The following is a 57357-nucleotide window of genomic DNA, read 5'->3' as shown; positions in this document are numbered from 1 at the left end:
GCATGACTACGGACCACGCGAAGGGCCACACTTGACAACTTCGACGCCTTTTATTCTTATTTCATACTATGAATCTGTTTGCGTGAACCATTGGATAAACTGGTCATTCGCGAACATGCGCGCCGTGTCCATCGCGGACGGCGTACCTGCGCCCGGATCGGCTCCCGCGTCGAGCAGCGCCCTGACCACGGCAGATTCCTTCTTGAACACGGCCCCGGCGAGCGGCGTCTGCCCACGGTCGTTGACCCGGTTCGGATCGGCCCCGGATGTTACAAGCATCCGTACCGTCGCAGCGTGACCGTAATAAGCCGCCAGCATCAGCAAAGTGTCACCTTTGCCGTTGGTCAGGTCGGCCGGGACTCCGGCCTCCACGTATGCGCGCAATGTCTCGGTGTCGCCCGCCCTGGCCAGGTCGAACATCCTGGTGGCGAACTCCTCGAGCTCCGGGTCCCCGTCCATGAGCCCATTGTGCCTCGATAGGGTGCCGTGCACGGAATCGTTCCGACCCGCCGTAGGTTCTGGAGAAGAGTACCTAGGGAAAGGCTGTCCAGAAGTGTTCGACCCGAAGGATCTCTACGAGCTCGCAGACGACGCGCCCGAGCTGCCCGATCCGGTGTTGCTGTACCACTTCGACGGTTTCGTCGACGCGGGCGGTGCCGGACGTCTCGCGCTGGGCCACCTGCTGGCCGAGCTGGAGCACCGGGTCGTGGCCACGTTCGACGTGGACCGGCTGCTCGACTACCGGTCGCGGCGGCCCATCATGACCTTCGACACCGACCGCTGGGTCGAGTGTGAAAGCCCGGAGCTGGCTGTATATGTTGCGAAAGACTCGACCGGGACGCAGTTCCTGGTGATGAGCGGACCCGAGCCCGACCGGGAGTGGGAGCTGTTCACCAAGGCCGTGACCGCTCTGGTGCAACGGCTGGGGGTGAGCAAGCTGGTGACGCTGCACGGGATCCCGATGGCGGTCCCGCACACCCGGCCGCTCGGCGTCACGATGCACGCCAGCAGGCCCGAGCTGATCAATTCGCAGACGAGCGCGTTCGGACGGGTCCAGGTGCCCGGAAGCGTCGCGGCGCTGCTGGAGTTCCGGCTGGGGGCGCAGGGTCACGACGCGCTGGGGTACGCGGTTCACGTGCCGCACTACCTGTCGCAGGCCGAATACCCGACCGCCGCCGTGTCCGGCCTCGAGGCCGTGACGAGGGGCACGGGGCTGGTGTTCCCGATGGACGCGCTGCGTGACGCCGCCCAGCGAACGACCACGGAGATCGAGGAGCAGATCCAGGCCTCTACCGAGCTGTCCACCGCCATCAACGGGTTGGAGCAGCAGTACGACGCCTTCGCGGGCGGCGCGGAGCGCGAGAACCTGATGGCGGAGACCACCCCTATGCCCACGGGCGACGAACTCGCCGCCCAGTTCGAACGCTTCCTCGCCGAGCGCGATGATGAGTGACGGGCATGGCTCAGCGGCGCGTCCGTGACAGCCGTGGGTTCCCGGCGAGCGTAACGGCGGCCGGGTCCCGGTGGACCACTTGGGCGGCCCACGGGGCGCACGTGACGGCGGCCCGCCCCGTGCGGGTCAGCGGGCGTTTTCCTGGAGGCCACCGGCCATGGTCGGCGGGTGGCGGCTCACTTGGGCCACCGTACAAGATGGAAGGGTTTTGAGGTTTGCCTGGGGCAATGAGTGAGATTCGGGTTGGGCTGGTCGGCTACGGCACGGCCGGGGCGTTCTTTCATGCCCCTCTCATCCACGCCACCCCCGGCCTGGCGCTGGCCGCGGTCGTGACCAGGAACCCGGACCGGCAGGCCGAGGTGGCCGAGAAGTACGGCGCGGTCGGCGTGCCCGACGTGCCGGAGTTGTGGGACCTGTGCGATCTCGTGGTGGTCGCCTCGCCCAACAAGACGCACGTGACGGTCGCCGCCGCGGCGCTCACCCAGGGCCTGCCCGTCGTCGTGGACAAGCCCTTGGCCAGGACCGCCGAGGAGGCCCGCGACCTGGTGCGCCTGGCCAAGGAGCGGGGGCTCATGCTGACCGTGTTCCAGAACCGGCGCTGGGACGGCGACTTCCGCACCGTGCGGCGGCTGGTCGAGGAGGGGCGGCTGGGCGCGGTGCTGCGGTTCGAGTCGAGGTTCGAGCGGTGGCGGCCGGTGCCCAAGGGCGGCTGGCGGGAGACCGGGGGCCCGGAGGAGGTCGCAGGACTGCTCTACGACCTGGGCAGCCACCTGGTCGATCAGGCCCTGCAACTGCTCGGCCCGGTGCGCGAGGTCTACTGCGAGAGCGAGGTCAGGCGTCCGGGGGTGGCCTCCGATGACGACACGTTCGTGGCGCTGACGCATGCCGGTGGTGCCCGGTCGCATCTGTGGATGAGCTCTGTGGCCGCTCGGCTGGGGCCCAGGTTCCGGGTGCTGGGGTCGTCGGGTGCGTACGTCAAGCATGGGATGGACGTGCAGGAGGAGCGGCTGCGGGCCGGGATGGCGCCCGATACGCCCGGGTTCGGGGACGACGAGGAGGGGCGCTGGGGGGTGCTCGGCACGGAGGACGATCAACGGGCCGTGGTGACGGAGCCGGGGGCGTACCTGGACTTCTACCGGGACGTGGAGGCGGCGCTGCGTGGGAGCGCGGCGCCGCCCGTGGATCCGGAGAGCGCGATCGACACGCTGACCGTCATCGAGGCGGCCCGCCTGTCGGCGACCCAGCGAATCGTCGTCCACCTGAGCTGACCGGCGCCTGCGGCCCCCCGGCCGCAGGCGGGCCGGCGCGGGTCACGGGCGTCATGCGGCGGTCAGTCGCGCAGGCGGGCGCGCATCGCGGTCGTGTCCGTCTCCGTCCAGCCGTGTTGCGACAACCACCCCAGCGGCCCCCCGAACCGGTCGTCGAGGACGCCGAGGAACTGCTCGATGTACCGGGCGCGCGGCATGTGGTCGTCCGCGGGCCGCGAATCCAGGTCCCCGCGGTACGTGGCGCTGCCCCGCAGCCGCTTGAGGATCAGCTCCAGCCGCTCCCCCGTGGCCACGTAGTCCTCGACGATCGCCTCCCTGGTGGTGCCCGCCACTTCGAGCGCAAGCGCCGACAGCACCCCCGTGCGGTCCTTGCCCGCCGCGCAGTGCACCAGCGAGGCCCCGTCGGTCAGCGCCATCGTCCGCAGCGCCGCCACCACGGCGTCCGGCCGGTCGCGCAGGTAGCCGAAGTAGAAGCCGGTCACCCGCAGCTCCTCGTCCAGCACGCGCTCCGCCCAGGGCAACACCCGGTCCACGTCGATGGAGTCGGCCTCGACGTCGGTGTGCGTTCCCCCCTCGGCGAACAACGTCAGATGGTGGTGCCGCACCTCCGGCACCTCGGTGAGAGGGCCGGGGCCCTCCAGCGACACCTCGGCGGTCGAGCGGAGGTCCACCACGTGCCGCAGGTTCAGCTCGCCCACGAGCAGGGACACGTCCCCGGGGGTGAGCCCCTGGAGATTGTCGGCGCGGAGGATCCGTCCGCGACGGGTGCGGCCGCCGTCACTGGTCGGGAGTCCGCCCAGGTCACGCGCATTGACCGCGCCTTCCAGGTCTATCCACCTCGTCATCTCGTTCATTATCTCGACCCTATATGTCCGCCAATTATGAGCGGATTCGAGGTTCATAACGCAGCATGAACGTATGGATCCACGAGCTCTGCCTCCACGGCTGGTGATCGATCCATCGCTGCCCCCGGAGATCTCGGTCGAGCTGCGGTCGAGCCCGCACATTCTCCGCATGGCTCGATCCGGCACGCGACTGGACACCACGAACAACCCCGTCGTGCTCTTCGTGCTCCCCTGCTTCCTGCTGCTGGTCTTCATGCTGATCGGCTGGCCGGGCCTGCTGGTCGCGGGCATGGGAGTCAGCCTGATCGTGTTGATCCGATGGATGGCGCTGGACAGCTCATATCGCACCACCAGGCGAAGACTGCGCCTCGCCCAGGCGCACGCCGACCGCTACCTGCTGCCCGAAGACCTGGACTACCCCTGCCAGATGTTGCTGCGCCGGGCGCAGAACGCCGTCGAGGCGATCCTGAACTCCAAGGTGCACAAGGCCGGGCTGATCGACACCATCGACAACCAGGTGACGCTCCCGGAGGAGATCTGGCAGATCGGCCAGCGGCTGCGGAAGTTGTCGTCCATGCACGCCGAGCACGGCAAGCTCGTCCCCCGCGAGCTGCCGCCCGGGATGGAGGACGCGTTCAAGCCGTACACCAGCGCCCTGGACGCCGCGTGGACGTCGTTGTCCCAGCGCGTACGCCACCTGGAGGGGTACGCCAAGCAGGTGCTCAAGGCGGACAAGGTCTACCACGCGCACCGGAGGCTGGAGGCGCTGGCCACCAGGACTCCCGACTACCAGCAGCTGATCGCCGAGACCGTGCGGGACGAGCTGGCCCACGAGCGCATCAGGGAGCTGGCCGACCAGGCGGCGCACGTGCGCAAGTTGTTCGAGGAGAGCATCTTCCAGGCGCGGCAGGCGGCGGGAGAGCTGATCAGGACGCCGCTGACCTAGGGAGCGGCGCGTCTGAGGAGCTCCAGGGTCCTGCGCATGCCGGCCTCGTTGCCGAGGCTGCGGTAGATCTCCCTGGCCTGCTCCAGCGGCTCCACGGCGGCCCCTGGCCCGCCCGCGTCCAGGTGCGCCTCCCCGAGGTAGCGCAGGCTGCGCGCCATCCACCACCGGTCCTCCAGCTCCTCGAACGCCCCGACCGCGCGCCGCAGCTCCCGCGCCGACTCCTCCGTCCGCCCCAGCCGGGCCAGCGCCCGGCCGGCCGAGATCGCGTTGCGCGCCACCCCCCACGAATCCCCCAGCGCGACCAGGATCTCCTCGGCCCGCCGCACGTAGTCCAGCTCGCGCAGCCCGTTGTCCGGGTCGCCGACCTCTCCCGCGGCCCGCAGGCAGCGCGCCTCCTCCCACAGCTCACCCCGCTGCTTGAACATCTCGGAGGCCCGGTCGAGGCTGAACCCGGCCCTGGTGAACAGGTTCGCGGCCAGCCGGTGGTCGCCTGCCCGGTGCTCGCCGCGCGCCTGCGCCGCCAGCACCTCGCCGTACACGCGCAGGGTCTGGGCCTCGGAATAGCGGTTGCCCTCGCGCTTGAAGATCTCGAGGGCGTCCTCCAGCAGCTCCCTGGCCTCGTCGGTACGCCGCTCCGCCATGCGCATCTCGGCCAGGTTGCGCTGGGTGCGGGCCATCCACCACAGGTCCTCCTCGCCCTTGAACCCGGTGATGGCCCCGATCAGGAAGTCCTGCGCCCGGTCCAGGTGGCCGTCGCTGAAGAGCGTCATCCCGATCGTGCGCATGCAGCGGGCGGCCCACCATGACTCGCCCAGCTCGGTGAAGATCTCCAGCGCTCGTTCCGACTCCTCCAGCGCCCGCTCGCGCAGGCCCAGGCCGCCGTGCACGGAGGCGCTGTCGAGCAGGGCGATGGCCAGCGCCCGCCGGTCGCCACTCTGCGCGGCAGCCTCGCAGCCCAGCTCCGCGACGGCCCTCCAGTCGGCCCAGTACGCGCGCAGCGAGTGGCACAACGAGCAGAACGCCCTGGCCAGGCCCCAGGTCAGCTCCCACAGCCGGAGTTGGTGGGCCAAGTGGATCATGGCGAGGAGCGAGAGCCGTTCCGCGTTGAGCCAGTCACCCGCCCCGAGTTGCCCGTCGGCGCTGGACCTGTGGCCGCCCCTGCTCCAGTCCTGCGGCCAGCGGTTCTGTGCCGCCTCCTCGGCGCGGCGGCGGTAGCCGTGCAGGACCCGCTCGACGGCGGCCCTGCGCCGCTCCGCCTCGTCATGGCCGGCGAGCTCCGCGGCGAACACCCTGACCAGGTCGTGCAGCCGGTAACGCATCGCGCCGGTCTGGTCGGTGCCCGAGCACTCGGCGAGCTGGGCGTCGATGAGGGCTTCGAGCTGGTCGGCGCCGTCGAGCCCGGAGATGTCGAGCAACTCGCCGGCCACCCAGCCCGGCACGTCGGGCGCGGTGAGCGAGCTGAGCAGGCGCAGCAGGCGGCGCTGCATGCCGGTGCAGTCGTCGTAGCTGAGCTGCACGGAGGCGCGCACGCTCTTGTCGACCGTCGGCGCGACTTCGAGCTGGTCGAGGCGGCGGCGCGTGTCGGCCAGCCGGCCGGCCATCTCGCGCATGGTCCACTGCTCGCGGGTGGCGAGCCGGCCGCCGCAGATGTTGATCGCCAGCGGCAGGTAGTCGCAGAGCTGGACGACCTCCTTGGCCGCTTCGAGGTCCTCGACGATCCTGGCGCCGCCGGCCAGCCTGGCCAGCAGTTCCACGCCGTGCGCCTCGCTGAACACGCCGAGCTGCCTGTCGTGCGTGCCGTTCAGGAACAGCGGCGAGCGCGAGGTGACCAGCACCGCGCAGCCGGGCTCGGCCGGGATCAGCGGTTTGACCTGGGCGGCGTCGTGGGCGTTGTCCAGGCCGATGAGGATCCTGCGGCCCTTGGTCCAGGTCAGCCAGAGCTTGCGTAACTCCTCCAGCCCGCCGGGGTCGGTGGTCAGGCGCACGTCCAGCGCGCGCAGGAACCCGATCAGCACCTCGTCGGGGCGCACCAGGGCGTCCACACCGCCGCGCAGGTCGGCGTAGAGCCTGCCGTCGGGGTACCAGCCGGCGACCTCCTGCCCGAACCTGGTCATCAGCGCCGACTTGCCGACGCCGCCCCGGCCGTACACGGAGACGACGAGGGGTGGCGAGAGGTCGGAGGACTTCCTGCGATCGGAGAAGACCTCGCGCAGCTCGGCGAGTGCCTCGGCGCGGCCGGTGAAGTGCTCCGGGACGGGCGGCCACTGATCGGGCGCGAGCGAGCCGGGCTCGGACGGAGCCGGGCGTTTGGGGCGCGACTCCATGGTGGCCCAGGTGGTCAGGCCGACGAGCGCGGCCGCCCCGATGGTCATGCCGACCTTGGCCACCGGCGGGATCTCCCACTCCACCGACGCCGCCAGCACGCTCGCGGCGGCGGCCGCCAGGCCCGCGGAGACGGGCGCGGCCAATGGCACCTTTCTACGTCGAGGTCGCGGTTTGTCCGGCAGATCCGCTGTCAACGAGTCTTCCTTGCTCTGCGGGGAGCTTGCTTCCCGCGTGGGGTAAAGCGCCTCTTCCTTGCTTTTTGTTTTTGGGGGGTACGCGGGGGGCTTGCCCCCCGCGCGAAGCGCCTCTTCCTTGCTTTTTGTTTTTGGGGGGTACGCGGGGGGCTTGCCCCCCGCGCGAAGCGCCTCTTCCTTGCTTTTTGGGGGGTACGCGGGAAGCTTGCTTCCCGCGTGAGGTAAAGCGCCTCTTCCTTGCTTTCGGGGGGTACGCGGGGGGCGTGCCCCCCGCGGGATGATTCAAGCGGATGGGGTACGGCGAGCGCCAGCCGTACCCCATCGTTCATTTACAAACCGATCACATGACAGGTGGCCGTCACGGTCTTGCTGGGGTCGCTCTCCGAGGTCGCGGTGAGCTTGACCCGAGCCAGCCGGTCGCCGCCGGACGCGCGCACCGCGTTCACGGCCACGAGCTCCTGCTTGCCGAACGCGACGGAGGCCAGGGCGTTCGGCACCTGGGCGGTCCAGCCCTTGCCCTGGACCTCGGCCTTGAGGCGGTAGACGTCGGAGGTGAGGTAGGCGCTGACGTCCTCCGGGTGCTGGCCCTGCGCCGGGGCCGCCTTGCCGGTGTTGAACAGCGGGAACTTGCAGGTGGACAGGCCCTTGCCGGCGGGGATGCCGGCCGCGGGGAGCAGCTTGACGCCGCGCTTCTGCGGGCCCGCGCCGTCGAGCGAGCGGATGGCGACGGTGTAGGAGAGGGTGCCGTCCCGGTCGCGCTTGAGGTCGGTGACGTAGAAGTGCAGGCGGTTGGCTTCGTCGACGTACTCGTACTCGCTGCCGGAGTCGGTGCCGGCGTGGAAGAGGGCGTCAGCGAGCTGGCGGTAGTCGCCGATCGTGATCGGCACCTTGGTCCCGTCGGGCATGACGTAGTCGGTCATGCCGATGTCCTGCGGGTTGGCGTCGATCACCCATTCGAACGGGGCCCGGTCCTCGTTCTTGGTCTTGGCCAGCAGGACGCCGGAGTCGGGGGTGAAGGAGTCGGTGCCCATGCGGTCCACGACCTCGAGCGTGTAGTTCTGGTAGCCGCCGCCGTCGCAGAGCGGGTCGGTGTTCGTGCTGCAGGCCGGGCTCTTGTCGCCGGTGTCGAAGGAGATGTTGACGCCGGCGAGCTCGTTCTTGCCGGGCTGCACCGCGCGTGCGATGACCTTGGCGGTGACCAGGCCGGACTCGTCGAGCGCCTCCCGCGACAGGCGTAAGACGTTCTGCTCGTCGATCATCTCCAGCTTGATCTTGTTGCGGAGCATGTGCTGGGCGCCCATGGACGCGCCGGCGGTGGGCGGGATCAGCCAGCGCGAGTGCGGGCCGCCGGGGCCGTTGAAGCTGCCGCGGCTGAGCATCTCCCAGATTCCCGTGTACGCCCTGCGCGCGGGCACGCTGTACGGGTTGTTGTAGTTGTCCCCGACGCCCAGGATGTGGCTGAACTCGTGGGCGAAGACGGCCATGCCCGAGCTCTCCGCCTGGACCGAGTCGATGCCGTTGCGGGCGTTCGGCCAGAAGTTGGAGCCGGCCTGCCACGAGGTCCAGTCGACGTAGCGGGTGCGTCCCCAGTTGGGCAGCGCGGGGTCTGGCGGACCCCACTCGTCCGTCACGTCCTCCTTTGTCGGGAATTTCATCATCCCGAACTCCTGCCAGGTCGACGACTCGTCCTGCCCGGCGCTCAGGTAGAAGACGAAGTCGTACTGGCTGGCCACTTCCTGGCCGACGGCGGAGATCCAGGCGGCGTTGCCCTCGGTACGCAGGTTCTTGTTACACGTGTCGCCGGCCGGGCAGCCGGTGCCGCCCTGGAACTCCATGGCGTACTCGTGGTCCTTGCCCGTCAGCGTGTAGGGTCCGAATCCGGTCAGGTCCACCCCGTACCTGCCGCCCGAGTCCTCCATCCAGTACTCGTGGATGGTGTGACCCTTGTTCAGGGTGTTCGGGGTGTTGAGGAAGTCCTGGTAGAACTTCGCCACCTGGTCACGCGGGACGTCGTGGGCCTCGGCGCTCGGGTTGGCGTAGATCGTCGAGCCCTGGGGCTGGGTGACGACGAACGACTGGTTGGGGTAGTCGAGCAGCACGAGCGCGCCCTTGAAGGTGCGCTTCGAGCCCTGCACGGCAGGGTCGTTCCACTTGGTGCCGGGCGGCTTCTTGTAGTCCGCCCAGGTCATGTGGTCGGGATTCTCCCAGTTCTGCGGGTCGAGGGGCTTGATGTCGGCTGTCGGGCGGGTGCGCAGCGCCTGGGCGTCTTCGGGTGCGTCGAGTTGCCAGGGCTGGGTCTGCGGCCAGTGGTTCTGCCGCCACGGGTACTCGGGATCAGTGGGGGGCGCTGCGGAAGCAGGGGTCGCCATCAGGCTCACCGGGATCAGCACGATGGCCGCCAGCAAACCCTTCAGCAGCTTCTTCGGGGCTTTCACGGATTGACGGTATAGACGTTATTGACGGAGATCACCGATCAGTTGTAGGGAAGACGTGTACTGACGCTTCCGACAAGTGATGAAATATCCACGTAGAGGGGTGGTTGTGGCGGATCTCCAGCGGACCGTTGACGAGCTCGCCGCACGTCTCGACCGCCCCCTGCTGCTCGAGGACCGCGTGCAACGCGTCGTCGCCTACAGCGAGCAGAGCGGCGCCATGGACGACATCCGGCGCGACTCGATCCTGCGCCGGCACACCACGCCCGAGGTGCGCCAATGGTTACGCGCGGCCGGCGTGCACGACGCGCCCGGCCCGCTGCGCACCCCGGGCGCGCCCCACCTGGGCCTGCTGCCACGGGTCTGCGTCCCCTTACGGCACTCCGACGAGCTGCTCGGCTTCCTGTGGTTCATCGACGCGGCACCCGCCATGTCGAGTGCGCGGATCGCCGAGGCCGCGGCCGCCGCCCCGGCCCTCGCTCTGGCCATGTTCCACGAGAGCCTGGCCACCGGGCTCGCCTCGCACCGGGAGCTGGAAGCGGTCACCGGGCTCCTGCTCGGCGAGCGGGACGCGGCCAGGCAGCTCATCGAGGCAGGCGCGTTTCCGCAGGCGCAGGCGGTGACCGTACAGGTGGCCAGGCCCCGCACCGCCGAGCCCGACGAGGCGCTCAGGCTGGCGCTGGAACAGGGGCTGCTGGCGCTGCGGCGGCGGCTGAGCGGGCACCATCCGCTGCACCTCGTCCGCTACGACCACGCCGTGCTGCTCACCGCGGGGCCGCCGGTCTCGCCGGACGAGTTGCACGCGGCCATGCCGGTGCCGGTGGTGGTCGGGATCGGGCGGAGCCGGCCCGCGCTGGCGGAGGCGGCGGGGTCGTACCGGGAGGCCAGGCACGCCGCCGAGGTGACCGCTCGGGTGCCGGGGCTGGGGCGGACGGCCGAGTGGGCGCGGCTGGGCGTCTACCGGATGCTCACCCAGTTACCCGACCAGGAGTTGCATCCGGGGCTCGAAGGGCTGCTGGCGGACGCGCAGTACCTGCCGCTGCTGGAGACGCTGGAGACCTACCTGGACCTGGCGGGCAGCGCAGTCGCCACGTCCCGGGCGCTGCGGCTGCACCGCACGTCGCTGTACTACCGGTTGCAGCGGGTGGAGGAGCTCGCGCGTACCGATCTGAAGGACGGCGGGGAACGGCTCGCGCTGCATCTCAGTCTCAAGCTGGCCCGGCTCTCCGGGCGATACTTACCTAGGGATTCGCATAGTTCGCCCTGATTGCGCTACCTGTCCAAACTCACGTTTAATGCCGAGAAGGGAAGATCCGACGGGAGTTCCGATGCCGTCTGCGAAGCGTGCCGGTCCGACTCTGGGCAGGCGCGCGCCCGCGCCTGTCGTGATCCATTCCGCTCCCCTCGTGCTGCCCGTCTGCGTCGATCCCGTACGCGACGGCGCGGTGGTGACCAGGGGCGACCGGGTGCTCAGGGTGGGCTCGCGGACCGAGGCGCTCTCGTCGTACCCCGCCGCGCGGGAGGTGCGGTGGCGGGGGATGATCGTGGCAGGGCTGATCGACGCCCGCTCCGGCGCCTCCTTGTCCCCTCCCGGGGTGACCGCGAGGGCCGGGGTGGTGTCCGACCTGGCCGATCTCGCCGGGCTTCCCGGCATCTCGTACGTCGAGGTGACCAGCGGGAGCGAGGAGGAGTGGGAGGACGACGAGCGGGACGCGGTCATCACGGCGATCCGCGAGGTCGATCGGCCGTGCGCGGTGGGGATCGCGGCGCACACCCGGGATCCGCAGGTGCTGGAGGACGTGGCGGTGCTGGCCAGGACGTTCGGGCTGCGGCTGCTCGTCGATCTGGACCGGAACTCGCCCGCGGCGCTGGACGAGGCGCGCGTGCTGGGGCCGCTGTGCCACGTCGCGTGCGCCAGGCCGCTGGATCCGGGCGAGCGCAAACTTCTCAGGCTGCGCAGGACCGTGGTGGCGCTCTGTCCGCCCGAGCCTCCGAAGGCGGGGGACGTGCCGGGGTATTCGCCGGCCGACGACGTGCTGGTGTCCTCTCCGCGGGATGACGGGGCGGCTTCTCCGGCGGGTGACGTGCTGGCCCTGCTCGACGAGGGCAACGTCCTCGCCCTGGGCACCGGCGGCGGGGCCGCCGCGGGTGCTCGTAGCCCGCTGAGCGTGGCCGGGGCGATCCGGCGGCAGGCGCGGGAGCTCGGGCTGCGGCCCCGAGGGCTCGACCGCAGACTGGTGGAGGCCGCCACGCTGGGCGGCGCCCGGGCGCTGGGCATGGATCGGGGCAAGGGCAGGATCGGGACGCTGGCCCCGGGCGCGCGCGCCGACTTCGCCGTCTTCGACGCCCGGGGCCGCTACCCGTACGCGGCCCTCCTCGTCGGGCCGCCCTGCCTCGGCACGGTCGTCGGCGGAGTCGTCACCGGCCGTCAAGCCTGACCACCCGCTCTACCGGAACTGGGCGTCCACCAGGCTCAGCAACCCCCTGAGCTGCTCGCGCTGATCCTCCGGAAGGACCGCGAACAGCTCTTCGCCCGCCTGCCTGCGAGCGTCGCGCGCCCGTTCCGACAGAACGCGCCCCTCGGGGGTGATCACGAGCAGCGTGGAACGGCGGTTGGCCGGATCGACCTCCCTGCGCACCAGCCCCGCCTCCTCGATCGCGTCCACGACGGGCGTGAGCGAGCGCGGCACGATCCGCAGCTCGTCGGCGAGCCGCACCATCCGCAGCGGCCCTTCGGCGTCGGCGAGCGCCCGCAGTGCCCGTGCCTGGCCGGGATTGAGCCCGAGCGGAACCAGCCGGCGCACATAGCCGTGCCGCAACCGCCTGCTGACCAGGTGCAAGAGCTCGGCGAGCTCCTTTTCTCCCATATCCGAAAGTTTAGCCGGAACAAATATGAGCTAACCTCTGTTTGAGTGGGCATCTGAAAGGAGGCCCCCACTTGGAGGAGGAACCCCGCGCGCCACTCGGGCGCATCATCAAGTTGTTCAGCGCCTACCGCGGCCGCCTGGCCCTGGTGGGCTCCCTCATCCTGCTGTCGTCGCTGGTCGGGCTGGCATCGCCGTTCCTGCTGCGCGAGGTGCTGGACGTGGCGATCCCGACCAGGGACGCCGTGCTGCTCACGCTACTGGCGCTGGGCATGATCGTGGTGGCGGTCACGACCAGCGTGTTCGACGTGTTGCAGACGCTGGTCTCCACCACCGTGGGCCAGCGGGTGATGCACGACCTGCGCATCTCGGTCTACGGGCATCTGCAGCGCATGTCGCTGGCGTTCTTCACGCGTACGAGGACCGGCGAGGTGCAGTCGCGCATCGCCAACGACATCGGCGGCATGCAGGCGGTCGTCACCTCGACCGCCACCTCCATCATCTCCAACCTCACCACCGTGATCGCCACCATCGTGGCCATGGTCGCGCTCGACTGGCGGCTCACGGTGATCTCGCTCGTGCTGCTGCCGGTGTTCGTGTGGATCAGCCGCAAGGTCGGCGAGGAGCGCAAGCGCATCACCGCCGAGCGGCAGCGCACGCTGGCCAAGATCTCCTCGATGGTCCAGGAGTCGTTGTCGATCAGCGGCATCCTGCTGGGCCGCACCATGGGCCAGTCCCCCGAGCTGACCGAGCGCTTCGGCAGGGCGTCGGACGAGCTGGCCGACCTCGGCGTGCGTACGAGTATGGCCGGGCGCTGGCGGCAGTCGTCGATCCAGATCGTGATGGCGGCGATGCCCGCGATGATCTACTGGGCTGTCGGCTACACGGGGGCCATCTCGGTCGGGACCCTGGTGGCGTTCACGACGTTGCAGGTCAGCCTGTTCAGGCCGGCGGTGTCGCTGTTGCGGCTGGGCGTCGAGGTGCAGAGCTCGCTGGCGTTGTTCGGGCGGATCTTCGAGTATCTCGACCTGCCGGTGGACATCCACCCTGGCTCGCGGGAGCTCTCCGACGTGCGCGGCGAGGTCCGCTTCGAGAACGTCGACTTCTCGTACGACGACGCTCCCACGCTCACCGGCGTGGACATCACGGTGCCCGCGGGCGCCAGCCTGGCCATCGTGGGCGAGACGGGCTCGGGCAAGACCACGCTCAGCTACCTGCTGCCCAGGCTCTACGACGTCACGGGCGGGCGGGTGACTATCGACGGGGTGGACGTGCGGGAGCTGACGTTCGAGACGCTGAGCGACGTGGTCGGGGTGGTGTCGCAGGAGACGTACCTGTTCCACACCTCGATCGCCGGCAACCTGCGCTTCGCCAAGCCGTCGGCCACGGACGAGGAGCTGGCGGAGGCGGCGCGGGCGGCACGCATCCACGACCACATCGCCGCGCTGCCGGACGGCTACGACACGCTGGTGGGCGAGCGCGGCTACCGGTTCTCCGGAGGCGAGAAGCAGCGCCTGGCCATCGCCCGCACGCTGCTGCGCGACCCGCCGGTGCTGATCCTCGACGAGGCCACCAGCGCCCTGGACACGCAGACGGAGCGGGCGGTGCAGGAGGCGCTCGACGCGCTGGCGCGGGGCCGTACCACGATCACGATCGCGCACCGGCTGTCCACGGTCCGCGACGCCGACCAGATCGTCGTGCTCGACGGCGGGCGGGTCGTCGAGCGCGGCACCCACGACGAGCTGATGTCCCGCGAGGGCCACTACGCGGCCCTGGTGAGCAGGGACGAGCCGCTCGAACTCGTCTGAGCCAAGGAAGAGTTGGCGCAGGCCCTAAGGCAGGCCAAGTCATAGGATTTCGGGCCATTCGCTGGGTAGGGGAAGCGTATGACCGAAAAACCTCCGGACCGGCACGGCATGAGCGACGAGCAGGAGATCGAGGTCGAGGAGTGGACCGACGATCTCGGCATGAGTCATGTGGTCCAAGAGGACGACCCCCGGCACCGGGACACGCTCGACGAACGGCTGCGACGCGAGGCCAGGGACCGCCTCCACGAACCCCGCCCCAAACACCGGCTGACCCAGCCGGACGAGGGGCTGGAGCCCGACGTGGAGGACGAGGAGATCGGCGAGGACTGGGGCGACGACGACGGCAACGACCTGTCGGCGGAGGAGCGGGCCGTCCGCATCGACCCCGACGAGAACCTCACGTGAGCAGCACGGGCAGCAGGGCCTGCAGGTCGTCGACGATCACATCGGCGGCCTTCGCTTGCGGACGCTCGGCATGCAGGTAGCCCCACGGGCCGCGGCGGAGCAGCGCGGTGCGCATGCCCGCCCTGGCGGCGGGGAGCACGTCGTTGTCGAGCCGGTCGCCGACGTAGAGGATCTCACCGGGTTCCCGTCCCGCGACCGTGGCGACCTTGGCGAAGAACCCGGGCTCCGGCTTGGACACCCCCCATCCCTCGGAGGTGTGTACGGAGTCCGCGGGCAGATCCATGGCGACCAGCGCGTCGTAGGCCCGCTTCGGCTGGTTGCCCGCGACGATCACCTGGAATCCGGCCGCGCGGATGGCGGCCAGGGCGGCGCGCACGTCGGAGTAGAGGTCGTCGGCGTCGAAGTGGTTGCGCAGGCCGTGGGGGTCGTCGCGTTCCCAGGCGGCCTCCTCCTCTGCCAGGTCGAAGCCGGGACGTACGAGCTCGAAGGCGTCGCCGTGCGGCCGGTCCAGCGCGGCCATGCCGCCGAGCGCGCCCATCAGCACGAACCTGCTCACGCCCAGCCGGTCGGCCCACCTCGACCAGATGCGCGTCTCGTCGATCAGCGTCTCCCCGACGTCGAACACCACAACCTTGATCATCAATCCCCCTGCGCGAACCTGTTCCGACTCGTCCCGGGCACTAGGTGAAACGCCCGACAAATACCTACAAGGGGGATTTTTTCATGCAACGAGAGCGTGACGCGAAGGACCGGCAGCTCGACGCTCACCGCGTACCGGCAGACCGCCTGAATATGACCACGGACCAGGGCGTCCGGGTCGACGACACCGACAACGCCCTGAGGGCGGGCACCCGCGGGCCCACGATCATGGAGGACTTCCACTTCCGCGAGAAGATCACCCGCTTCGACCACGAACGTATCCCCGAGCGGGTGGTGCACGCCAGGGGCGCGGGCGCGTACGGGATCTTCCAGCTGTACGAGCCCCTCGGCGACCTGACCTCGGCCGCCTTCCTGACCGACACGTCGGCGCCGACCCCGACCTTCGTGCGGTTCTCGACCGTGGCCGGGTCACGCGGCTCGGCCGACACCGTGCGCGACGTGCGCGGGTTCGCCACCAAGTTCTACACCGCGCAGGGCAACTTCGACATCGTCGCCAACAACTTCCCGGTCTTCTTCATCCAGGACGGCATCAAGTTCCCGGACTTCGTGCACGCGGTCAAGCCGGAGCCGCACAACGAGATCCCGCAGGCGCAGTCGGCGCACGACACGTTCTGGGACTTCGTGCAGCTCCAGCCGGAGTCGCTGCACATGGTCATGTGGCTGATGTCCGACCGGGCGATCCCGCGCAGCTTCCGGATGATGCAGGGGTTCGGGGTGCACACGTTCCGGCTGGTGAACGCCTCGGGGCAGGGGACGTTCGTCAAGTGGCACTGGCGGCCGGCGCTGGGGACGTACTCGCTGGAGTGGGACGAGGTGTTGCGCATCCAGGGCAACGACCCCGACTACAACCGCCGCGACCTGTGGGAGGCGATCGAGCGCGGCGCCCATCCCGAGTACGAGCTGTGCGTGCAGCTCGTGCCCGAGCCGCGGGAGCACGACTTCGACTTCGACCTGCTGGACGCCACGAAGATCATCCCCGAGGAGCTGGTGCCGCTGCGGCCCATCGGCAAGATGACGCTCAACCGCAACCCGCAGAACTTCTTCGCCGAGACCGAGCAGGTGGCCTTCCACACCGCCAACATCGTGCCCGGCATCGATTTCACCAACGACCCGCTGCTGCAGGCCAGGAACTTCTCCTACCTCGACACCCAGCTCCTGCGCTTGGCCGGGCCCAACTTCCCGCAGATCCCCATCAACCGCCCGGTCAACGAGGTACGCAACGACCAGCGCGACGGCTTCCACCAGCACCTGATCCACGAGTCGCTCACCAGCTACGCCCCGAACTCCATCAGCGGCGGCTGCCCCGCGGCCATGGACGGCTACCGTCACTACCAGGAGAAGGTGGAAGGCACCAAGATCCGGATGCGCAGCCCCAGCTTCGAGGACCACTACAGCCAGGCCACCCTGTTCTGGAACAGCATGGCCGAGTGGGAGAAGCAGCACATCGTGGCCGCGTTCCTGTTCGAACTGGGGCATGTGGAGCGCAAGCCCATCAAGGAGGGCGTGGTACGGCATCTCGGCCAGATCCACCCGGACCTGGCCTCCCAGGTCGCCGAAGGTCTCGGCCTGCCCGCCCCGGCCTTGGCGCAGGTGCACGCGAACGCCTCGCCCGCCCTGAGCATGACGAACCAGCCGCGGAGCATCGCCACCCGCAAGATCGCCATCCTCATGGGGGACGGGACGGACTCCCTCGCGGTCACACCCCTGCGCCAGGCCCTGGAGAGCCAGGGGGCGGTCTGTGAGGTGATCGCGCCGCATGAGGGGGTGGTGGGGGACATCCCAGTGGACAAGCAACTCAGCGCGGCCAATTCGGTCACCTACGACGCCGTCGTGGCCGCCGACGGCAAGGCGCTGGGGTCGCTGGGGCGGGCCCAGTTCTTCGTCAAGGAGGCGTTCCGTCACCACAAGCCGATCGCGGCGGTGGGCTCGGGACGGCAACTGGTGGAGGCGGCGCAACTCCCGAATGACGTGGGGGTGCTGTTCGGGAACCACATCGCACAGGAGTTCGCCGAGGCGGTGGCGGTCCACCGCTTCTGGGACCGGGACGTGTCCAGCGTCCCCGCCTGACCCCGTGACCTTTCGGCCGTCTCGCCGGGTGGCGGGGCGGCCGATCGGTGTGGCGCTCGCTCGCAGGAGATGGAATACTTAGCGTGCCCGTTCGAATACGAAGGGATAGATTCCATGGTAGCCATGGTGGAAGAAGAGCACCACACCGAATCGACCTGCGGGAGCTTCCCGCAAACGCCGCACAGCACTCGTGAGCTGTTCGATGCCCTACCCCCCCTCCCTGGTCTCCGGGTTGAGCTCATCGAAGGGAAGATGATCGTGAGCCCGATGGGCAGTCCCAAGCACACCTGGACGGCCGTATTCCTGCACAACGCCCTCCTTCCGTTGAGTCTGGAGCGAGGCTGGCTAGGAGCGCCCGGGGGCTTGGATGTCTGCATCGAGGGTCCCCGAGACACTCTCGCGCCCGACTACGTCCTGACGCATCCCGAGTGCCCACTCTGGGGCCACGAGCTACGCTCATCTGGAGTTTTCATGGTCGCCGAAGTGGTCTCACCCAGCAGCGTCCGCATTGATCACGAGGAGAAGGTGCGCCTCTACGCTCTCGGCAAGGTGCCGATCTACTTGCTGATCGATCCCATCAGCAAAACGCCAAACGTCACTGTGTTCAGTGATATCAAGGACGACACCTATAGGACGATCGTCAAGGTGGACATGGGAACAGCAATCAAGCTGCCAGCCCCGGTCGACTTCGAGCTCGACACGTCGATCTTCAAGGTGTGAGTTTCTCCATCGCCTTGGCGATGCGCTTCTCCGACACCGGCGTAGGCGTGCCGAGGGTCTGGGCGAAGAAGCTCACCCGCAGTTCCTCGATCATCCACCCGATCTCCACCACGTCCGGATCCCCGCGCCGCGCCGGATGGAGCTTCTGCACCAGGTCGTGGTAGTCGTCCTCGACCTTGTGCACCCGGTCCATCCACTCCTCATCCCGCCACGGCTCCTCCGGGAGCTTGGTGAGGCGGCGGTCGATGGCTCGGATGTATCGCAAGATGTCGGACAAGCGCTGGTAACCCGTGGCGGTGACGAAACCCGCGTAGACGAGCTTGCCGAGTTGGTCGCGTACATCCTCCGTGGAAGCGCTTGCGCGGAGCGCGTCGAGGCGGGCGCCCGCCTCGTGCCAGACGCTCAGGATCTGCTCCACCCTCGCCAGCACATCCCTCGACGTGTCGTACAGGTGAGCCCGCACGTGCTGGTAGAGGCGGTCGAAGGCCACCGGGTCCCAGGCCGGGCCGCCGACGTCGAGCATGAGCTTGTCGACGGCCGCGTTGATCACGTCGTCGAACAACGCCACCGCCCCGCCGTGCGGGCTGCGTGACAGCGCCAGCTTGGCCTGGTTGGACAGGCCGCCGAGCAGGGACTTGGCGGGGTTGGTGACGTTCAGCAGGAGGAGGCGGCGGACGCCGGGCCAGTGGGAGCGGCGCTGCTCGGCCTGCGTCTCGAAGATCTTGATCGAGACCGAGTCCCCCGCGTCCACCAGCGCCGGGTAGCCCTTCATCCGGCCCTGCTCGAACACCTTGGGCAGCGTGCCGAAGCTCCACGTGTGCAGCCCCGTCTGCTCCAGGTCGTCGCCCGCCTGCGACAGTGTCTGGCGCAGGCGCGGCGCGAGGCGGCGCTTCAGCGCGTCGAGGTCCTTGTCCTCGGCCACCGTGTGCCTGCGCTCGTCGATCACCCGGTACGTGATCCGCAGATGCTCCGGCACCTGGTCGAGCTGCCAGGCCTCGCGCGGCACCCGGATGCCGGTGAGCCGCGACAACTCGCGCTCCACGGCCGCCAGCAGCGGTTCGCCGCCCTGCTCGACCCCCGCCAGCACCTGCTTGGCGTAGTTGGGGGCGGGGACGAAGTTGCGGCGCAGGTTCTTCGGCAGCGAGCGGATCAACGCGGTGATCAACTCCTCGCGCAGGCCGGGGATCTGCCAGTCGAAGCCGTCGGAGTTGACCTGGTTGAGCACCTGGAGCGGCACGTGCACGGTCACGCCGTCGGCGTCGGTGCCGGGCTCGAACTGGTACGTCAGCCGCATCCGCTGCCCGAGCTGCTTCCACGTGTCGGGGTAGTCGCGGGCACTGACGTCGGCGCCCTCGTTGACCAGCATCTCCGGCGAGAACGCGAGCAGCTCCGGCTGATCCTGCCTGGCCTGCTTCCACCACGAGTCGAAGTGCCGGGCCGAGACCACGTCGGCGGGCACCCGCTGGTCGTAGAAGTCGTAGAGTGCCTCGTCGTCCACCATGATGTCGCGGCGGCGGGCCCGGTTCTCCAGCTCCTCGACCTCTTCGAGCAGCTTGCGGTTGTCCTTGAGGAAGCGGTGGTGGGTGTCCCAGTCGCCCTCGACCAGCGCGTGCCTGATGAACAGCTCCCGCGACAGGTCGGGATCGATGCGCCCGTAGTTGACCTTGCGGCCGACCACGAGCGGCACGCCGTAGAGAGTGACCTTCTCCAGCGCGATCACCGCGCCCTGGTTCTTCTCCCAGTGCGGCTCGGAGTAGGTGCGTTTGACCAGGTGCTGGGCGAGGGGCTCGACCCAGTCGGGCTCGATCTTGGCGTTGACCCGCGCCCACAGGCGGGAGGTCTCGACGAGTTCGGCGGACATCACCCACTGCGGTTGTTTCCTGGCCAGCGTAGAGCCGGGGAAGATGGCGAAGCGGGCGTTGCGGGCGCCGATGTACTCCTGGATCGGCCGCCGGCCGTCGGCCCCGCGCTTCTCCACGACGTCCTTGACGCCGATGTGCGACAGCAGCCCGACCAGCAGGGACGCATGCACGTGGTACGGCTGCGCCGCCTGGCTGTTGGGCTGCGCCCCGAGCGACTGGCGGAGCTGGCTGTAGATGTCCTGCCATTCGCGGACCCGGAGGTAGTTGAGGAACTCGGCCTTGCAGAGCCTCCTGAACGCGCTCGACGACAGCTCCTGCTGCTTGTCGCGCAGGTAGTTCCACAGGTTGAGGTAGGCCAGGAAGTCCGACTCGGGATCGGCGAAGCGGCGGTGTTTCTCGTCGGCCTGCTGCTGCTTGTCGGAGGGGCGTTCGCGCGGGTCCTGGATGGACAGGGCGGCGGCGATCACCATGACCTCGCGCAGGCAGCCGTTCTTCTCGGCCTCCAGCACCATGCGGCCCAGGCGGGGGTCGACGGGCAGGCCGGCCAGCTTGCGCCCGACGCCGGTGAGCTTGCCCTGGCCGTCGAACGCGCCCAGCTCGTGCAGCAGGCTCACGCCGTCCTTGACCTGGCGGCGGTCCGGCGGCTCGACGAACGGGAACGCCTCGATGTCCCCCAGCCCGATCGAGGTCATCTGGAGGATGACGGAGGCCAGGTTGGTACGCAGGATCTCCGGGTCGGTGAACTCGGGCCGGTTGAGGAAGTCCTCCTCCTCGTAGAGCCTGATGCAGACACCGTCGGAGGTGCGCCCCGAGCGGCCCTTGCGCTGGTTGGCGCTGGCCTGCGAGACGGCCTCGATCGGCAGCCGCTGCACCTTGGTGCGGTGGCTGTAGCGGGAGATGCGGGCGAAACCCGGATCGACCACGTATTTGATGCCGGGGACGGTGAGCGACGTCTCGGCCACGTTGGTGGCCAGCACGATGCGGCGGCCCGTGTGACGCTGGAAGACGCGGTGCTGCTCGGGGGCGCTCAGCCGGGCGTAGAGCGGCAGGATCTCGGTGTTGCGGAACTCGGCCTTGGCCAGCGCGTCGGCGGCGTCGCGGATCTCCCGCTCGCCCGACAGGAAGACCAGGATGTCTCCGGGGCCGTCGCCGATCAGCTCCCGGCAGGCATCCACGATGCCCTGCGTCTGGTCGTCGTCCTCGTCCAGCGGCCGGTAGCGGACCTCGACGGGATAGGTGCGCCCCGAGACCTCGATGATCGGCGCGTCGTCGAAATGGCGGGAGAACCGCTCCGGGTCAATGGTGGCGCTGGTGATGATGACCTTGAGGTCGGGCCGCTTGGGCAGGAGCTGTTTCAGGTAGCCGAGGATGAAGTCGATGTTGAGGCTGCGTTCGTGGGCCTCGTCGATGATCAGCGTGTCGTACTGGTCGAGCATCCGGTCGTTCTGCAGCTCGGCCAGCAGGATGCCGTCGGTCATCAGCTTGACCAGGGTGCGCTCGCTGGCCTGGTCGGTGAAGCGGACCTTGTAGCCGACCACCTCGCCCAGGCCTGTGCCGAGCTCCTCGGCGATGCGCTCGGCGACCGTGCGGGCGGCGATGCGGCGGGGCTGGGTGTGGCCGATCAGCCCGCGTACGCCGCGGCCGAGCTCGAGGCAGATCTTGGGGATCTGGGTGGTCTTGCCGGAGCCCGTCTCGCCCGCGATGATCACGACCTGGTGGTCGCGGACGGCCTGCAGGATGTCGTCCTTACGCTGGGCGACCGGCAGGTTTTCCGGATATTTCACGACTGGTACGGCTTCGCGGCGGCGTACCAGTCGCTGCTCGGCTCGCTCCACGTCGGCGAGGATCTCCGCGACGATCTTGTCCCGGGTGTCGCGGGAGCGCACCCGGCGCATGCCATCAAGCCTGCGCCGCAGTCGCCGCTGGTCGCGGGGCATGAGCTCGGGCAGGCGGGATTGGAGGTCGGCTAGCGGAGAGGACAACGAAGGCGTTCCCATACTGCTTTCAGGATATTTGAGGCCCCGCGGCCTCGGAGCCAACGGCCCATATTGCCTGACCAGGTCGCCCGGCGCATCCCAATATCCGGGCGTGAGATCAGTGTGCCGGCCGCGTACCGGCTGAGCCGGCTCAGCGGGCGGCGGCGGCGTGGGCGGCGCCGATGATGCCGGCCTCGTTCTGCAGGGCCGCGGGCACCACCGGCGTGTCGATGTGGACGTGCGGCAGGAACCTGTCGGCCCGCTTGCTCACGCCCCCGCCGATCACGATCAACGACGGCGAGAACAACATCTCCACGTGACGGAGGTACTCCTCCACCCGCTCGGCCCACTTCTCCCAGCTCAGCTCGTGCTCCTCGCGCACCCGGGCCGAGGCCCGGTGCTCGGCGTCCTTGCCGTGCAGCTCCAGGTGCCCCAGCTCCGTGTTGGGCACGAGCGTCCCGTCCGCGAACAGCGCGCTGCCGATCCCCGTCCCGAGCGTCAGCACCAGCACGGTCCCCCGCTGCCCCCGCCCTCTCCCGAAGGCCATCTCGGCCAGGCCGGCCGCGTCGGCGTCGTTCAGCACCATCGCTCCGCCGAACAGCGTCGCCGCGTCCACGCCGATCCACGAGTGGTGCACGTTCGCGGCCGTTCGCACCACGCCGTCCACCACCACACCGGGGAACGTGACCCCGACAGGACCGTTCCAGCTGAAATGCTTGACGATCGACGCGACCACTTCCGCCACCTCATGGGGCTTGGACGGCTGCGGCGTGGCGATGCGCAGGCGGTCTTCGAGCAGCTCGCCGGCCTCCGTGTCGACCGGGGCGCCCTTGATGCCCGAGCCGCCGATGTCGATGCCCAACACGTTCATGTTTCTCCATCTCCCCCGCCCGGCGAGAAAAACTCTTCGTACTGATATTTCCGGACCCGACTGAACCCGCTTCCCGCCCTCCGCGTATCTCGCGTCACAAGCGCTAACTAGGAGGCAACGGATGCGGCCACGCATCATCACACTCTGCGCTGTTGCGGTCGTTCTGGGAGCGACTCTCACGACTCCCGCACACGCCACCACCAGGAACCGTTTCGACGTCATCAACCTTGTGTCGGACGTCAGGGGCAAAGCCCCTGTCACCGACCCCAAGGTCGTCAACCCGTGGGGCCTGGCCATGGGCAAGACTCTGTGGGTCTCGAACACCGGCACCGGCAGCGCCACCGTCTACTCCGGCACGGGCAAGAAGGAGAAGACCGAGGTGGCCATCCCGGGCGGAGCCCCGACGGGCCAGGTGTTCAACCCGGGCGAGGGCTTCACCGTGAAGGGCAAGCCCGCCACGTTCATCTTCTCCAGCCCGAGCGGCGCCATCAGCGGCTGGAACGCCGAGGTCGATCCGGCCAACGCGATCATCGCGGCGTTCACCCGCGGCGCCGACTACAAGGGCCTCGAGCTGGTCGAGACCGAGGACGGAGCCTTCCTGCTGGCCGCCGACTTCGCGGGCGGGCGCATCCACGCCTTCGACGAGGACTTCAGGCGCATCCATCTGAGCCGCTGGCAGTTCAGGGACCCGGCGGTCCCCTCGACGTACAAGGCTTACAACGTCGCGGTCGCCAACGGGAACATCTGGGTCGCCTACGCCCTGCGTGACAAGACCACCGGCAAGCCCGTGTTCGGCGCCGGCAAGGGCTTCGTGAGCCGGTTCAACGGGGACGGGCGCCTCACCGGGCGCATCGCCAGGGCCGGGCTGAACGCCCCCTGGGGCCTGACCGCGGCGCCGAAGGGCTGGGGACAGTACGCCGGCGCGCTGCTGGTCGGCAACTTCGGCGACGGCACCGTGCAGGCGTACAAGAGCGGACGTCACCTGGGGTCCCTGCGCACGGCCAGCGGCAAGCCGATCGTGCTGCCCGGCCTCTGGGACCTGGAGCCCGGTACCGCCACCACCGGCGGCGAGAACTCTCTGTGGTTCTCCGCGGGCATCGACGGCACCAAGCACGGCCTGATCGGCGTCATCGCCCCGCAGGGCACCAAGCCGACGTCCACCGCCACCCCGTCGACCAGCCCGTCGAACCACCCGTCGGGTCACCAGTCGAGCGCCCCCACTACCCAGCCGCCCTCCCAGAACAACCCCTACGGCGGGTACTGACCGGCGCTCTCTCGCCGCCGCCCCCACCTGGCGAGAAGCGCAGCTCGCCGACAGAGGCGGGGGCGGCGGTCTCACGACGTTTCCGGCGCGGTTGGCGCGAGCCGCGCCGGAAACAACCTCTCCGGTACGGTCGGACCGTGACTTTTAGCGAATGGCTCCGGGAGCGGTGCGAGCCCGAGTGGACGGCCGTGGTGACGCACCCGTTCGCCATGGCGATCACGACGGGCACCGTGCCCGACGACGGCCTGCGGCGCTACCTGGAGCAGGACTTCCAGTTCGTGGACTCCTTCACGGCACTGCTCGGGGCGGCCGTGGCCAGTGCGGACACGTTCGAGGCGCGGGTGCCGTACGGGAGGTTCCTCGGGCAGGTGGCGACCACCGAGGAGAAGACGTACTTCCACCGGGCGCTGGCCGAGCTGGGCGGGCGGGCGGACGCGCCGCCGGAGCCCGTGACGGCGGCGTTCAGGCAGCTCATGGACGAGGTACGCACGTCGCAGGACTACCTGCTGATCGCCGCCGTGCTCTGCGTGGCCGAGTGGTGCTACCTCGGCTGGGCGTCGCGGGCGGTGCCGCCGTTGCCGGAGCGTTTCGTGCACCGGGAGTGGATCGAGCTGCACGAGGGCGCGGAGTTCCGCGCCTGGGTGGCCTTCCTCCGGGGCGAGCTCGACCGGCTGGGGGCGACCCTGGACGAGGGGCGGCGGCTGGAGGTCCTCGGCGTGTTCCGGCGGGCCGTCGAGCTGGAGCGGGCCTTCTTCGACATGGCCGCCGCGCCGAACTAACCGAGTACGGCCGCCAGATCCTGATATGTCCGGTAATGGAGGCCGGTCATCCCGAGCTCCCTGGCGGCCTCCACGTTCCGCAGCCGGTCGTCCACGAACAGGCAGCGCTCCGGCGCGGCCCCGGCGCGCTCGGCGGCGATCTCGTAGATCCGCCGGTCCGGCTTGGCCACGCCGACCCTGGCGCTGCTGACCACGTCGTCGGCGAAGTGCGTGAGCCCCAGCAGGTCGAGATGCTGCTCCAGCGTGTCCATGGCGTTCGTCACGATGATCACGGGAACGTGCTGCTGAACCCTCGCCAGCAGCGCCCTGACCTCCTCGTCCACCCAGAACCGCACTTGCGCGAACTCGGCGACGGCCCGGCGGACCCGCTCGTCGCCGCCCAGCGCGACCGCGATCGACTCGAGCCACTGCGCCTCGGAGACGTGCCCGAGCGTGGGAGGCAAGATCAGCTCGGGGTCGAGGGCCGTCTTCATGAGCGGCAGGCCGTAACGGGCCTCGATGTCGGCCTGGGCGGCGTGGTCGAAGTGGCGGAGCACTCCGTCGAGATCGGACAGGACCGCGTCAAAGGGGATCACAGCCCCACATTGTGGCAGTCCCCAGCTTTTCCCGCGCTGCCACAGGTGAGTGGGCGACCTGCGGCACTACCATCTCCGAGACAGGATTCGGTATCGGAACGGTAGGGCATGAACGATCACCGGCTGCCACGCGAGCTGTGCCAGCTGTTCGCCGACGGCGGCAAGGGGCGCAGGCTGTCGGCCGGGCTGCCCCCTGGCGACGTCGTCTGGCCCGATCCCGGCTACAACCGGCAGGGCGAGGCGCCGCGGCCGGCGTTCTGGATGAGCGACGAGCCGGCGGCCGGCGAGGACTGGGCGCGGTTGCGCGAGTGGCACCTGCACAGCGGCCTGTGGCCGGTCCTGCTGGACGAGTCAACGCAACCCTGGGGGATCGGCCAGATCGTGCCGGACGATCCACGCCAGATCGACCACTTCACCGCCGACGGGTTCATGGCCGAGGTGTGGCAGGAGTGGGTGTCGCAGATGCCGCCTGACGGGCTGGCCGAGCTGGAGCCGTACGGCGCGATCTGCCCGGGCCTGGCCGCGCCCGGCGTGCTCAGGGCCGCCCCGGGCGAGGTCGCCGACTGGTACGCGGGCGAGCTGGCGGCCAAGGGCATGCCCCTCGGCCTGGTCGCCGCCGCGAGGGGCGCGGACGCGCTGGCGGTCATGGGCTGGCAGGGCGCGCTGCACCACAACGAGTGGATGGTGCCGATGGCGGCCGTGGTGCGCAGTTGGGAGGACCGGTTCGGGGCGCGGGTGGTGAGCGTCGGGTTCAACACACTGGACCTGAGCGTGGCGGCACCGCCGGTCGAGCCCGAGCACGCGTTACACGTGGCGGCCGAGCACTGGGCGTTCTGCCCGGACAACGTCGTCCAGGGGCCGGGCGATCTGCAGGGCTATGCGCAGCAGATCATCGGCGTGCACGCCTGGTCCTTCTGGTGGGACTGAATCCACCACGGCAGTCGCTTGGAGCGGTCGCGCCGTTCGAGGGCCCGGTCGGCGGGCCGGCCGGACCCTCGATCGCGACCGAGGAGTAATCGGTTTCAAGGAATGCGGGCCACGGCGCCGTAACTGCCCGACGAACTCGGCTGCTCGAAGCAGGCGAGCTCATGGCCATGGGGCCGCCATTCCGGGACCCACACCAATCCCGGATCTACCAGCACCAGACCTTCGAGCAACGCCTCAACCTCCTCCCGGTTGCGAATCGCGTGACCGGGCAGCGTCATCGCCAGCAGGTCGTGAATGGCGGGAAGCAACTCCGGTGGGATTCCGTCGAACGTGGTCTGCAACAGCGACAGGTAGCTCCCTTCGGGCACCGCCTGCCGAATTCGCTTGATCACGTAATGGAAGAACTCGTCGTCGTTCAGGCTGTGAGTCGACAGCAGCAGCACGGCCATGGGCCGGTCCCAGTCAAGGAACGTCTGCACGACCCTGTCGTCGAGCAGGTCGTCGATCTCGCGTACGTCGCCCTCTACAACGCGTACGAGATCGGTGACGGGCTCGATCGTAGCCCGCGCTCCGGCCAGCACCATCGGGTCGCTTTCCACATAAACGACCCGTGCCGCCGAGGCACGCAGGGCGTCCCTGGCAATGTCATGCAACTGCCCGCCGGCCGGCAGGCCGCTGGGGACGCCACTCCCGACGATCACGAACTGATCCACACCCTCGGTCGCCAGGTGACGGACCACACGGCCCAAATATTGGAGCACGGCCCGCGCGGCCGTCGTCGTGATGGGAGCGGCCTGGTCGTAGCGGCGCACTGCGTCTCTGTCCGCCACGAAGTTGTTCTTTCCACCCGCGGCGGCATCGAGAATCCGGGTGATCCTTGCTTGGGTCAGCTCCAGCTTCGCCAGGTTTCGGATGGCACGCTGACGCATTGAGTGTTGCCCCTTTCCCCTCGCCCACTATCTCGGGAAAAGCTGATCCTTTCGGACCCCACTCGATGACCCAGAACATATGATCCTCGTTACCGGGCAGAAGACAACCTGAAAACCTATTAGTTTTCGGTATATATGGGTAACCCCAACTCGCGCATAATGATCATTTACTAGGGAAAGAGATCACTTTCCGAGCGAACGCGAAAGCTTTTCGCGATGGTAATTCAACACCTCGAAGGTCTCTTCGCGCGTGGTCGTCGTCACGGACAACTTCGTGAACGCCTGGTGGTACGCCTCCACCGCGGCGGTGTCGGTGACCAGCTCCTCCGACTCGATCCCGTGGGCGCACGCGATGTCCGGCTCGAACGCCTCGGCGAAGCGCCAGAGCGTGAACGGGCCGGTGCGCGGCACGTAGGCGGGGTCGTCCATCGGCACGACGTGCAGTGAGATGTTGGGCCGCTTGGCGTGCTCGATCAGCATGTCGAGCTGGCGGAGCTGGACGTGCTGCCCGACGATCGAGCGCATCAGCACGCTCTCGTCGATCACCGCCCACACCACGATCCCGCTGTCGCGGGCCACGGCCTCCTGGCGGGCCAGCACGAGAGCCAGCGCCTCCTCCACCGTCGATTGCCCGAGGGTCGCGGGCCCGGCCACGGTGACGGCGGCTCTGGCGTATTCCTCGGTCTGCAGCAGCGGCGGGACGAACTGGTTGTGGTAGGTGCGGATCACCGTGGCCCGTTGTTCGAGCGCGTAGGTGGTGGCCAGCCAGACGGGCACCGACTGCGCGTCGTACCAGGCGGCCTGGCGCTCGCCCCTGGCCAGCGACAACACGTATTCGCGGATGGGCGGAGCGGCGACGCCGTAGACGGTGAGCAGGCGTTCGACGGTGATGGGCGCGGGGGCGATCCGGCCCTCCTCGATGGCGGGGATCGCGGCCGCTCCCCTGCCGACCGCCGTCTCCACCTGCTCGACGGAGAGCTGGACGGCCAGGCGCAGGCCGTGCAGCCGCTTGCCGAGCGCCCTGCGCTGCGGCCCGCTCAGCGGCGCGGCCGCCTCCGGGATGTCGGCGGTGGGCTCAGGCTCGTCGGGCAGGCCCTCGGCCTTGCGGGCGAGCTCGACCACGCCGCGCAGGACGGCCAGCGAGCCCTCCGACAACCCCGACGCGGAAAGGCCGATGGTGGCCGCCCGCAACTGCAGGTCCTCCACGGCGCCCGACTCGAGGTGGTCGTCGCCGACCAGCCAGCCCACGCTCACCTGGAGGCACGAGGCCAGCGCCCGCAGCACCTGGAGCGTCGGATTGGTCTGCTTGCCGGTGCGCAACTGGCTGACGTAGGCGCGGGTGATGGGGATGCCCGCCTCCGTCAGCGTGGAGGCGACCTGCGCGCCGGTGAAACCGCGCTTGGTCAGCGCGAGATCGAGCCGCTCGGCGAAGTTCGCCACGGCACACCTCCTACCGCCCGTGAACTTTTCCAGCGTAAGGGACGCCTGGCCCCACTGTCCCCTGCCATGCGGGCAAGCTCTGCCACGCGGGTAGGTATCAACTTATGCGCAAACTGTCAGTTGACATAGCCCCGCTCATAAGCGGACTATCGGAGCGCGTGGTAACTGAGGCTTAACAGCCAGGCGGTTCTGGAGAGTTCCTCGACGAGGAGGTGGCCGGACATGACGACCATGGATCCCTCGGGTGGTTCCTGGTTCCTTGATGATCCGGCCTCCCCTGGACAGGAGCAAGTGGTCCAGCGCATCTGCGCGCGTGTGGCCGGGCCCGAGGTCGGGGCCGGCGTACAGGTCGCGAGCCTGCCGCTCGGCGGTGTCCAGGTCTGGCTGGACAGCCCCCGTCATCGTTGGCGCTTCTATCACCGGATGGCCCGCGAGCTGCGGCTGGCCGGATGGCACACGGAGACGGGACCTGATCGGCTGCTGTTGCTCGGGTGGAGTGCGGTCTGCCTGAGCCATCGCGCTCGCATGCTGAGTGCGGCCCTGGCGGGACGGCTGGCCGACTTCGACAAGACGGCCTTCATGGCCGTCATGATCGCCACCCGGCTAGGTCACGAGGGGTTCCCGGTCGAGGAACTTCCAGCCGAGGTGGAAGCTCGCTGCGGCGACGCGTTGCGCTGGCCCGCCCGGCTGGCCGATCTCGACGGCCTCGAACGCAGGTCGTCACTCGAGCCGCTGAGGCTCAGACTGGCCCAGGTGGCCGGGCTGGAGGCCAAGGTGAGCCGTCGCTGCGGCGAGCACCTCGCGCTCGCCTCGAAGGTCGCGCGTACGGTGGCCGGTGGTGCGGGACCGGTCCCATCACGCGCATCCGCGTCGCGAGTGTCACCAAGGGCCGGGCTGACGGAGCGTATGGTCTGCGTCAGCGTGCCCAACGTGGCCATGAGCACTGGGACGGCGCGATGACGCCGATACCCGTTCTTCTCCCCTGCTGCCTGGGCGCGGCGGCGGTCATCACGGCCGCGTCCTGGCAGCTCCTGTCAGGAGGGTTGCTGACTCGGCGCATCGGCGCCGCATTGATGTTCCCCGCCTCGCTCGCGCCGCTCCTCGGCGCGCTGCCCGCGAGCCGCAGGGCTCGGGGCGTCGCGCTGTGCTGCGCGTGCGCCGGCGGCGGAATGCTGGCGTTGCCATCAACTGGCGGGTGGCTGCCGGCCGAGTACGGCTGGCGCGCCCTGTTCGTCCCCTGCGCGGGACTGGTGGCAGCGCTGTTGCCGCTGGCCCCGGCGCTTCCCCACCCCCCCGGCACCGTGCGTCACGTGCCCGACAATGTCGGCGCGGTGCCGTCGGCCGGCACGGTAGCGGCTGGCGTGCCGGCCAACTCGAGGGGTAGCGCCTGGGGCTGGCTTAGCCCGCGTTCGCCGAGCTTCGCGGACGCGGTACTGATGGCCATGATCGTGCCGATCGTGGCCGCCCCCCTGGCCGGCCGGCGCATCGGCCGCCACGGGGTCGTCTATGGCGGGGGCCCCGGCGGCGGCGGCGCGATCGGCACTGTCAGCACGGGGGGTGATGCTGGGCGGTGCGATCGGCGTGACGGGCGCCACGGTGCTGATCGACCGGCCGTTCCCGGAGGGGCCGGTGCCCGGGCACTCCTCCGTGCTGGTGGCCATTCCGCTGGCCGCCGTCTTGCTCGCCGCCACGGCGCTGGTGCGGGTCGCCGGGGCGTCGAGCCGTTGGACCGAACCTCGATCTCAACGCGCGGCGGAAGAGGGGCCGGCGATGCTCCGCCGGCCTCTCGCCCAGCCGCGCGACATCCAATGCGCGCCTCCGGCACGACCGTATTTCAGCAGCAGCGAGACCAGCTGCGCCGTGTCCCCGACCAGTGTCATCAACCCGCTATTGAGCAGGAGTGAGCATGCTCACCGAAGAAGTGCGCAGGTCACAACCACACGAAGTGCACGCACGGGGCGTACGGCCCGGTGCGCCGCAACCGTCCTGGGGCGAGGACCAGGACGGCCCCCCGCCTCCAGCGGAATCGGCGCGCACCGTGCACCGGCTGCGCCGCATCCGGAAGGTGTCCGTGCAGCCCATCACCGAGATCGACCGGGCGCCCCGGCACCGCGTCTCCTGAACCCCTGGTGTCTCCTGAACCCCGCCATCCCTCGCAGGAGGAGATCCATGCGCACCGTCCTCGCACCCGCACGTAACGGGGGTGTGCTGTGAACCGCGGCAGGGTGGGCGTGATCGTGGCGCCCGCCAACCCGTCCGCGGAGCCCGAACTGACCCGGCTGCTTGGGTCACGCGCCGACATGCACGTCACCCGCTTCCCCGTACGGTCCGGACTGACCCTGGCCGAACGGCTCGAGAGCTACAACGAGGCCCTGCCCGACATGGTCTCGGCGTTCGACGGCCTGCCGCTGAGCGCGATGGTCATGGCCTGCAGCGAGCCCCGCTACCTGATCGGCCCCGACGAGGACCGCGACCAGTGCGCCGAGCTGACCACCGCCGCCGGGGTGCCGTTCGCCTCGGCCACGCTGGCCACGCGCGAGGCCATGGAGCACATCGGGGTGGGCGACATCGTCCTGGTCTCGCCGTACCAGCCGTGGTTGACGGAGCTGGCCGAGCGGTTCTGGAAGACCGCGGGCCTGAACGTCACCCAGGTGGTGCAGGTACGCGCGAAGGACGGCTACTCCTCGTACGCGGTCACCCCCGCCGAGCTGATCAGCCAGGTCGAGCTGGCGGAGCTGCCGGGGGACGCGGTGCTGCTGTTCACCGGCACCGGCATGAACACGCTGCCCGTGCTCAGGCCGCTCAGCACCGGCAACGACCGTGTCCTGCTGACCTCGAACCTCTGCACCGCCTGGTGGGCCCTGTCCAGGGCCGTCGGCCGGCACGTGACGCTCAGCCCTGTGCCCTACCGCCGGCATATGGCGGCTCCCAGGGTGGGAGGCGTGGCATGAACGGCGTCATCGTGGTCGGAGCGGGACCCGCGGGGCTGACCGCGGCGCTCTCGCTGGCCAGGGCCGGGATCCCGGTCACCGTGCTGGAGCGCGAGAAAGAGCTCAGCAGGCAGACGCGGGCATGCACCTTCCACCCGGCCACCCTCGACCTGCTCGACGACCTCGGCGTGGCCTCCAGGCTCGTCGCCAAGGGCCGCGTCGTCGACCGCGTGCAGTGGCGCGACCGGTCCGGGATCGTGCTGGCCGAGATGGGCATGAACCGGCTGGACGGCCTGACCAAGCATCCGTTCAGGATCCACGCCGACCAGGCTTCGCTCACCCCGCTGCTGCTCGCCGCCCTGAACGTCTACCCCAACGTGGACGTGCGGTTCGGCACCCACGTGGACGGCGTGGCAGAGGGCGGCACAGGGATCCGGGTCCGCGTCGGCCACACCTGGACGCGGGCCCGGTACATGATCGCCGCCGACGGCGCGCACAGCACGGTACGGGGCTCGCTCGGGCTGCCGTTCCCCAGGTCCGCGTATCCGACGCAGGCGTTACGGGTGTTCACCGACTCGCCGCTCGACCGGTTGCTGCCGAGCATGGCGCCGCTGACGTACGTACGGGATGTGCAGCAGTCGTGCACCCTGCTCGCGCTGCCCGACCACTGGCGGATCATCTTCAAGATCCCCTGCGACGCGCACGAGCCGCTGTCGCCGCCGAACCTGTCCCTGCTGGTCCGCCGGGCCCTGCCGGGGGCCAGCGAGCCCATCCACGTGACGGGCGCCGACAGGTTCGGGCTGTCCAGGGGGGTGCTGACGTCGTACAGGTGCGGGCGGGTGTTGTTCGTAGGCGACGCCGCGCACCTGACCTCCACGGTCGGCGGGCTCAACATGAACGCCGGCATCCACGACGCCGTCGAGGTCGGGCAGGTGATCGCGGCCGTGATCGGCGGCTTCGCCCCGCCCGCCGCGCTGGAGGCGTGGGCCTGGCGGCGGCGTTCGGTGCTGCTGCAACGGGTGATCCCGCGCGGCGAGACGCGGCTCGCGGGCGTGCGCGAGCGCGACAGCGCCAGGCTGGCGGCGGCCATGGCCGGGCTGCGGGCCATCGCCGGCGACCCCGACGCGACCCGGGCCTACCTGGCCCAGGCCTCGCTGCTGGACACCGTGCCTGGAAAGACCTGACCTGCCGCCGCTGTGACGGTAGTCGATCGGAGGAGGTGACACTGGATGTGGCGAACCCTGTCTGACGACGCTCGCCAAGCCATTCGCGACCTGTGCGACAAGCACGGAGCCCGCCTCTACGACTACTGTCGCACCGAGCTCGCCGCGGGCGACGCCGAGCAGGCGGTCGCCGGCGCCATGCTGACGGCGCACCTGTACGCGGAGCGCGTGCTGGATCCCGCCCTGCGGCGACCCTGGCTCTACGCGGTGGCCCGCGCGCACCGCGCGGTCGTCGCCAAGCCCGCGAGCATCGGCTCGTGGTCGCGCCCCGGCCGGATGTCGGAGCTGCTGCCCGAGGCGCTGCTGTCCCTGGAACGCGCGCAACGCGAGCTCCTCGACCTGTCCGTACGGCACGGCCTGGCCGACGCCGAGCTCGCCGCGATCTTCGAGCTGGGCCAGGCCGAGGTGCGGACCATCGTGACCCAGGCCGCCGCGGGCCTGGAGGAATGGTTCGCCGCGATCATCGCCGCGCGGGCCCGCGACGGCTGCCCCGATCTGACGGCGCGGATGGCCGAGTGGGTCAGGGCTCCCGGCAGGCGGGCCAGGGCCAGGATCGGCCGTCACATCCAATCGTGTGCTACCTGCCGGGCGGCGCCCAGGACCATGACGGCGGGCGCGTTGTTGCGCCGCCTGCCGATCACGGCGCTGCCCGGCACGCTTCCCAACCGGCTGGCGTTGGCGCAGCCGCTGCCTGGCGAGGGACCTCTCTGGCGGGCGGACGGCTTCCCTGTGCAGGCCCGCACACTGGTGGAGGCCGGCCCAGTGGAGACCAGCACTGGGCCCGTTCCACCGGTCGCCGACGCCACGCCCTCCGCCCCGGTCGCCGACCCCACGACGGCGACCTCGGGAAAGCCCTGGTCGGCGGCGGGCGCGGCTGCCGCCGACCAGGAGCATCCCCCGGCTCCCGCGGTACGCGGGCGGCATCCGTTCACGCCGCCCAGCCGTACCCGGGCCTTCCGCGGGGGCTCCTCCGGCGACAAGCTCGTCTACAGCGCCGCCGTCAAGGGCGAGAGCAACGGCTCGCAGAGCCATGGGGCGATCATCCGCTACGGCGGGATCACCCTGACCGGCCTCGACCAGCTGCCGGGCGAGGACACCGTGCAGGAGTTCTGGCGCGACCGGCCCGACGACGACGATCCCGACGCCGGGGCGCCGATCAGGGCCGTGGCCAGGCTCGGGCTGATCGTGGGTGTCGGGCTGCTGGTGGCGGGCCTGGTCTGGGCCATCGTGAACGCCCGCCAGCACCCGGCCACGATCACCAAGGCCGCCGCGGAGACGAGCGTGGAGCCGTCGCGGTGGGTGGGCAAGGTCGTGGCCGCCGCCGGATCCGGCCTGGAGAGCGTGGCCAAGAAGGTCGATCTGCCGAAGCCCGCGCCGCCGGTGGCGAAGGTGTCGCCGTCGTCGTTGTCGCTGGGCTCGGGGCGTACCGGGTCGTTCTCGTTGTCGTGCACCGGGCGGTGCGAGATCACCTCGGCCACCGGCACGGACGGCATCGCGGTGTCCGGCACATCTTTCAGGGTGAGCGCGCCCGTCTCGCGGAGCGGCTGCGCCGCGCGCGTGGAGCGCGGGAAGATCACCGTTCGGTGGGCGGGCAAGGCGACCGGCGACGGGGCCCGCACCGGCGGGACCACGCTCGGGAAGGGCACCCTGACCATGAGCGTGGCCTGGACGGTCGCCGCGGACAGGGGCGCGCGGATGCTCGACGCGCAGCGCGGCGTCTACTGGAGCAACTGCGGGTAGGGGCCCCGGGCTGAGCCCGAGACCCCTTTCGCTGCTAGAAGAACTGGAACTCCGGCTCGGGCTCGGGCAGGTCGAGCCGCTCAGGTCCGCGGAACCTGGCCGTGTCCTTCGGTACGTCGGCCAGCGGCGTCCCGAGCACGAACGGTACGGTGACGCTGGACTTGACCAGGTCGATGGTCACGTTCGCGCCGGTGCCGGACTCCTCGCTGTAGGTGGAGTCGGTGCCCGCCACCACGAGGCCGATCCGGTGGCCCTTTCTGAACGTGTAGTCCTGCGGCAACGTCAGCCACTTGACCGTGCCGTACGTGCCGACCGGCAGCGGCTTGGCCTGGCTGAGCGAGTCGCGGTTCTGCACGTCGATCCAGCCGCGGGCGACGATCTCGAGCGGGCGGGTGGCCACGTTCGTGACGACCTTCTTGTAGCAGGCGTCGTCGGCCGTGGTGCTCTCTCCGTGGCAGTCCTCCTCGGTGAGGGTGGTGATGCCCTGGCCGCGCCGCCAGTCGACGCGGGTCGCCTCGCCGAAGTCGACGAGCAGGGCCGTCAGGTTGGAGGTGGGTTTGTCCAGCTTGACCCGCAGGTCGGCGGTGGGCGTGCCGGACAGGCGCAGGTCGAGCGGGAGCTCGCCCGTGGTGAACGCCACCCGGCCCGGATTGGCCGTGCCGATGTCGGCCGTCATGTCGTTCTCGCTCATGCGCAGGTCGGTGAAGGAGGCGGTGCTGTTCTTCTTCGCGGGCTTGAGCCCGAGCGAGCCGTCTGCCGCGGGGCGCAGCGACGCCTTGAGCGCGAACGGCGCCGGCCAGTCGCGCTGGGTGGCCCACTGCGCCGGGCCGACCTCGACGTCCGCGCGGGGCTCGTGGGTGATCCCGTTGCGTACGCCGAGCAGCCAGTAGTCGAACCAGCGGTGCAGGGTGTCCACCCACAGGTCCCTGCGGCCCTGGAAGTCGAACGGGTCCACGTGCTGGGTCTGGCCGACCCAGATCTTGCGCGGCACGTTCCGGTCGGCCAGGGCCTTCCACCAGGTGGAGAAGTTGTCCGGCTTGACGTTGAGGTCGTTGACGGTGTGCACGACGAAGACGCTGGCCTTGACCTTGGAGACGTCACCGAGCAGGCCGGCGATGTAGTCGCGTTCGGCCCAGAACGGGTTGAAGCTGCCGGTGTCGTCGCCGTCCTCGGCGTCCATCTTGTCGCGGACCTGCTGGCACTTGGGCTCGGGATCGGTGTCCACGTAGTTGGCCAGCCAGGAGGCGTAGTCGTAGTTGTAGATCACGCCGTTCGAGCGCTGGTACTTGTACCAGGAGCTGATCGCCGAGATCGGCACGATCGTCTTCAGGCCCTCCACACCGGTGGCGGCCACGGCGTTGGCCAGGGTGCCGTCGTACGACTTGCCGATCATGGCGGACTTGCCGGTGGTCCAGTCGGCCACCGCCGGGGTGCCGTCGTCCTTGACCGCCTTGGCCCGGCCGTTCAGCCAGTCGATGACCGCCTTGCCGCCCAGCACGTCGGCCTTGCCGCCGATGTCCGGGCAACCTTCTGACCTGGTGGTGCCCAGCATGTCGACGTTGAGGACGGCGTAGCCGCGGGGGACGAAGTAGTTGTCATAGAAAAGCGGAAATTTCGTGACATTTCCGGCTGCGTCGTAAATTTTGCGCTCTGACTCGTTGCCGCGGCCCGAGTTGTCGTAGTACGGGCTCTCATCGATGATCACCGGCACCTTGAGCCCCGGGCCGGACTCCTTGGGCCTGATGATGTCCACGCGTACCTTGTCGAGCTTGCCGTCCAGGTCGCTGTCGACGGTCGACTCGACGTACACGTGCTCGCGGATGGCGTCCGCGTAGGAGAAGACCGGCTGCGTACGATCGTTCTCGATCTTGATGGTGGGTCCGGCCGTGGCCTGGGCCGGAGTCGCGATCGCCAGGGTGAGGGCGATCGCGATGAGGGTCGGGCGTAATTGTGACACGCGTGACCTCCGTGACATTTGTCGGAATAAGGGGAAATCTCTCAGACCGTCCGCAAGCTGGCAAGATCCGAGGCATGCATGTTCACGACCGAGTCAGGGGCTGCCTCCTCGGCGGCGCGATCGGCGACGCACTGCGCGCGGCCGTGGCGCCGGCGGCGGACGGCGCGCACTCGCCGGAGAAGGCCGAGTCGCTGGGCGGCGCGTGGGTGGCCGCCGAACTGGCTTGACCGCCTGCCGGAGATCACGTTCCAGCGCCCGGCAGCGTCTAGGGTGGATGTCCACCAGCCGATGAGAAGAGGGCACATGCGAAACGTCGCTCGGACCTCGCTCGTGGACGCCGCCATCGCCGAGCTCCGCCGGGAGATCGCCAACGGGGTGTGGCCGGTCGGCACGAAGATCCCGTCCGAGAGCCAGCTGGCGCAGAGCCTGGGCATGAGCAGGCTGTCCGTACGCGAGGCGGTACGCGTCCTGGCCCACGCCGGGCTGCTGCACACCCGGCAGGGCGACGGCACGTACGTGACCGCCACCGACGAGTCCAGGGTCGCCCTGCGCCGCCGGCTCGACACGGCGGCGGCCATGGACATCATCGACGTACGCCGCGGGCTCGATCTGGTGGCCGCCAGGCTGGCGGCGGGCAGGCGCACCGAGGAGGACCTGGCCGCGATGCGGGTGACCCTGGCCCGCAGGGACGCGGCCGGGCGGGCGGGCGACCTCGACGGGTTCGCGGACGCGGATGTCGACTTTCACCTGCTGGTGGCGGACTCGGCGCACAACCCGCTGCTCGGCGACCTCTACCGCAGCATGAGCGACGCGTTGCGCGACAGCGTCAGGGACCAGGAGCAGGCGGCGCTGCATCCGGACAGCTCGCACGACGACCTGCTGCGCGCGATCGAGGACGGCGACGCGGCCAGGGCGGTCGCGGTCTCCGTCGCCATCCTGGACCAGCAGACCCGCCAACTGTGACGGCTCAGGGCGGCGGCCTTGGCCCCCGAGTGCACTACCCGGAAATGACGATTGTGTCCGCCGACTCGTCCACCGGCGGATCCGGCTCGTCCTTCCTCCGACGCGGCAGGCGTACCAGGCCACGCGAGCTCATCAGCCCCAGCAGGGCGGACCAGCGCAGGGCCGCCGCCGCGAGCAGCGCGCCACCGGCGGCGGCGATCAGCAGCGTGTACGCCGGAAGGCCACCAGAATCCTGCCCGGCACCCCGCACCAAGTTCCCGGCCCCGGCTTGCGTCCCAGCCCCGGTGTCAGACTCGGTCCCGGACTCCTGACCTTGTGCCGTCTCACTCTGCGGCGAGGCCGAGGGCACGGCTTTGCCCGGTGGGAAACCGGGTGGGCGGACGGCGCCCCAATAGTCCTGGCCACCCGCCAGGGAGCCCGCGACCATGTCCGGTGACACCGGATTCACCTTGAGAGCGCGTGGGACGGTGAGCGTGCAGTTACGCGGCGGGGTTTCGAGCGCGTCCCAAAATGTGGGCCATTGACGGTGTCGACGGAACGGGTTTGAACGGGAAGCGTTCACACTCCTCGATCACCAGCCCGCTCTCCCTGATGACCCGCTCGGTGTCCCGGTTGGGCCGGCACCCGCCGGCCACCAGCGACCACAACGGCGTCACGAGATCCTGCAGCAGCCCCACCACCCGGCTCCCCGACCGCACGTGCTCGTAGAACCGCAGTTCCCCACCGGCCCTGACCACCCGCCGTACCTCGGCCAGAGCCGCCCGCTGGTCCGGCACCGAACAGAGCACCAACGACACCACCGCGGCATCGAACCCGCCGTCCTCGACGGGCAAGGCCCCGGCGTGCCCGGCCACCACCCGTACGGGCACCGTCACCCCACCCGCGGCCCGCTCCGCCAGCGCCCGCAGCCGGTCCTCCGGCTCGACGGCGACGACCTCGCGCACCTCGGGAGGGTAGTGCGCGAAGTTCATCCCGTTCCCGGCGCCGATCTCCACCACCCGCCCGGCCAGCCCCGCCAGCAACCGCCGCCGGTGCTCGGCCGTCCCCCACCGCTCGGACTCCACACTCAGCCGCTCGTACATCCGCGCGAAGCGCGGATGCTGGAACTGCGAAAGGTCCTGCATGTCTCCAGGCTAGATCCCGGCAACGAGGTACGGCGGCACAACCTCCCTACGACCTCAAGAGCCGGGCGATGGCGTCAGCCGCCTCCTTGACCACGGCCTCGGCCACGCGGTGCGCCATGTGCTGCGCACTCATCGCAGCCGAAACCCGGGTCAGGAAGATCTCAGGAAGCCTTGTTGCTCATGAGCTCCGAGATCTTCCACTCGCCGCCGTCCTGCATCAGCACGAACAGCTCGCGGTAGTTGTCGTTCCCCTGCTTGCTCGTCGCGCGGACGACGGCGTCCTCCTCCCCCAGCATCCGCGCGTCCTCGATGGTGTGCGTGGCCTGCGCCTGCTGGTTCCCCTGGAGCTGGCCCTGGTACAGGGTGCGGATCGCCTGGGTGCCCTTCGCCGTGGCCTTCCCGGCCAGCTCGACCACCGCGCTGTCGGAGAAGGAGTTGGCGACCTGGTCCACGTTCCCCGACTTGAGCGCGGTGAAGTAGCCCTGGACGACCCCGCGCGCCCCGCCCACGCCGGTCTCCATCGGCGACGCGGTGCCCGACGGAGATTCGCCCGTGTCGGTCTCCTCGGGCTCCATGGAGCCCGTGTCCGTGGGCGTCGCCGGGCTCGCCGCCCCCTTCATCGCTTGCGTGTCGCTCCCCGCGGAGCAGCCCGCGACTAGGACGACGGGGATGATCGCGGCCAGCAGGAGTGCCCTGCGCTGAGAAATCTTGCTCATGGCCGCTTTGATGCCCGCCCCAGTGATGATCGAATGCGCGGTTTAGGCACTCCGCACGACGCCTTTACCTCGTCCAGGTATTACTCACAGTAACGGTTCACCGGATTTGGAGAGACCGTTCAGAGCTTCGATCGTTGCCGACCCGAGACCAGCGCGCGAGGCGCCGGAGATAGCGTCCGTCCAGTGCCGCGAACACAGCCGAATACCGAGTCCCTGCCTCAGCGCGAGGACGCCGAACGCTGCGACAGCGTCGAGTCCGGACGGCGTTGTGTGCTACCAGTGGCGCACCGGAGCCCGCACGTCTACCCGCCGCCAGAGGCCAGAGCATAGCCGCCGACCGCCCCGCGGCGCAGCCGATACGCGAGAGCACCAGAACTAGACGCTGACCTCCACGCACCCACCCGCCACCCGCACCGGATAGACGGGCACCGACACCGCGTCCTCGTCCAGGCACACCCCGGACACCAGCGAGAACACCTGCTTGTGCAGCGGCGAGGCCACGGTCGGCTCGCCCTTCCTGGTGCCGACGATGCCGCGCGAGAGCACGTACGCCCCGCTGAACGGATCCCGGTTGCCCAGCGCGTGCACCGAGCCGTCGTAGGTGCGGAAGACCGCCACCTGCACCCCGTCGACGAGCGCGCAGACGCCGCGTTCCGGCAGGATGGCCTCGTAGTCGCAGATCGGCGTCCAGCTCATCGGGCCATCACCGGCTTGATCTGGCCGCGCTCGCTGCCGAAGACGATCGACGGGTCGGGCACGCCGGGCGCGTTCACGAAGCTGACGAACCTGCTCAGCTTTTCGGGGTCGTCCAGCGTGGCCTGCCATTCGTCGGCGTACGTGGTGATGTGCTGCTCCATCTGCGTGTCCAGGTCGGCGCAGATGCCGAGCGAGTCGTTCATGATCACCTCACGGAGATAGTCGAGCCCGCCGTCCAGCGACTCGATCCAGGCGGCGGTGCGCTGCAGCCGGTCCGCTGTGCGGATGTAGAACATCAGGAACCTGTCGATGGTCCTGAACAGCTCGTCCGTGCTCAGGTCCGTGGCCAGCAGGTCGGCGTGGCGGGGCTTGAAGCCGCCGTTGCCGCCGACGTACAGGTTCCAGCCCTGTTCGGTGGCAATGATCCCGAAGTCCTTCGACCGGGCCTCCGCGCACTCGCGGGCGCAGCCGGAGACGGCGGACTTGAGCTTGTGCGGCGAGCGCAGGCCGCGGTAGCGCAGCTCCAGGGCGATGGCCATCCCGACCGAGTCCTGCACGCCGTAGCGGCACCAGGTCGAGCCGACGCAGGACTTGACGGTACGCAGCGCCTTGCCGTACGCGTGCCCCGACTCGAACCCGGCGTCCACCAGCCGCCGCCAGATCTCCGGGAGCTGTTCGACCCGGGCCCCGAACAGGTCGATGCGCTGCCCGCCGGTGATCTTCGTGTAGAGGCCGAAGTCGCGGGCCACCTCGCCGATCACGATCAGCTTGTCCGGCGTGATCTCGCCGCCCGGGATGCGCGGGACGACCGAGTAGGTGCCGTTCTTCTGCATGTTGGCCAGGAAGTGGTCGTTGGTGTCCTGCAGCGCGGCCCGCTCGCCTTCGAGCACGTGCCCGTTGTGCAGCGAGGCCAGGATCGAGGCCACGGCCGGCTTGCAGATGTCGCAGCCCCTGCCCTGCCCGTGCTCGGCGATGAGCTGGGAGAACGTGGCGATCTGGCGTACCCGGACGATGTCGAACAGCTCGGCCCGCGAGTACGTGAAGTGCTCGCACAGCGCCTTGCTGACCTCGACGCCCGACTTCTCCAGCAGCTGCTTGAGCATCGGCACGCAGCTGCCGCAGGTCGTACCGGCCCGGGTGCACCCCTTGATCCCGGGGACGTCGGTGACGCCCTTGTCGGCGATGGCCGTACGGATCTCGCCCGCGCACACGTTGTTGCACGAGCACACCTGCGCGTCGTCGGGCAGGTCGAGCGCCGCCCCCGCCCCGCTGAACAGCAGGTCGGACGGCGAGGCGGGCAGCTCCTTGCCGACGAAGGGCCGCAACGACGTGTACGGCGAGGCGTCGCCCACGCAGATCCCGCCAAGCAGCGTCCGCGCGTCGTCGCTGATGAACAACTTCTTGTAGACGCCGCCCACCGGGTCCATGTAGGTCACGTCGAGTGCCCCGGACCTCGCCCCGAACTGCGCCACCTCGACCCCGAGCAGCTTCAGCTTGGTCGACATGTCGGCGCCCTCGAAGGTCGAGGACCCGCCCGTGATCCGGTCCGCCGCCACCTCGGCCATCGTGTTGCACGGCCCGACCAGCCCGTAGATCATGCCCCCGACCAGCGCGCACTCGCCGACGGCGTAGATGGCGGAGTCCGAGGTGAGCATCGAGGAGTCCACCACGATGCCGCCCCGCTCGCCCACCTCCAGCCCGGACGACCTGGCCAGCTCGTCCCGCGGCCTGATGCCCGCCGAGAACACCACGACCTGCGCGTCCAGCAGCGTCCCGTCCGGCTTGCGCAGCCCGGTGACCTGGCCGTCGGCATGCTCGATCTCCTGAACGCCCGCCCCCGCGTGCACGCTCAGCCCGAGCCCCTCGATGTGGGACTTCAGCAGCGCGCCGCCGCCCTCGTCCACCTGCCGTGGCATCAGCCAGGGGCTCATCTCGACGATGTGCGTCTTCAGCCCGAGCGCCCGCAACGCGTCGGCGGCCTCCAGCCCGAGCAGCCCACCGCCGATCACGACCCCTTCGACGGCGTCCTTGGCCGCGACCCTGATCGTGTCCAGGTCGTCGATGGTGCGGTAGACGAAGGCGTGCTCTGCCCCGGGCACCGGCGGCACGAACGGCGACGACCCGGTGGCCAGCACGAGCACGTCGTACGGCTCGACGTCCCCATCGGCGGTGACCACCTGCTTAGAAGCCCTGTCGATCCCGGTGACCCGGCTGTTCAGCCTGGTCACGACCCCTGAGGGCACCGGGAAGGTGAGGTCCTCCGCGCTGGTGCCCGACAGGTAGGAGGTCAGCGCCACCCGGTCGTAGGCCGGGCGGGGTTCCTCCCCGATCACTGTGACCTGCCCGTCGAAGCCCTTGTCCACAAGGGTTTCGACGAGCCGGTGAGCCGTCGGTCCGTACCCGACGACGACAAGCTTCCTCATACCGAAATCCCTTCCTGCTCGCACAGCCAGCCGACGATGCCCTCCACGGCGTCGCGGCAGGTACCACATCCGGTCGTGGCCCTGGTCGCGGCGGCCACCCCGGTCACGTCCCGCGCCCCGGCCTCCCAGCAGGCCCTGATCTGGCCCTTGGTCACGTTGTTGCACTGGCAGACCTTGGCCGCGTCGGGCATGAGCACCGGGCTGTCGGCCACGGGCGCCGACGACAGCCCGGGGAACAGCAGCCCCGCCCGGTCCCCCGGCACCGGCCCGCCACGGTCGAAGAGCTGGGTGAGCGTGCCGACGGCGTCGCTCTCGCCCAGCAGGATCGCGCCGACCAGCCGGCCGTCGCGGATGACGAGCTTGCGGTAGGTGCCGCGAGCCCGGTGGCTGAAGCGCACCACCTCGGCGTGCTCCTCGGTGAGCTGGGTCTCGCCCATCGCGGCCAGCTCGACGCTCCTGGCCTTGAGCCTGGTGACGAGCCTGGAGCCGCGGTAGAGGGCCTTGCCACCGGTGATGACGTCCGCGGCCACGGCGGCCTGCTCCCAGGCGGGGGCGACCAGGCCGTACACGGTGCCGTCGTGTTCGGCGCACTCGCCGATGGCGAAGATCGACGGGTCGTCGGTGCGCAGTTCGTCGTCCACGACGACGCCGCGCCGCACCTCCAGACCGGCCTCGGCGGCCAGCCCGGTGACGGGCCGGACGCCGCAGGCGAGCACGACGAGGTCGGCCTCGACCAGCTCGCCGCCGGCCAGCCGGACGCCGTTCTCCTGTATGGAGTCGGCGCTGACGCCGGTGCGGATCTCGACGCCGAGCCCGGTCAGCGTCTCGCCGAGCACCTCGCCCGCCTCGACGTCGAGCTGGCGTTCCATCAGGTGCCCTGCCAGGTGCAGCAGGGTCACGGGCAGGCCGCGCCCGGCCAGCCCGCGGGCGGCCTCGATGCCGAGCAGCCCGCCGCCGACGACCACGGCCCTGCGGGCCCGCTCGGCGGACTCCATGATGCGCTCGCAGTCGTCGAGCGTGCGGAACGGGATGGCCCGCTCCACGCCGGGGATCGGCGGCACAATGGCGTCGCTGCCGGTGGCCAGGACCAGCAGGTCGTACGGCTCGCGCCGCCCGTCCTGGGTGACCACGGCCCTGGTCTCCCTGTCGATGTGGGCGACCGGGCTGCCGAAGGCGGCCTCGACACGGTGCGCGGCGTACCAGGAGTGGTCGAGCAGCCGCACCTGCTCAGGGCGTGAGCTGCCGGCCAGCACGTTGGACAGCAGCACCCGGTTGTACGGCTGGCACGTCTCCGCGCCGAAAACGGTGATCTTCATCTGCGGGTCCCGGGCGCGTACCTCGCTGACCAGCCGCGACCCGGCCATCCCGTTGCCCACGACGACGAGCCTCATGAGTCCCTCTCCACCCTGACGGCGCAGACCTTGAACTCCGGCATCCTCGACAGAGGGTCGAGCGCCGGGTTGGTGAGCCGGTTGGCGCCCTCCCAGTGGAAGGGCATGAATACGGTGTCGCGCCTGATGGCGTCGCTGATCCTGGCGACGGCCTTGCTCTCGCCGCGCCTGCTGCTGACCCGGACCATGTCTCCGGCGGCGATGTCGAGCTGCTCGGCGAGGTCCGGATGCAGCTCCACGAACGGTTCCGGGGCGGCCTGGACGAGCGGGGCGATCCTGCGGGTCTGGGCGCCGCTCTGGTAGTGGGCGAGCACCCGGCCGGTGCTGAGGTAGACGGGGTAGTCCGCATCGGGCTCCTCGGCCGGAGGCCGGTGCTGGACGGGCACGAACCTGGCACGCCCGTCCGGGGTGGCGAACGAGTCGAGGAACGGGCGGGGTGTGCCGGGGTGGCCGGGCGCGGGGCAGGGCCAGAACACGCCGGTCTCGGCGACGATGCGCTCATAGGTGATGCCGGAGTAGTCGGCCAGGCCGCCCGCGCTGGCGCGGCGCAGCTCGTCGAACACCTCGGCGGGTTCGGTGGGGAAGCGGTGGCCGAGCCGTTCCGCCAGGCCCGCGATGACGTCCAGGTCGCTCCTGACGCCCTCGGGGGGCGCGACGGCCTGGCGGCGGAGCAGGACGCGGCCCTCGAGGTTGGTCATGGTGCCGCTCTCCTCGGCCCACTGCGTCACCGGGAACACCACGTCGGCCAGCGCGGCGGTCTCCGACATCACGAAGTCGCAGGTCACGAGCAGGTCGAGGGCGCCGATGCGGTCGGCGACGTGCTCGGACGCGGGCGCCGAGACGACCGGGTTGGAGCCGAACAGCAACAACGCCCGCGGCCCGTCCGGGGTGCCGAGGGCGTCGAGCAACTCGTACGCCGACCGCCCAGGGCCCGGAATGTCCGCGGCCTGGATCCCCCACACACCCGCCATGTGCTCCCTGGCGGCCGGGTCGTCGATCTTGCGGTACCCGGGGAGCTGGTCCGCCTTCTGCCCGTGCTCCCTGCCGCCCTGCCCGTTGCCCTGCCCGGTCACGCACCCGTACCCCGAGCCGTGCCTGCCGGGCAGGCCGAGCGCCAGCGCCAAGTTGATGAACGCGGTGACGGTGTCGGTCCCCTTGGCGTGCTGCTCGGCGCCGCGCCCGGTCAGGATGTACGCGTTCCCGGCCGCGGCCAGCGCCCTGACCGCCTGCCGCATCCGGTAGACGGGCACCCCGGTGATCCGCTCGACCCGCTCGGGCCACCAGGACGCCAGCGACGTGCGTACGTCGTCGAACCCGGTGGTCCTGGCGGCCACGTAGGACTCGTCCACCAGCTCTTCCGCGATGGCCAGGTGCAGCAGCCCCAGGGCCAGCGCCAGGTCCGTCCCGGGAGTCGGCTGCAGGTGCAGCCAGGCCAGCCTGGCCGTCTGGGTGCGCCGCGGGTCGATGACGATCATGCGAGGGCCGGTCAGGTGGCGCACGAACGGCGGCATGGTCTCGGCCACGTTCGCGCCGGCCAGGAGCACCACGTCGGCGTCGTCCAGGTCGGTGATCGGGAACGGCATCCCGCGGTCCATGCCGAACGCCCTGATCGAGGCGGCGGCGGCCGACGACATGCAGAAGCGGCCGTTGTAGTCGATCTGGCTGGTGCCGAGCGCGACCCTGGCGAACTTGCCGAGCTGGTACGCCTTCTCGTTCGTCAGCCCGCCCCCGCCGAACACCGCCACGGCGTCCGGGCCGTGCTCGGCGCGGATCGCGGACAGCCGGTAGGCCACGTAGTCGAGCGCGACCTCCCACGTCACGGGCTCGCCGTGGAGGAGCGGGGCGGTCAGTCGCTCGCCGTTCGTGAGCAGCTCACCGGCCGTCCAGCCCTTCTGGCACAGCGCGCCCCCGGCTGGTGGCAGGGCGTTGGCGGGGACGTCGCTCCTGGGGCTGATGGCCAGCTCAGGACCGATCTCCATGCCGCACTGCAGCGCGCAGTACGGGCAGTGCGTCTTGGTCACCTCAGACCCGGGCATAGGCGAGGCTCGAGACGACCGACACGCCGACCTTGCGGGTGTAGCACCACCACGTCAGCGCCAGACAGGCCAGGTAGAACAGCGCGAAGGCGAGGAACGCGGGCGCCGGGGTGCCGGCCGCGGCGAACGACATGCCGAACGCCCGGTTGATGAGGAACCCGCCGAGCGCCCCGACCGCCGAGATGATCCCGATGGCGGCCGACGCCTGGCGCTTGCCGTACAGCAGGGCCTCCTCGCCCTCGCCGCGCTCGGCCACGGCCTTGGCCTGGAAGATGGCCGGGATCATCCGGTACGTGGAGCCGTTCCCGATGCCGGAGGTCAGGAACAGCAGCTGGAAGGCCAGGAAGAACAGCCAGAAGTTGCCCGAGGTGCTGGCCGTCCAGACCAGCAGCACGCCGCCGCCCATCGCGGCGAAGTTCCACAGCGTGACGGGGGCGCCGCCGAGCCTGTCGGCCAGCCAGCCGCCCACCGGCCTGATCAGCGACCCGACCAGCGGCCCTGCGAAGGCCACCGCCGCGAACGGCGCCTCGGGGAACAGGCTCTTGCTCAGCAGCGGGAAGGCCGTCGAGTAGCCGATGAACGAGCCGAACGTGCCGATGTACAGGAACGACATGATCCAGGTCTGCGCCTTGCCCGCCACCGTGAGCTGCTCGCGCGCGTCGGCCTTGGCGCTGGTCAGGTTGTCCATGAAGAACCAGGCGCAGGCGCCGGCCACGACGATGAACGGGATCCAGAACCACCCGGCCGCGGCCAGCCCGAGCGAGCCGATCACCAGCGGCATGACGAGCTGCACGGAGGAGACGCCGACGTTGCCGCCCGCGGCGTTCAGCCCCAGCGCGATCCCCTGCTTGTTGCGGGGGTAGAAGTAGGTGATGTTGGCCATGCTGGAGGCGAAGTTCCCGCCGCCGACCCCGGCCAGGGCCGCGATCACCAGGAACAACCAGTACGGCGTGCCCGGGTCGCGCACCGCCACGCCGAGCAGCACGGCCGGGATGAGCAGCAGCAGGGCGCTGACGACGGTGAAGTTGCGCCCGCCGAACCTGGCGGGGCCGAACGTGTAGGGGACCCGCAGCACCGACCCGATCAGGTTCGGCAGCGCGACCAGCCAGAACAGCTGGTCGGTGGTGAACTCGTAGGCCCCCATCTTGGTGGCCACGATGCTCCACAAGGTCCACACGGTGAAGCCGAGGTGCTCGGCCACGATCGAGAAGATCAGGTTGCGCCGTGCGACGTGTTTGCCTGAACTCTCCCAGAAGGCTGGGTCATCGGGGTGCCAATCGGCGATCCAGCGGGCCATCGGCCTCTCCTACGCTCGGCGTCCGGGGACCTCCAAGGTAGGAATCGCGCGTTACGCACTTTGACCGTCCGTGGCTGTGCGTTCGTTACGTGTGATTCACCGCGGTAACAAGCCACGCACATGCGTCACGGCGGAAACATGCCGGAAATGATCGGTTATCCGACATCCCGGCGGGTACCAGCACTCACAGTAAGGGGGGAATCATGATCAAAAAGCTGCACGAGATGGGCATGCGCTCGAGCCACATGTACGCCGCGGGGATGGCGTCGCTGTGTCTGTCCTGCGCGACCTGGATGATGTCGAGAAACAGAACCGGCAAACGATCGGCCATCGAAAGGGCCGACCACTGGGGGATCTTCATCGGCCAGTGGGCGCCGACGTTCTTCACGCTGGGGGTGGCTCTGCGCATGGAGGAGACCCACCGCGAGCTCGAAGAGCCGGAGATGGGGATGCTCGATCGCGAACAACGCGCGCGGGCCGGAGCGCGCGCCGGCGTTTAACGCGCACGTCACGCGGGTCACGTCACTGTGCGTGACCCGCGTGGCTCTGCTTCAGTCCCGGCCGGCCAGGCGCTGGAGCGGCTCGTCGGTCAGCCGGTACTTCAGCCACTCGTCCTGGCGTACCGCGCCGAGCTTGTCATAGAAGCCGATGCTGGGCTCGTTCCAGTCGAGCACCGCCCATTCGAGGCGCTGGTATCCGCGTTCGGCGCAGATTCCGGCCAGCTCCCCCATCAGCGCCAGGCCGTGCCCGCCGCCGCGGTGCTCCGGGCGTACGTAGAGGTCCTCCATGTAGATGCCGGGCACGCCGCGCCAGGTGGAGAAGGTCAGGAACCACAACGTGAAGCCGACCGCCTCGCGGTCGTGCTCGGCGAGGTGGACGAAGGCGGCGGGGTGCTCGCCGAAGAGCGCCGCGCGCAGCTGCTCCTCGGTCACGCGCACCTCGTGCGCGGCCTTCTCGTACGCGGCGAGCTCGCGGATCATGCCGACGATCGCGGGCACGTCGGCGGGCGTGGCGGGACGAATCATGACACACAGGGTAGCCAGCCGATGAACCGGACCGAGTATGCAAAACGTCCTACTCCTAGAACGGTATTCGGGGGACCGTGGGAACGCTCATCCAGAGATGACCGGCAGGGGAGCGGAAACCGTGAGTGTTGTGCAAGAGCTGGGGGTGCTCTTACCTCCATGTCCTGATCTCAAAGTGAGCCTCGTGCTGGGCAAGCGGGCGCTGTTCGTGAACGGCGACCTGCAGACCGCGCGGCGCTGGTTCGACACGGCCTACCGGCAGGCGGAGTTGTGCGGCGACCCGCCGTCGCTCGCGCAGGCCGCGCTGGGGCTGGGCGGCGTGTGGGTGCACGAGCACCGCACGAGCGCGGAGTCGGAGATGGTGCGGGCCCGCCAGCGGCACGCGTTGTCGCTGATCGACCCCGCCTCGCCGCTGGCGCTGCGGCTGCGGCTGCGGATGCGGGGCGAGGAGGACTACCGCGCGGGCGCGCATGCGGCGACCCTGCGGCTGCTGGCGCAGGCCAGGGGCTCGGGCGATCCGATGGCGGTGGCGGAGGCGCTGAGTCTGGCGCACCACTGCCTGCTGGGCCCCGAGCACGCGACGATCAGGCTGGAGCTGGCCAGGGAGCTGATCGGCCAGGCGGCCGTCACGGCCCGGCGGGGCGACCTGGTGATGGGGCTGTTGTGGCGCACGGTCGACCTCTACCTGGCCGCCGACCCGCACGCGGAGCGCTGCCTGGAGGAGCTGCGCCACCTGCTGGACGAGTACGCCTACCTCGCGGCCGAGTACGTGGTCAACGCCATGGAGGTCATGCTGACCATCCGCGCGGGCCGCTTCGACGAGGCGGAGAAGCTGGCCGGCGAGTGCTTCGAACGCGGCGTCGCGGCCGGCGACATGGACGCGACCGGCTGGTACGGCGGCCAGCTCGGCGCCATCCGCTGGTACCAGGGCCGCGCCGCCGAGCTGCTGCCCGCCCTGTCGGACCTGGTCAGCTCGCCCACGCTGAGCGCGATCGACAACTCCCACCTGGCGGGCCTGGCGTTGGTCGCGGCCACCGCGGGCGAACGGCGGGCGGCGGCCGGTTACCTCGCGCGGTTACGCGGCCAGGACCTGGCGGACCTGCCCAGGTCGAGCACGTGGCTGGCGTCGATGTACTGCGTGGTGGAGACGGCCCACCTGCTGCAGGACGCGGACACGGCGGCGCGGGCGTACGCGTTGCTGAGCCCGTTCGCGGGGCTGCCGGTGATCGCCAGTCTCGGCGCGGTCTGCTTCGGCTCGGTGCAGCACTCGCTGGGCATGGCCGCGCTCACCACCGGCGACCTGGACCTGGCCGTCGAACACCTGCGCGCGGCCGTACACGGGAATCTGGCTCTGGGGCACTGGCCGGCGGCCGCGTTGTCCCGGTGCCGGCTCGGGCAGGCGCTGGCGCTGCGTGACGGGCCGCAGGACAAGGCGGCGCGCAGGGAGCAGGCGGCCGCCGCGCAGGAGGCGAGGGAGCTGGGCATGGTGTTGCCCGTGGTGGTCGGGCGGGCCGCCAAGGCGCACGGCGCCTGCCGTTTCCGCAGGCACGGGCGGCACTGGCAGGTCGAGCTGGGCGGACGGCTGGTGCTGGTCGACCACAGCGTGGGCATGGGGCACCTGGCCATGCTGATCGCCAATCCCGGGCGGGAGATCCTGGCCGCCGACCTGGCGGCTGAGACGTGGACGGGCGAGGGCGAGGGCGTGACGGCGGCGCAGCCGGTGCTGGACGACCTGGCCAGGGACACCTACCGGCTGCGGCTGGCGGAGTTGCAGGCCGAGATCGACGAGCTGGAGTCGATGAACGACCTGGAGCGGGCCGCGGCGATGCGGCTGGAACGGGAGTGGCTGGTGGCCGAGCTGACCGCGGCGACGGGGATCGGCGGGCGGGCACGGCCGTTCACGGGGAGCGAGGAACGGGCCAGGATCGCCGTCGGCAAGGCCATCAGGCGGGCGTTGTCCCGCATCTCGGCCGTGGACCAGGCGATCGGCGAGGAGCTGCGCGCCACCGTGCAGACCGGGCTGCGCTGCTGCTACCGCCCCCGATAGGTGCGCTGGAACGGAATGTCACGCCCCAGGGGAGGGGGCCGCACAGCACATTTTCACTGGGGGACAGAATTCCATGCGCAATCCGCAAAGACTCAACGTGCCGATCCATCTCGAGCGCGACCTGCCGCAGCCGCTGCAGGAGCAGCTCGCGGTCCAGCTCCGGCGGGCCATCGTGCGCGGCCAGCTCACGGCCCGCACCCGGATGCCGTCCACCCGCACCTTGGCCGGGGTGCTGGGGATCTCGCGCGGGGTGGCGCTGGCGGCGTACGAGACGCTGCTGGCCGACGGGTACATCACCGGCCGGCACGGCTCGGGCACCTACGTGTCAGGTCAGGCACCCGAGACGGCGCCGCGCCCGCCCGCGCCTCCGTCCATCTCCGGCGAGGCGCTCATCGACCTGCGGTCGGACCGGCCGAGCGCGCAAGGCTTCCCGCTGGCCGCGTGGCGGTCGGCCTGGCGGCGGGCCAGCCACCACGCGCCGCCCGCGGACGTGCCGCCCGCGACCGGCCTGCCCGAGTTACGCTCGGCGATCGCCGCGTACCTGCGCGAATCCCGCGGCCTGGTGCTCCACGACCACGAGGTGATCGTCACGGCCGGGTACGGCGACGCGCTGGAGCTCCTCCTGCGCGCCCAGGGCGGGCCGGCCCCGGTCATCGCCCTGGAGGATCCCGCGCCGCCGCAGTTCAGGATCGCCCTGGGCCGGCACGGCACCGTGCTCCCGCTACGCGCGGACGGCTCGGGCGCGCGTCCCGACCTGATCCCCGCCGCCGGCGACATCGTGGCGGTCATGCCGGAACGCAACCAGCCGCTCGGCGTGCGGATGCCGACCGAGCGGCGCCAGGCCCTGGCCGCGTGGGCCCGCGAGAGCGGCGGCCTGGTGCTCGAACCCGCCTTCGACGGCCTGTTCAACCCCGCGCTCAACCCGCGTCCCAGCGTCCTGGCCGTGGGAGAGGCGTCGTCCACGGCCATGGTGGGGTCGTTCTGCGACATCCTGACGCCGGCGTTGCGGCTGTCGTTCGCGGTCGTGCCGCGCCGGCTGGCCGCGGCGATCGAGGAGCGCATGTCCGCGGGTCACGGGCAGCCGTCGTTCACGTGCCAGCTCGCGGTGACGGACCTGCTCACGTCCGGCTGCGTGTCGCGACGGGCGGAGCGGCTCTCGGCCCAGTACGAGGCCAAGCGAGCGCTCGTACGCCAGGCGCTCGGGGCGTACCTCCCGGACACCCGGCTGCTCGGCGCGGACACCGGTGCGGCCGCCACGCTGCTGCTCCCGGTGCACGTCAAGGCCGAGTCGGTGGTCAGAGGGCTGCGGGAAAGGGGAGTCCTGGCGACCGACCTGGGCGCCTTCTACCACCCGCGCAGCGTCCCGAAGAACGGCGTCGTCCTCAGTTACGGCCACCTGGACGGGATCACGCTCCGCAGGGCGCTGCGGGCCCTGACCGGGACGCTGGACGAGCACTGCCTGTCGCACCGCACCGCCGCATAGCCCGCCGGGATAGTGGCGCGAGCCGCGCCGGAGGCGCACCTTGTCATGAGATAGGGGGCCGGCTCTGGGAACAGGGGATCTCATGAACAAGCTCTTCGCGCTGCTCGTCCTCATCCCGCAGGCGGGTCTGGTGGCGGGACCGCCGCCGCCCGTCCCGGACGTGGACGCCGTACGGGTCTGGAACGACTCGGCCCTGGAGATCGTACGGCTGAAGCGGGCCTCCGACGCCGACGCCGCCAGGACGTACGCGATGCTCAACATCGGCATGTACGACGCCGTCAACGGCATCGCGTCGGCGCGCGGGGACCGGGCCAGGGCGTTCGCGCTCCGCGACCAGAAGGGCGCCCCCACGCACGGCGACCAGCAGGCCGCCGCCCTGGCGGCGGCCCACGCGGTGCTCACCCGCCTCTATCCGGACCAGTCGGCCCAGCTCACGGAGCGCCTGACGGCGAACCTCGCCCGGCTGGGCGCCGGGCCACGCGTCACCGCCGGCCGCGCGTGGGGCGAGACCGTGGGCAGGGACGTCTTCACGGCCAGGGAGAACGACGGCTCGTCCCCGGTGGAGACCCAGCCGGCGGGCTCGGGGCCGGGCGTGTTCGGCCAGGCGTGGTCGGGCACCCAGTACCGGAACATGGTCCCGTTCGGGATCGCCTCGGCCGCCCCGTACGTCGGGAGCGGCCCGCTGCCGCTCGCCGGCCCGGACTATGCGGCGGCGTTCGCCGAGGTCAGACTGCTCGGTAACGGCGCCATCCCGGACGCGGACAAGTCGGCCGTGTTCCAGTACTGGTCGCTGCTGGCCGGCACGGACCAGCCGCCCGGCGAGTGGATCAAGATCGCGCTCAATGTGGAACGGCCGCTGCCGCTGCCGGACAAGGCGCGGCTGTTCGCCCTGCTCGGCATGGCGCTGGCGGACACGTCGATTCCGACGGTCATGACCAAGTTCACCTACCGTCACTGGCGTCCCCAGGTGGCGATCCAGCAGGCGGACGCGGACGGGAACCCGTACACCGAGCAGGACGAGACCTGGCGGGCCCGGGCGGGCAGCGCCGGCAGCTCGCCCGAGTACATCTCGGGCCACAGCTCCTTCAGCGGCGCGGGCGCGGCCGTCCTGGCGGGATTCTTCTGCGCCGACCGGATTCCCTTCACGCTCGTCACCGACTCCGCGCCCGTCGATCCGGCCACCGGGCAGCCGTGGCGGCGGCGGTTCGCGAGCTTCTCGCAGGCCGCGTCCGACGCCGGGCGTTCACGTGTGGTCGGCGGGCTGCACTTCGGGTTCAGCAATTTCGACGGGCTGGCGATGGGCGGGGATGTCGCCGCGGAGATCCTCGCCGACCGGCTGCTGCTGAAGTCAGGCCCCACGCACGTCGGCGCCTGCCCCCGCTGAGCCCCGATGGAACCGGGTGGAACGCCTTCCAGGTGAGCCGGGACTCGCACCCCGCCCCCACCACCACCCGGGGGCGGGGTGCGTTTTCAGCTCGCGCTCCGCGCCTCTCGGAGCAGCGGGAAGCCCGCTCCGAGATCGCGGTTGATCGGCAGCGTGACCAGCACGAAGTCCTTCCTGGCCACCTCAATGCCCTGGATCTTGCAGGCGATGGCGGCCGTGCAGTCGCCCCCGGTCAGGCGCATGAGGCGGCCGTCGCGAACGCTCGCCTGCAACAGCGTGACGTGCAGGATCAGGTCCACGCCGAAGCTCACCCGGCCCACCGGCTGGCCGTTGACCTGAACCTCGACGTAGGGGTTGTGGTGGGAGACGACCTCGTGCTCGGCTATCGGCACCATCTGCCCCGTGCCCGGGTTGTCCAGGGTCCTACGGGCGGCGGCCCGCAAGTTACGATATTTCGCCCAGCCGCCCAGCAGGACCGACCCCACGTCGATGCCGCGCAGCAGCTCGGCGCCCGCCGCCCCGGCCTTGTGCACCAGCTCGCCGGGCGGCGTCTGGACCTGCTGCCTGATCTCGTCGAGCACCCGATGAGCGTCCACGGCCCGCGACAGCTCCTCGGCCGCGCGTCCCGGATCGGCGTAGAGCAGCAGCTCGGCGGTGCTCGGGTGGGTGGTGAAGGTAGCGGTCACCGTACGGTCTCCCTGATCTCCTGGTGGCCCTGGTCGTGGTGACACACGAATTCGAACCTCAGCGAGGGGGAGCTCGCTCCCCCTCGCGGCGGATCGCCTCTTCCTTGCTCTTGGGGGGCACGCGGGGGGCTTGCCCCCCGCGTGTCGCGGATGTCTATTTGCGGGGAGAGGTCCGCGTACGGGACGCAGACCACGGAGACCGGCGCGGACGGCCGCGGCCCGCGACGGGCGCGGCGCAACGCCCAGACCAGCACTACCGCCGCCGCGAGCGCGACCACCAGCAACAAGATGGGCAGCGGCGTGCTCGACGAACCCGTCTCGACGGGGGTGATGCCGGCATCCGGCGCACTGGTGAGGTCGCTCGGGGTGGTGTCACTCGGAGTGATTTCCGGGCTGGCGGGGTCGGTCGGCTCCGTGACCGGGGTGAGCGTGACGGTGACCGAGCTACCGCGTTCGACGACGCTGCCGGCGGCCGGTTCCTGCCCGCTCACCCGGCCCGAGTCCCCGTCGCCGACGACGAGCGTGAGCCCCAGCCCGTCGAGCCGGCTGCTCGCCGCGCTCTCGGTGAGCCCCCGCAGGTCGGGGACCTCGACGCCCTCAGGGGACGGGGACACCGGGTCGGGAGCGCTCAGGCGCAGCGTCACGGTGCTGCCGCTCGGCACCCGCGTGGCGGCGGCGGGATCCTGGGAGGCCACCACGCGCGGCTCGGCGGCGGCGCCCTCGGCCACCGACGGGACGAGGCCCGCGTCCCGGATCTCCTGCTCCGCCTGCTCCAGCGGGTCGTCGACGACGTCGGGGACCTCCACGGATGCCGCCGCCAGCTCGATGGTCACGGTGGAGCCGCAGTTCGCGAGTTCCACGCCGGTCGGGGTCTGGTCGCTCACCGTCCAGTCGCCCGCCGCGTCGGAAGGCGTCGCCTCCGTGTCGAAGCCACCCTGCGCCAGCGCGGCGACCGCGTTGTCCCTGGTCATCCCCATGACGTCGGGAACGGGCCCCGGGCGGGTGCCGTCATGGGTCTCGCTCCGCCACTCGGCCAGCGTCGGGCAGGCCGCCGGCGTGCCCCTCGACACCGCCGCTCCGGCCATCGCCGGTGCCGCCGCCAGCACGATCGCGCTCACGGCCAGCGCCCTCACCGCCCGCCCGTACCGCATCGCCACCTCCCGCCATCAGGCCCGACGCTAGGCGGGCTGCCTGCTCAGAGCATGAGTAACCCCCTACTCAACTGAGAGGAGCGCGGACCCTCGTGGTGGAATACAAGGCGGACAGTGACGGACAGGAAAGCGAGCCATCGATGGAACACCGCATGTTGGGACGTACCGGACGCCAGGTCGGCGTGGTCGGCCTCGGGGCCTGGCAACTCGGCGCCGACTGGGGCCAGGTGAGCGAGGACGAGGCGTTCGCCACGCTGGAGGCCGCCGTGGAGGCGGGCGTCACGTTCATCGACACGGCCGACGTGTACGGCGACGGGCGCAGCGAGCAGATCGTCGGCCGCTTCGCCAAGGGCCGCCCCGAGCTCACCGTGGCCACCAAGATGGGCCGCCGGGTGGAGCAGATCCCGTCGAACTATGTGATGTCCAACTTCCGCGCCTGGAACGAGCGCTCCCGCCAGAACCTGGGCGTGGACACCATCGACCTGGTCCAGCTGCACTGCCCGCCCACCCCGGTCTACTCGGCGGACGCCGTCTTCGACGCCCTGGACACCCTCGTGGCCGAGCAGAAGATCGCCGCGTACGGGGTGAGCGTGGAGACCTGCGAAGAGGCCCTGACGGCGATCGCCCGGCCGGGGGTGGCGAGCGTACAGATCATCCTCAACGCGTTCCGGCTGAAGCCCCTGGAGCAGGTGCTCCCGGCCGCCCGCGCGGCCGGGGTGGGCATCATCGCCCGGGTCCCGCTGGCCAGCGGCCTGCTTTCGGGCCGGTACGACGAGCACACGACGTTCGCCCCCGACGACCACCGGAACTACAACCGGCAAGGAGAGTCGTTCGACGTCGGGGAGACCTTCTCGGGCGTCGACTACACCACCGGCCTGGAGGCGGTCCGCCGCCTCGCTCCCCTGGTCCCTGCGGGGGCGACCATGCCCCAGTTCGCCCTGCGCTGGATCCTGGACCAACCGGGCGTCTCGGTCGTCATCCCGGGCGCCCGCAACCCGTCCCAGGCCACCTCGAACGCCACCGCGGCCACCCTGCCCCCGCTCCCGGAGGCAAGCCTGGCAGGCGTCCAAGCCGTCTACGACAACCTGATCCGCCCCCAGATCCACCACCGCTGGTAGACCCCCGTGACGGGCGGCGCCGATCCCCCGCCGCCCATCCCCAGGCTATTTCGAACAGGGAGCGGCACCCCGGACTTACCCATGCCACGGATACCTTCTCTCGATGCGGCAGCAGTACACCGCCGTCGCCGTTCGTGCGTCTTCTCCAGTCCGCATCTTCCGTCTCTGGAGTCACGCCATGCGCTTACGCTCATGCACGACCAGGACCATCACTGCCGCCACTCTGCTCCTCCCGCTCGCCACCGCTGCGCCGGCGTACGCCGCCCCGCCCGGCCTGCCGAAGGGAGCCGTCTCGGCGAAGGTGGTGAAGATCGTGGACGGGGACACGATCGACGTCATTCGCGGCGGCACGAAGATCCGCGTCCAACTCCTGGAGGTGGACACTCCAGAGCGCGGCAAGTGCTGGTGGAAGACCGCCACCGCACGCACCAAGACGCTCCTGCCGGTCGGGAAGACCGCCTACCTGCTCGCCGACAAGGACCCGAAGGATCGGTACGGGCGCTGGCTGTTCTACGTATGGTCGGCGAGGGGTGTGCACGTCAACCGCAACCTCGTCCGGTACGGGTACGGCAAAGCCGTCCTGTACAAGCCGAACGACCGCTACATCAAGGTCATGCGCGCGGAGCAGGCCACGGCGAAGGCGGCCAAGCTCCGCATCTGGTCCGGCAAGTGCGACGGCGGCGGCACACCGACCCCCGCCCCGACTCCCAGCCCGACCAAGAGCAATCCGCCATCAGGTGGGACCGATCCACGCTTCCGCACCTGCGGAGAGGCCAACGACGCCGGGTACGGGCCGTACGTCAAGGGCAAGGACCCCGAGTACGACTGGTATCAGGACCGTGACGGCGACGGCGTGGTCTGCGAACGATAGACCCCCGACGACGACGGCCCCGTCTCCCAGAGGCGGGGCCACGTCACTTCTCGCCACGCTCAGCTCCGCCAGGTGGTTCATCCCAGAACGGCCCACCGGCCCGTCCGGGCTGGTCGTGCTCGGCCGGTACGGTATGCACCGCCCGCCCTGGACGACCTGGGTGATCTTACGGTACGTGCTGCTGCGCCGTACCGCACTGTTCACCGGCGCAAGCGGGGAGGTCCTCGCCCTCGCCACCCAGACCTGGGACCGGCTCACCCAGGCCGGCACCAGCGAGGCGTGGCGAGCCGCCGGACTCGGCAGACTGCTCCGGCCCGCCGTAGCGCGCGGCCCCGCTTTCCTAGGGAGACGTGGCCGACCGCTAGCCCGGTTCTTCGCATGTAGGTGAACGCTGTCGCTGACGGGTCGTGTGGATCATGGTGTGTGGATCATAGGGTCAGCCAGCGGGGGCGGGTGGGGTCGACGTTCAGCAGGTTCAGGAGTTGG

48 protein-coding genes are annotated in these 57357 nt (G+C 70.2%); 25 read left to right on the top strand and 23 right to left on the bottom strand.

What is annotated here, in order from left to right; translation table 11 throughout:
- Positions 1-66 precede the first annotated feature (66 nt).
- Positions 67-459: an ankyrin repeat domain-containing protein gene (locus ACFLIM_RS32350; protein ID WP_393171973.1), complete on the bottom strand. Its 393-nt coding sequence runs from the start codon at positions 457-459 to the stop codon at positions 67-69.
- A gap of 94 nt (positions 460-553) precedes the next feature.
- On the opposite strand from ACFLIM_RS32350, the gene ACFLIM_RS32345 reads away from it, so the two are divergent.
- Together ACFLIM_RS32345 and ACFLIM_RS32340 are read left to right on the top strand one after the other, a co-directional pair.
- A complete protein-coding gene (locus ACFLIM_RS32345) occupies positions 554-1453 on the top strand; it encodes a proteasome assembly chaperone family protein (protein ID WP_393171971.1) in 900 nt (299 codons plus the stop codon).
- A 227-nt stretch (positions 1454-1680) separates the two neighbouring features.
- Positions 1681-2721 (top strand): Gfo/Idh/MocA family protein, encoded by a 1041-nt coding sequence (locus ACFLIM_RS32340; RefSeq protein ID WP_393171969.1) that lies wholly within the window; start codon positions 1681-1683, stop codon positions 2719-2721.
- 62 nt (positions 2722-2783) lie between these two features.
- Here ACFLIM_RS32340 and ACFLIM_RS32335 read toward each other — a convergent pair whose 3' ends face one another.
- On the bottom strand, positions 2784-3566 hold the full coding sequence (locus ACFLIM_RS32335) for a tyrosine-protein phosphatase (protein WP_393171967.1): 783 nt from the start codon (positions 3564-3566) through the stop codon (positions 2784-2786).
- Between the two features lie 73 nt (positions 3567-3639).
- Here ACFLIM_RS32335 and ACFLIM_RS32330 point away from each other — a divergent pair, with 73 nt between their 5' ends.
- Positions 3640-4512: a hypothetical protein gene (locus ACFLIM_RS32330; RefSeq protein WP_393171965.1), complete on the top strand. Its 873-nt coding sequence runs from the start codon at positions 3640-3642 to the stop codon at positions 4510-4512.
- Here the strand turns inward: ACFLIM_RS32330 and ACFLIM_RS32325 are convergent.
- Positions 4509-6980, bottom strand: coding sequence for an ATP-binding protein (locus ACFLIM_RS32325; RefSeq protein WP_393171963.1), 2472 nt, complete (start codon positions 6978-6980; stop codon positions 4509-4511). The two genes, ACFLIM_RS32330 and ACFLIM_RS32325, sit on opposite strands and share 4 nt — an antisense overlap.
- 380 nt (positions 6981-7360) lie before the next feature.
- Positions 7361-9466, bottom strand: coding sequence for a M6 family metalloprotease domain-containing protein (locus ACFLIM_RS32320; RefSeq protein WP_393171961.1), 2106 nt, complete (start codon positions 9464-9466; stop codon positions 7361-7363).
- Positions 9467-9572: 106 nt separating this feature from the next.
- Here ACFLIM_RS32320 and ACFLIM_RS32315 point away from each other — a divergent pair, with 106 nt between their 5' ends.
- Both ACFLIM_RS32315 and ACFLIM_RS32310 read left to right on the top strand, forming a co-directional pair.
- Complete coding sequence (locus ACFLIM_RS32315; protein WP_393171959.1) at positions 9573-10730, top strand: PucR family transcriptional regulator; 1158 nt, start codon at positions 9573-9575, stop codon at positions 10728-10730.
- 61 nt (positions 10731-10791) lie between these two features.
- On the top strand, positions 10792-11901 hold the full coding sequence (locus ACFLIM_RS32310) for an amidohydrolase family protein (RefSeq protein ID WP_393171957.1): 1110 nt from the start codon (positions 10792-10794) through the stop codon (positions 11899-11901).
- A 9-nt stretch (positions 11902-11910) separates the two neighbouring features.
- Here ACFLIM_RS32310 and ACFLIM_RS32305 read toward each other — a convergent pair whose 3' ends face one another.
- On the bottom strand, positions 11911-12330 hold the full coding sequence (locus ACFLIM_RS32305) for a MarR family winged helix-turn-helix transcriptional regulator (protein ID WP_393171955.1): 420 nt from the start codon (positions 12328-12330) through the stop codon (positions 11911-11913).
- A gap of 71 nt (positions 12331-12401) precedes the next feature.
- Between ACFLIM_RS32305 and ACFLIM_RS32300 the strand changes: the two genes are divergently transcribed.
- Positions 12402-14135 (top strand): ABC transporter ATP-binding protein, encoded by a 1734-nt coding sequence (locus tag ACFLIM_RS32300; protein WP_393171953.1) that lies wholly within the window; start codon positions 12402-12404, stop codon positions 14133-14135.
- A gap of 78 nt (positions 14136-14213) precedes the next feature.
- On the top strand, positions 14214-14540 hold the full coding sequence (locus ACFLIM_RS32295; protein WP_393171951.1) for a DUF5709 domain-containing protein: 327 nt from the start codon (positions 14214-14216) through the stop codon (positions 14538-14540).
- Here the strand turns inward: ACFLIM_RS32295 and ACFLIM_RS32290 are convergent.
- Positions 14533-15180 carry an HAD family hydrolase gene (locus ACFLIM_RS32290; protein WP_393171949.1) on the bottom strand — a complete coding sequence of 216 codons (648 nt, stop codon included), beginning with the start codon at positions 15178-15180 and terminating at the stop codon, positions 14533-14535. The genes ACFLIM_RS32295 and ACFLIM_RS32290 overlap by 8 nt on opposite strands.
- A gap of 83 nt (positions 15181-15263) precedes the next feature.
- Between ACFLIM_RS32290 and ACFLIM_RS32285 the strand changes: the two genes are divergently transcribed.
- Both ACFLIM_RS32285 and ACFLIM_RS32280 read left to right on the top strand, forming a co-directional pair.
- Positions 15264-17267 carry a catalase gene (locus ACFLIM_RS32285; RefSeq protein ID WP_393171947.1) on the top strand — a complete coding sequence of 668 codons (2004 nt, stop codon included), beginning with the start codon at positions 15264-15266 and terminating at the stop codon, positions 17265-17267.
- A gap of 123 nt (positions 17268-17390) precedes the next feature.
- Positions 17391-17987, top strand: coding sequence for a Uma2 family endonuclease (locus tag ACFLIM_RS32280; protein WP_393171945.1), 597 nt, complete (start codon positions 17391-17393; stop codon positions 17985-17987).
- On the opposite strand, the gene hrpA is transcribed toward ACFLIM_RS32280, so the two are convergent.
- Positions 17977-21846, bottom strand: a complete 3870-nt coding sequence (hrpA, locus tag ACFLIM_RS32275) for an ATP-dependent RNA helicase HrpA (RefSeq protein WP_393171943.1) — start codon at positions 21844-21846, stop codon at positions 17977-17979. The two genes, ACFLIM_RS32280 and hrpA, sit on opposite strands and share 11 nt — an antisense overlap.
- A 130-nt stretch (positions 21847-21976) precedes the next feature.
- Complete coding sequence (gene ppgK / locus ACFLIM_RS32270) at positions 21977-22696, bottom strand: polyphosphate--glucose phosphotransferase (RefSeq protein ID WP_393171941.1); 720 nt, start codon at positions 22694-22696, stop codon at positions 21977-21979.
- 229 nt (positions 22697-22925) lie between these two features.
- On the opposite strand from ppgK, the gene ACFLIM_RS32265 reads away from it, so the two are divergent.
- Together ACFLIM_RS32265 and ACFLIM_RS32260 are read left to right on the top strand one after the other, a co-directional pair.
- Positions 22926-23960: a TIGR03118 family protein gene (locus ACFLIM_RS32265; protein ID WP_393171939.1), complete on the top strand. Its 1035-nt coding sequence runs from the start codon at positions 22926-22928 to the stop codon at positions 23958-23960.
- A 137-nt stretch (positions 23961-24097) separates the two neighbouring features.
- Positions 24098-24739, top strand: coding sequence for a TenA family protein (locus ACFLIM_RS32260; RefSeq protein ID WP_393171937.1), 642 nt, complete (start codon positions 24098-24100; stop codon positions 24737-24739).
- Here ACFLIM_RS32260 and ACFLIM_RS32255 read toward each other — a convergent pair.
- Positions 24736-25314: an HAD family hydrolase gene (locus tag ACFLIM_RS32255; protein ID WP_393171935.1), complete on the bottom strand. Its 579-nt coding sequence runs from the start codon at positions 25312-25314 to the stop codon at positions 24736-24738. The two genes, ACFLIM_RS32260 and ACFLIM_RS32255, sit on opposite strands and share 4 nt — an antisense overlap.
- 108 nt (positions 25315-25422) lie before the next feature.
- Here ACFLIM_RS32255 and ACFLIM_RS32250 point away from each other — a divergent pair, with 108 nt between their 5' ends.
- Positions 25423-26241, top strand: a complete 819-nt coding sequence (locus tag ACFLIM_RS32250; protein ID WP_393171933.1) for a DUF4253 domain-containing protein — start codon at positions 25423-25425, stop codon at positions 26239-26241.
- A gap of 95 nt (positions 26242-26336) precedes the next feature.
- Here ACFLIM_RS32250 and ACFLIM_RS32245 read toward each other — a convergent pair whose 3' ends face one another.
- Complete coding sequence (locus tag ACFLIM_RS32245) at positions 26337-27170, bottom strand: SAM-dependent methyltransferase (RefSeq protein WP_393171931.1); 834 nt, start codon at positions 27168-27170, stop codon at positions 26337-26339.
- Between the two features lie 183 nt (positions 27171-27353).
- Positions 27354-28610 carry a Scr1 family TA system antitoxin-like transcriptional regulator gene (locus tag ACFLIM_RS32240; RefSeq protein ID WP_393171929.1) on the bottom strand — a complete coding sequence of 419 codons (1257 nt, stop codon included), beginning with the start codon at positions 28608-28610 and terminating at the stop codon, positions 27354-27356.
- A gap of 222 nt (positions 28611-28832) precedes the next feature.
- Between ACFLIM_RS32240 and ACFLIM_RS32235 the strand changes: the two genes are divergently transcribed.
- From ACFLIM_RS32235 to ACFLIM_RS32215, 5 genes are all read left to right on the top strand, one after another.
- Positions 28833-29570 (top strand): hypothetical protein, encoded by a 738-nt coding sequence (locus ACFLIM_RS32235; RefSeq protein WP_393171927.1) that lies wholly within the window; start codon positions 28833-28835, stop codon positions 29568-29570.
- 946 nt (positions 29571-30516) lie between these two features.
- Complete coding sequence (locus tag ACFLIM_RS32230) at positions 30517-30732, top strand: hypothetical protein (protein ID WP_393171925.1); 216 nt, start codon at positions 30517-30519, stop codon at positions 30730-30732.
- Between the two features lie 88 nt (positions 30733-30820).
- Entirely contained in the window at positions 30821-31561 is a 741-nt protein-coding gene (locus tag ACFLIM_RS32225; protein ID WP_393171923.1) for a maleate cis-trans isomerase family protein, read from the top strand.
- Positions 31558-32724: an FAD-dependent oxidoreductase gene (locus tag ACFLIM_RS32220; protein ID WP_393171921.1), complete on the top strand. Its 1167-nt coding sequence runs from the start codon at positions 31558-31560 to the stop codon at positions 32722-32724. Before ACFLIM_RS32225 ends, ACFLIM_RS32220 begins: the two co-directional genes overlap by 4 nt.
- 45 nt (positions 32725-32769) lie before the next feature.
- Positions 32770-34503 carry an RNA polymerase sigma factor gene (locus ACFLIM_RS32215; protein WP_393171919.1) on the top strand — a complete coding sequence of 578 codons (1734 nt, stop codon included), beginning with the start codon at positions 32770-32772 and terminating at the stop codon, positions 34501-34503.
- 34 nt (positions 34504-34537) lie between these two features.
- On the opposite strand, the gene ACFLIM_RS32210 is transcribed toward ACFLIM_RS32215, so the two are convergent.
- A complete protein-coding gene (locus ACFLIM_RS32210) occupies positions 34538-36460 on the bottom strand; it encodes a Xaa-Pro dipeptidyl-peptidase (protein WP_393171917.1) in 1923 nt (640 codons plus the stop codon).
- Positions 36461-36534: 74 nt separating this feature from the next.
- Between ACFLIM_RS32210 and ACFLIM_RS32205 the strand changes: the two genes are divergently transcribed.
- Together ACFLIM_RS32205 and ACFLIM_RS32200 are read left to right on the top strand one after the other, a co-directional pair.
- Positions 36535-36687 carry a hypothetical protein gene (locus tag ACFLIM_RS32205; protein ID WP_393171915.1) on the top strand — a complete coding sequence of 51 codons (153 nt, stop codon included), beginning with the start codon at positions 36535-36537 and terminating at the stop codon, positions 36685-36687.
- A gap of 76 nt (positions 36688-36763) precedes the next feature.
- A complete protein-coding gene (locus ACFLIM_RS32200; RefSeq protein ID WP_393171913.1) occupies positions 36764-37423 on the top strand; it encodes a FadR/GntR family transcriptional regulator in 660 nt (219 codons plus the stop codon).
- 34 nt (positions 37424-37457) lie between these two features.
- On the opposite strand, the gene ACFLIM_RS32195 is transcribed toward ACFLIM_RS32200, so the two are convergent.
- The 8 genes from ACFLIM_RS32195 to ACFLIM_RS32160 all read right to left on the bottom strand — a co-directional run bounded on the left by ACFLIM_RS32195 (position 37458) and on the right by ACFLIM_RS32160 (position 47106).
- Complete coding sequence (locus ACFLIM_RS32195) at positions 37458-37862, bottom strand: hypothetical protein (RefSeq protein ID WP_393171911.1); 405 nt, start codon at positions 37860-37862, stop codon at positions 37458-37460.
- Positions 37863-37902: 40 nt separating this feature from the next.
- On the bottom strand, positions 37903-38547 hold the full coding sequence (locus ACFLIM_RS32190) for a class I SAM-dependent methyltransferase (protein ID WP_393171909.1): 645 nt from the start codon (positions 38545-38547) through the stop codon (positions 37903-37905).
- A 161-nt stretch (positions 38548-38708) separates the two neighbouring features.
- Positions 38709-39263, bottom strand: a complete 555-nt coding sequence (locus tag ACFLIM_RS32185; protein ID WP_393171908.1) for a YybH family protein — start codon at positions 39261-39263, stop codon at positions 38709-38711.
- Positions 39264-39638: 375 nt separating this feature from the next.
- Positions 39639-39959, bottom strand: a complete 321-nt coding sequence (gene nirD / locus ACFLIM_RS32180; protein ID WP_393171906.1) for a nitrite reductase small subunit NirD — start codon at positions 39957-39959, stop codon at positions 39639-39641.
- Entirely contained in the window at positions 39956-42382 is a 2427-nt protein-coding gene (nirB, locus tag ACFLIM_RS32175; RefSeq protein ID WP_393171905.1) for a nitrite reductase large subunit NirB, read from the bottom strand. The genes nirD and nirB overlap by 4 nt, the downstream gene beginning before the upstream one ends.
- Entirely contained in the window at positions 42379-43773 is a 1395-nt protein-coding gene (locus tag ACFLIM_RS32170) for an FAD-dependent oxidoreductase (RefSeq protein ID WP_393171904.1), read from the bottom strand. The genes nirB and ACFLIM_RS32170 overlap by 4 nt, the downstream gene beginning before the upstream one ends.
- The gene (locus tag ACFLIM_RS32165) at positions 43770-45794 is read right to left on the bottom strand and encodes a molybdopterin oxidoreductase family protein (protein ID WP_393171903.1); all 2025 of its coding nucleotides are present in this window, start codon (positions 45792-45794) and stop codon (positions 43770-43772) included. Before ACFLIM_RS32165 ends, ACFLIM_RS32170 begins: the two co-directional genes overlap by 4 nt.
- Before the next feature lies 1 nt (position 45795).
- Positions 45796-47106, bottom strand: a complete 1311-nt coding sequence (locus tag ACFLIM_RS32160) for an MFS transporter (RefSeq protein ID WP_393171902.1) — start codon at positions 47104-47106, stop codon at positions 45796-45798.
- A 203-nt stretch (positions 47107-47309) separates the two neighbouring features.
- Between ACFLIM_RS32160 and ACFLIM_RS32155 the strand changes: the two genes are divergently transcribed.
- Positions 47310-47606 carry a hypothetical protein gene (locus tag ACFLIM_RS32155; RefSeq protein ID WP_393171900.1) on the top strand — a complete coding sequence of 99 codons (297 nt, stop codon included), beginning with the start codon at positions 47310-47312 and terminating at the stop codon, positions 47604-47606.
- Between the two features lie 51 nt (positions 47607-47657).
- On the opposite strand, the gene ACFLIM_RS32150 is transcribed toward ACFLIM_RS32155, so the two are convergent.
- On the bottom strand, positions 47658-48131 hold the full coding sequence (locus ACFLIM_RS32150) for a GNAT family N-acetyltransferase (protein WP_393171898.1): 474 nt from the start codon (positions 48129-48131) through the stop codon (positions 47658-47660).
- Between the two features lie 175 nt (positions 48132-48306).
- Between ACFLIM_RS32150 and ACFLIM_RS32145 the strand changes: the two genes are divergently transcribed.
- From ACFLIM_RS32145 to ACFLIM_RS32135, 3 genes are all read left to right on the top strand, one after another.
- A complete protein-coding gene (locus tag ACFLIM_RS32145; RefSeq protein ID WP_393171896.1) occupies positions 48307-50178 on the top strand; it encodes a hypothetical protein in 1872 nt (623 codons plus the stop codon).
- Between the two features lie 97 nt (positions 50179-50275).
- Positions 50276-51661 carry an aminotransferase-like domain-containing protein gene (locus ACFLIM_RS32140; protein ID WP_393171894.1) on the top strand — a complete coding sequence of 462 codons (1386 nt, stop codon included), beginning with the start codon at positions 50276-50278 and terminating at the stop codon, positions 51659-51661.
- An 82-nt stretch (positions 51662-51743) separates the two neighbouring features.
- Positions 51744-53045 (top strand): vanadium-dependent haloperoxidase, encoded by a 1302-nt coding sequence (locus tag ACFLIM_RS32135; protein ID WP_393171893.1) that lies wholly within the window; start codon positions 51744-51746, stop codon positions 53043-53045.
- 86 nt (positions 53046-53131) lie between these two features.
- On the opposite strand, the gene ACFLIM_RS32130 is transcribed toward ACFLIM_RS32135, so the two are convergent.
- Positions 53132-53731, bottom strand: coding sequence for a hypothetical protein (locus ACFLIM_RS32130; protein ID WP_393171891.1), 600 nt, complete (start codon positions 53729-53731; stop codon positions 53132-53134).
- A complete protein-coding gene (locus tag ACFLIM_RS32125) occupies positions 53728-54882 on the bottom strand; it encodes a PASTA domain-containing protein (RefSeq protein ID WP_393171889.1) in 1155 nt (384 codons plus the stop codon). Before ACFLIM_RS32125 ends, ACFLIM_RS32130 begins: the two co-directional genes overlap by 4 nt.
- A gap of 140 nt (positions 54883-55022) precedes the next feature.
- Here ACFLIM_RS32125 and ACFLIM_RS32120 point away from each other — a divergent pair, with 140 nt between their 5' ends.
- Both ACFLIM_RS32120 and ACFLIM_RS32115 read left to right on the top strand, forming a co-directional pair.
- Positions 55023-56000 carry an aldo/keto reductase gene (locus ACFLIM_RS32120; protein ID WP_393171887.1) on the top strand — a complete coding sequence of 326 codons (978 nt, stop codon included), beginning with the start codon at positions 55023-55025 and terminating at the stop codon, positions 55998-56000.
- 178 nt (positions 56001-56178) lie between these two features.
- The gene (locus ACFLIM_RS32115) at positions 56179-56871 is read left to right on the top strand and encodes a thermonuclease family protein (protein WP_393171885.1); all 693 of its coding nucleotides are present in this window, start codon (positions 56179-56181) and stop codon (positions 56869-56871) included.
- Positions 56872-57357 lie beyond the last annotated feature (486 nt).

Origin of the sequence: Nonomuraea marmarensis (genome assembly GCF_043197025.1) — a bacterium.
GTDB lineage: Bacteria > Actinomycetota > Actinomycetes > Streptosporangiales > Streptosporangiaceae > Nonomuraea > Nonomuraea marmarensis.
This window is presented reverse-complemented; position numbering and strand designations above follow the sequence as displayed.

Bases quoted from the DNA above. Each gene is read 5' to 3' on its own strand.
- ACFLIM_RS32200 (WP_393171913.1), top strand. From the start codon at position 36,764: ATGCGAAACGTCGCTCGGACCTCGCTCGTGGACGCCGCCATCGCCGAG.
- ACFLIM_RS32135 (WP_393171893.1), top strand. From the start codon at position 51,744: ATGAACAAGCTCTTCGCGCTGCTCGTCCTCATCCCGCAGGCGGGTCTG.
- ACFLIM_RS32310 (WP_393171957.1), top strand. From the start codon at position 10,792: ATGCCGTCTGCGAAGCGTGCCGGTCCGACTCTGGGCAGGCGCGCGCCC.
- ACFLIM_RS32115 (WP_393171885.1), top strand. From the start codon at position 56,179: ATGCGCTTACGCTCATGCACGACCAGGACCATCACTGCCGCCACTCTG.
- ACFLIM_RS32235 (WP_393171927.1), top strand. From the start codon at position 28,833: ATGACGACCATGGATCCCTCGGGTGGTTCCTGGTTCCTTGATGATCCG.
- ACFLIM_RS32220 (WP_393171921.1), top strand. From the start codon at position 31,558: ATGAACGGCGTCATCGTGGTCGGAGCGGGACCCGCGGGGCTGACCGCG.
- ACFLIM_RS32330 (WP_393171965.1), top strand. From the start codon at position 3,640: ATGGATCCACGAGCTCTGCCTCCACGGCTGGTGATCGATCCATCGCTG.
- ACFLIM_RS32245 (WP_393171931.1), bottom strand. From the start codon at position 27,170: ATGCGTCAGCGTGCCATCCGAAACCTGGCGAAGCTGGAGCTGACCCAA.
- nirD (WP_393171906.1), bottom strand. From the start codon at position 39,959: ATGAGCTGGACGCCGATCTGCGACTACGAGGCCATCCTGCCGGAACGC.
- ACFLIM_RS32205 (WP_393171915.1), top strand. From the start codon at position 36,535: ATGCATGTTCACGACCGAGTCAGGGGCTGCCTCCTCGGCGGCGCGATC.
- ACFLIM_RS32295 (WP_393171951.1), top strand. From the start codon at position 14,214: ATGACCGAAAAACCTCCGGACCGGCACGGCATGAGCGACGAGCAGGAG.
- ACFLIM_RS32340 (WP_393171969.1), top strand. From the start codon at position 1,681: ATGAGTGAGATTCGGGTTGGGCTGGTCGGCTACGGCACGGCCGGGGCG.
- ACFLIM_RS32150 (WP_393171898.1), bottom strand. From the start codon at position 48,131: ATGATTCGTCCCGCCACGCCCGCCGACGTGCCCGCGATCGTCGGCATG.
- ACFLIM_RS32335 (WP_393171967.1), bottom strand. From the start codon at position 3,566: ATGACGAGGTGGATAGACCTGGAAGGCGCGGTCAATGCGCGTGACCTG.
- ACFLIM_RS32305 (WP_393171955.1), bottom strand. From the start codon at position 12,330: ATGGGAGAAAAGGAGCTCGCCGAGCTCTTGCACCTGGTCAGCAGGCGG.
- nirB (WP_393171905.1), bottom strand. From the start codon at position 42,382: ATGAGGAAGCTTGTCGTCGTCGGGTACGGACCGACGGCTCACCGGCTC.
- ppgK (WP_393171941.1), bottom strand. From the start codon at position 22,696: ATGAACGTGTTGGGCATCGACATCGGCGGCTCGGGCATCAAGGGCGCC.
- ACFLIM_RS32190 (WP_393171909.1), bottom strand. From the start codon at position 38,547: ATGCAGGACCTTTCGCAGTTCCAGCATCCGCGCTTCGCGCGGATGTAC.
- ACFLIM_RS32170 (WP_393171904.1), bottom strand. From the start codon at position 43,773: ATGAGGCTCGTCGTCGTGGGCAACGGGATGGCCGGGTCGCGGCTGGTC.
- hrpA (WP_393171943.1), bottom strand. From the start codon at position 21,846: ATGGGAACGCCTTCGTTGTCCTCTCCGCTAGCCGACCTCCAATCCCGC.
- ACFLIM_RS32350 (WP_393171973.1), bottom strand. From the start codon at position 459: ATGGACGGGGACCCGGAGCTCGAGGAGTTCGCCACCAGGATGTTCGAC.
- ACFLIM_RS32230 (WP_393171925.1), top strand. From the start codon at position 30,517: ATGCTCACCGAAGAAGTGCGCAGGTCACAACCACACGAAGTGCACGCA.
- ACFLIM_RS32290 (WP_393171949.1), bottom strand. From the start codon at position 15,180: ATGATCAAGGTTGTGGTGTTCGACGTCGGGGAGACGCTGATCGACGAG.
- ACFLIM_RS32125 (WP_393171889.1), bottom strand. From the start codon at position 54,882: ATGCGGTACGGGCGGGCGGTGAGGGCGCTGGCCGTGAGCGCGATCGTG.
- ACFLIM_RS32160 (WP_393171902.1), bottom strand. From the start codon at position 47,106: ATGGCCCGCTGGATCGCCGATTGGCACCCCGATGACCCAGCCTTCTGG.
- ACFLIM_RS32250 (WP_393171933.1), top strand. From the start codon at position 25,423: ATGAACGATCACCGGCTGCCACGCGAGCTGTGCCAGCTGTTCGCCGAC.
- ACFLIM_RS32155 (WP_393171900.1), top strand. From the start codon at position 47,310: ATGATCAAAAAGCTGCACGAGATGGGCATGCGCTCGAGCCACATGTAC.
- ACFLIM_RS32120 (WP_393171887.1), top strand. From the start codon at position 55,023: ATGGAACACCGCATGTTGGGACGTACCGGACGCCAGGTCGGCGTGGTC.
- ACFLIM_RS32185 (WP_393171908.1), bottom strand. From the start codon at position 39,263: ATGAGCAAGATTTCTCAGCGCAGGGCACTCCTGCTGGCCGCGATCATC.
- ACFLIM_RS32215 (WP_393171919.1), top strand. From the start codon at position 32,770: ATGTGGCGAACCCTGTCTGACGACGCTCGCCAAGCCATTCGCGACCTG.
- ACFLIM_RS32285 (WP_393171947.1), top strand. From the start codon at position 15,264: ATGCAACGAGAGCGTGACGCGAAGGACCGGCAGCTCGACGCTCACCGC.
- ACFLIM_RS32280 (WP_393171945.1), top strand. From the start codon at position 17,391: ATGGTGGAAGAAGAGCACCACACCGAATCGACCTGCGGGAGCTTCCCG.